Origin of the sequence: Caballeronia choica (assembly GCF_001544535.1) — a bacterium.
Taxonomy (GTDB): domain Bacteria; phylum Pseudomonadota; class Gammaproteobacteria; order Burkholderiales; family Burkholderiaceae; genus Caballeronia; species Caballeronia choica.
This window is the reverse complement of sequence record NZ_FCON02000004.1, coordinates 55,212-112,007: the sequence shown is the minus strand read 5'-3', so window position 1 is coordinate 112,007 and position 56,796 is coordinate 55,212. Positions and strand designations below refer to the sequence as shown.

General features: G+C 64.1%; 50 protein-coding genes and 2 tRNA genes (1 of these 52 cut by a window edge). 30 read left to right on the top strand and 22 right to left on the bottom strand.

The features are described from left to right. A protein-coding gene (gene sbcD / locus AWB68_RS03175) for an exonuclease subunit SbcD (RefSeq protein ID WP_087642903.1) crosses the window boundary here: on the bottom strand, positions 1–770 show its 5' portion. 454 nt of this gene lie to the left of the window's left edge; the window shows 770 of its 1,224 coding nt (coding positions 1–770); the start codon lies at positions 768–770; its stop codon lies off the left edge, out of view. 248 nt (positions 771–1,018) lie between these two features. On the opposite strand from sbcD, the gene AWB68_RS03170 reads away from it, so the two are divergent. Then, positions 1,019–1,606, top strand: coding sequence for a YjaZ family protein (locus AWB68_RS03170; RefSeq protein ID WP_087642902.1), 588 nt, complete (start codon positions 1,019–1,021; stop codon positions 1,604–1,606). A gap of 207 nt (positions 1,607–1,813) precedes the next feature. Here AWB68_RS03170 and AWB68_RS03165 read toward each other — a convergent pair whose 3' ends face one another. Further along, a complete protein-coding gene (locus AWB68_RS03165; protein WP_087642901.1) occupies positions 1,814–2,692 on the bottom strand; it encodes an AraC family transcriptional regulator in 879 nt (292 codons plus the stop codon). A 188-nt stretch (positions 2,693–2,880) separates the two neighbouring features. Between AWB68_RS03165 and AWB68_RS03160 the strand changes: the two genes are divergently transcribed. The 3 genes from AWB68_RS03160 (at position 2,881) to AWB68_RS03150 (ending at position 6,318) form a co-directional block, all read left to right on the top strand. After that, positions 2,881–3,075: a hypothetical protein gene (locus AWB68_RS03160; protein WP_087642900.1), complete on the top strand. Its 195-nt coding sequence runs from the start codon at positions 2,881–2,883 to the stop codon at positions 3,073–3,075. Between the two features lie 4 nt (positions 3,076–3,079). Next, positions 3,080–4,462 carry an ATP-dependent RNA helicase DbpA gene (gene dbpA / locus AWB68_RS03155; RefSeq protein WP_087642899.1) on the top strand — a complete coding sequence of 461 codons (1,383 nt, stop codon included), beginning with the start codon at positions 3,080–3,082 and terminating at the stop codon, positions 4,460–4,462. Between the two features lie 104 nt (positions 4,463–4,566). Then, the gene (locus AWB68_RS03150) at positions 4,567–6,318 is read left to right on the top strand and encodes a tetratricopeptide repeat protein (protein WP_087642898.1); all 1,752 of its coding nucleotides are present in this window, start codon (positions 4,567–4,569) and stop codon (positions 6,316–6,318) included. Positions 6,319–6,342: 24 nt separating this feature from the next. Here the strand turns inward: AWB68_RS03150 and AWB68_RS03145 are convergent, their stop codons facing one another. Both AWB68_RS03145 and AWB68_RS03140 read right to left on the bottom strand, forming a co-directional pair. Then, positions 6,343–7,710 (bottom strand): MFS transporter, encoded by a 1,368-nt coding sequence (locus AWB68_RS03145; protein WP_087642937.1) that lies wholly within the window; start codon positions 7,708–7,710, stop codon positions 6,343–6,345. Positions 7,711–7,852: 142 nt separating this feature from the next. Next, positions 7,853–8,785 carry a 2-hydroxyacid dehydrogenase gene (locus AWB68_RS03140; protein WP_087642897.1) on the bottom strand — a complete coding sequence of 311 codons (933 nt, stop codon included), beginning with the start codon at positions 8,783–8,785 and terminating at the stop codon, positions 7,853–7,855. Positions 8,786–8,957: 172 nt separating this feature from the next. Here AWB68_RS03140 and AWB68_RS03135 point away from each other — a divergent pair, with 172 nt between their 5' ends. Then, a complete protein-coding gene (locus AWB68_RS03135; protein WP_087642896.1) occupies positions 8,958–11,030 on the top strand; it encodes a putative bifunctional diguanylate cyclase/phosphodiesterase in 2,073 nt (690 codons plus the stop codon). A 152-nt stretch (positions 11,031–11,182) separates the two neighbouring features. Here the strand turns inward: AWB68_RS03135 and AWB68_RS03130 are convergent. After that, a tRNA-Lys gene (locus tag AWB68_RS03130) sits at positions 11,183–11,258 on the bottom strand. Between the two features lie 205 nt (positions 11,259–11,463). Between AWB68_RS03130 and AWB68_RS03125 the strand changes: the two genes are divergently transcribed. The 3 genes from AWB68_RS03125 to AWB68_RS03115 are packed head-to-tail and all read left to right on the top strand — an operon-like array spanning position 11,464 to position 13,261. Further along, positions 11,464–11,868 (top strand): PaaI family thioesterase, encoded by a 405-nt coding sequence (locus tag AWB68_RS03125; RefSeq protein ID WP_087642936.1) that lies wholly within the window; start codon positions 11,464–11,466, stop codon positions 11,866–11,868. 25 nt (positions 11,869–11,893) lie between these two features. Beyond that, positions 11,894–12,760: a patatin-like phospholipase family protein gene (locus AWB68_RS03120; protein WP_087642895.1), complete on the top strand. Its 867-nt coding sequence runs from the start codon at positions 11,894–11,896 to the stop codon at positions 12,758–12,760. Positions 12,761–12,784: 24 nt separating this feature from the next. Beyond that, a complete protein-coding gene (locus AWB68_RS03115; protein WP_087642894.1) occupies positions 12,785–13,261 on the top strand; it encodes an OsmC family protein in 477 nt (158 codons plus the stop codon). A 5-nt stretch (positions 13,262–13,266) separates the two neighbouring features. Here the strand turns inward: AWB68_RS03115 and AWB68_RS03110 are convergent, their stop codons facing one another. Then, positions 13,267–14,283, bottom strand: a complete 1,017-nt coding sequence (locus AWB68_RS03110; RefSeq protein WP_087642893.1) for a D-2-hydroxyacid dehydrogenase family protein — start codon at positions 14,281–14,283, stop codon at positions 13,267–13,269. Between the two features lie 507 nt (positions 14,284–14,790). Between AWB68_RS03110 and AWB68_RS03105 the strand changes: the two genes are divergently transcribed. Together AWB68_RS03105 and gvmR are read left to right on the top strand one after the other, a co-directional pair. Next, positions 14,791–16,656 (top strand): phosphoenolpyruvate carboxykinase (GTP), encoded by a 1,866-nt coding sequence (locus AWB68_RS03105; protein ID WP_087642892.1) that lies wholly within the window; start codon positions 14,791–14,793, stop codon positions 16,654–16,656. A gap of 331 nt (positions 16,657–16,987) precedes the next feature. Then, positions 16,988–18,112, top strand: coding sequence for a transcriptional regulator GvmR (gene gvmR / locus AWB68_RS03100; RefSeq protein WP_087642891.1), 1,125 nt, complete (start codon positions 16,988–16,990; stop codon positions 18,110–18,112). 74 nt (positions 18,113–18,186) lie between these two features. Here gvmR and AWB68_RS03095 read toward each other — a convergent pair whose 3' ends face one another. The 3 genes from AWB68_RS03095 to dprA form a co-directional block, all read right to left on the bottom strand. Then, on the bottom strand, positions 18,187–20,829 hold the full coding sequence (locus AWB68_RS03095) for a DNA topoisomerase III (RefSeq protein WP_087642890.1): 2,643 nt from the start codon (positions 20,827–20,829) through the stop codon (positions 18,187–18,189). A gap of 174 nt (positions 20,830–21,003) precedes the next feature. Beyond that, on the bottom strand, positions 21,004–21,381 hold the full coding sequence (locus AWB68_RS03090) for a thioredoxin family protein (protein WP_087642889.1): 378 nt from the start codon (positions 21,379–21,381) through the stop codon (positions 21,004–21,006). An 83-nt stretch (positions 21,382–21,464) separates the two neighbouring features. Further along, positions 21,465–22,817 (bottom strand): DNA-processing protein DprA, encoded by a 1,353-nt coding sequence (gene dprA, locus AWB68_RS03085; RefSeq protein WP_087642888.1) that lies wholly within the window; start codon positions 22,815–22,817, stop codon positions 21,465–21,467. A gap of 199 nt (positions 22,818–23,016) precedes the next feature. Here dprA and def point away from each other — a divergent pair, with 199 nt between their 5' ends. From def to htpX, 4 genes are all read left to right on the top strand, one after another. Next, positions 23,017–23,520, top strand: a complete 504-nt coding sequence (def, locus tag AWB68_RS03080) for a peptide deformylase (RefSeq protein WP_087642935.1) — start codon at positions 23,017–23,019, stop codon at positions 23,518–23,520. A gap of 41 nt (positions 23,521–23,561) precedes the next feature. Then, entirely contained in the window at positions 23,562–24,554 is a 993-nt protein-coding gene (gene fmt / locus AWB68_RS03075) for a methionyl-tRNA formyltransferase (RefSeq protein ID WP_087642887.1), read from the top strand. A gap of 112 nt (positions 24,555–24,666) precedes the next feature. Next, on the top strand, positions 24,667–25,311 hold the full coding sequence (locus AWB68_RS03070) for a LysE family translocator (protein ID WP_087642886.1): 645 nt from the start codon (positions 24,667–24,669) through the stop codon (positions 25,309–25,311). A gap of 118 nt (positions 25,312–25,429) precedes the next feature. Continuing rightward, entirely contained in the window at positions 25,430–26,287 is an 858-nt protein-coding gene (gene htpX, locus AWB68_RS03065; RefSeq protein WP_087642885.1) for a zinc metalloprotease HtpX, read from the top strand. A gap of 52 nt (positions 26,288–26,339) precedes the next feature. Here htpX and AWB68_RS49250 read toward each other — a convergent pair whose 3' ends face one another. Further along, positions 26,340–26,834, bottom strand: coding sequence for a conjugal transfer protein TraN (locus AWB68_RS49250; RefSeq protein WP_235028178.1), 495 nt, complete (start codon positions 26,832–26,834; stop codon positions 26,340–26,342). A 783-nt stretch (positions 26,835–27,617) separates the two neighbouring features. On the opposite strand from AWB68_RS49250, the gene rsmB reads away from it, so the two are divergent. The 10 genes from rsmB to AWB68_RS03005 all read left to right on the top strand — a co-directional run bounded on the left by rsmB (position 27,618) and on the right by AWB68_RS03005 (position 36,905). After that, complete coding sequence (rsmB, locus tag AWB68_RS03055) at positions 27,618–29,099, top strand: 16S rRNA (cytosine(967)-C(5))-methyltransferase RsmB (protein WP_087642884.1); 1,482 nt, start codon at positions 27,618–27,620, stop codon at positions 29,097–29,099. Then, positions 29,096–29,692, top strand: a complete 597-nt coding sequence (locus tag AWB68_RS03050) for a DUF4390 domain-containing protein (RefSeq protein WP_087642883.1) — start codon at positions 29,096–29,098, stop codon at positions 29,690–29,692. Before rsmB ends, AWB68_RS03050 begins: the two co-directional genes overlap by 4 nt. Before the next feature lie 22 nt (positions 29,693–29,714). Then, on the top strand, positions 29,715–32,108 hold the full coding sequence (locus AWB68_RS03045; protein WP_087642882.1) for a sensor histidine kinase: 2,394 nt from the start codon (positions 29,715–29,717) through the stop codon (positions 32,106–32,108). Beyond that, complete coding sequence (gene esaR, locus AWB68_RS03040; protein ID WP_087642881.1) at positions 32,109–32,822, top strand: response regulator transcription factor EsaR; 714 nt, start codon at positions 32,109–32,111, stop codon at positions 32,820–32,822. Between the two features lie 102 nt (positions 32,823–32,924). Continuing rightward, positions 32,925–33,000 (top strand) — tRNA-Phe (locus AWB68_RS03035). Positions 33,001–33,403: 403 nt separating this feature from the next. Next, positions 33,404–34,138, top strand: coding sequence for a 7-cyano-7-deazaguanine synthase QueC (gene queC, locus AWB68_RS03025; RefSeq protein WP_087642879.1), 735 nt, complete (start codon positions 33,404–33,406; stop codon positions 34,136–34,138). A 25-nt stretch (positions 34,139–34,163) separates the two neighbouring features. Continuing rightward, positions 34,164–34,796, top strand: a complete 633-nt coding sequence (gene queE / locus AWB68_RS03020; RefSeq protein ID WP_087642878.1) for a 7-carboxy-7-deazaguanine synthase — start codon at positions 34,164–34,166, stop codon at positions 34,794–34,796. Between the two features lie 38 nt (positions 34,797–34,834). Beyond that, on the top strand, positions 34,835–35,281 hold the full coding sequence (gene queD, locus AWB68_RS03015; protein WP_087642877.1) for a 6-carboxytetrahydropterin synthase QueD: 447 nt from the start codon (positions 34,835–34,837) through the stop codon (positions 35,279–35,281). 155 nt (positions 35,282–35,436) lie between these two features. Next, positions 35,437–36,219: an HpcH/HpaI aldolase family protein gene (locus tag AWB68_RS03010; RefSeq protein WP_087642876.1), complete on the top strand. Its 783-nt coding sequence runs from the start codon at positions 35,437–35,439 to the stop codon at positions 36,217–36,219. Positions 36,220–36,254: 35 nt separating this feature from the next. Further along, positions 36,255–36,905, top strand: a complete 651-nt coding sequence (locus tag AWB68_RS03005; protein ID WP_374729549.1) for a tetratricopeptide repeat protein — start codon at positions 36,255–36,257, stop codon at positions 36,903–36,905. Positions 36,906–36,983: 78 nt separating this feature from the next. Here AWB68_RS03005 and rodA read toward each other — a convergent pair whose 3' ends face one another. The 5 genes from rodA to AWB68_RS02980 form a co-directional block, all read right to left on the bottom strand. Continuing rightward, complete coding sequence (gene rodA, locus AWB68_RS03000) at positions 36,984–38,132, bottom strand: rod shape-determining protein RodA (RefSeq protein WP_087642874.1); 1,149 nt, start codon at positions 38,130–38,132, stop codon at positions 36,984–36,986. Positions 38,133–38,144: 12 nt separating this feature from the next. Next, a complete protein-coding gene (mrdA, locus tag AWB68_RS02995; RefSeq protein ID WP_087642873.1) occupies positions 38,145–40,415 on the bottom strand; it encodes a penicillin-binding protein 2 in 2,271 nt (756 codons plus the stop codon). A gap of 73 nt (positions 40,416–40,488) precedes the next feature. Further along, the gene (gene mreD, locus AWB68_RS02990) at positions 40,489–41,001 is read right to left on the bottom strand and encodes a rod shape-determining protein MreD (protein WP_087642872.1); all 513 of its coding nucleotides are present in this window, start codon (positions 40,999–41,001) and stop codon (positions 40,489–40,491) included. Next, on the bottom strand, positions 40,998–42,122 hold the full coding sequence (gene mreC, locus AWB68_RS02985) for a rod shape-determining protein MreC (protein WP_087642871.1): 1,125 nt from the start codon (positions 42,120–42,122) through the stop codon (positions 40,998–41,000). The genes mreD and mreC overlap by 4 nt, the downstream gene beginning before the upstream one ends. A gap of 177 nt (positions 42,123–42,299) precedes the next feature. Next, positions 42,300–43,343: a rod shape-determining protein gene (locus AWB68_RS02980; protein WP_004189550.1), complete on the bottom strand. Its 1,044-nt coding sequence runs from the start codon at positions 43,341–43,343 to the stop codon at positions 42,300–42,302. Positions 43,344–43,717: 374 nt separating this feature from the next. Between AWB68_RS02980 and gatC the strand changes: the two genes are divergently transcribed. From gatC to AWB68_RS02955, 5 genes are all read left to right on the top strand, one after another. Further along, on the top strand, positions 43,718–44,017 hold the full coding sequence (gene gatC, locus AWB68_RS02975; RefSeq protein WP_087642870.1) for an Asp-tRNA(Asn)/Glu-tRNA(Gln) amidotransferase subunit GatC: 300 nt from the start codon (positions 43,718–43,720) through the stop codon (positions 44,015–44,017). A gap of 75 nt (positions 44,018–44,092) precedes the next feature. Then, positions 44,093–45,580, top strand: coding sequence for an Asp-tRNA(Asn)/Glu-tRNA(Gln) amidotransferase subunit GatA (gatA, locus tag AWB68_RS02970; RefSeq protein WP_087642869.1), 1,488 nt, complete (start codon positions 44,093–44,095; stop codon positions 45,578–45,580). Beyond that, positions 45,577–47,052: an Asp-tRNA(Asn)/Glu-tRNA(Gln) amidotransferase subunit GatB gene (gene gatB, locus AWB68_RS02965; RefSeq protein WP_087642868.1), complete on the top strand. Its 1,476-nt coding sequence runs from the start codon at positions 45,577–45,579 to the stop codon at positions 47,050–47,052. Before gatA ends, gatB begins: the two co-directional genes overlap by 4 nt. 78 nt (positions 47,053–47,130) lie before the next feature. Next, entirely contained in the window at positions 47,131–47,970 is an 840-nt protein-coding gene (locus AWB68_RS02960) for a PPK2 family polyphosphate kinase (protein WP_087642867.1), read from the top strand. A gap of 62 nt (positions 47,971–48,032) precedes the next feature. Next, positions 48,033–48,815 (top strand): exodeoxyribonuclease III, encoded by a 783-nt coding sequence (locus AWB68_RS02955; RefSeq protein WP_087642866.1) that lies wholly within the window; start codon positions 48,033–48,035, stop codon positions 48,813–48,815. A gap of 7 nt (positions 48,816–48,822) precedes the next feature. On the opposite strand, the gene AWB68_RS02950 is transcribed toward AWB68_RS02955, so the two are convergent. From AWB68_RS02950 to argB, 6 genes are all read right to left on the bottom strand, one after another. Further along, positions 48,823–49,749, bottom strand: coding sequence for a M48 family metallopeptidase (locus tag AWB68_RS02950; RefSeq protein WP_087642865.1), 927 nt, complete (start codon positions 49,747–49,749; stop codon positions 48,823–48,825). Continuing rightward, positions 49,746–51,032, bottom strand: a complete 1,287-nt coding sequence (locus AWB68_RS02945; RefSeq protein ID WP_087642864.1) for an AmpG family muropeptide MFS transporter — start codon at positions 51,030–51,032, stop codon at positions 49,746–49,748. The genes AWB68_RS02950 and AWB68_RS02945 overlap by 4 nt, the downstream gene beginning before the upstream one ends. Positions 51,033–51,088: 56 nt before the next feature. After that, positions 51,089–51,697: a methionine biosynthesis protein MetW gene (metW, locus tag AWB68_RS02940; protein ID WP_087642863.1), complete on the bottom strand. Its 609-nt coding sequence runs from the start codon at positions 51,695–51,697 to the stop codon at positions 51,089–51,091. Further along, the gene (metX, locus tag AWB68_RS02935) at positions 51,694–52,839 is read right to left on the bottom strand and encodes a homoserine O-succinyltransferase MetX (RefSeq protein ID WP_087642862.1); all 1,146 of its coding nucleotides are present in this window, start codon (positions 52,837–52,839) and stop codon (positions 51,694–51,696) included. The genes metW and metX overlap by 4 nt, the downstream gene beginning before the upstream one ends. Positions 52,840–53,035: 196 nt before the next feature. Further along, positions 53,036–53,767 (bottom strand): pyrimidine 5'-nucleotidase, encoded by a 732-nt coding sequence (locus AWB68_RS02930; protein ID WP_087642861.1) that lies wholly within the window; start codon positions 53,765–53,767, stop codon positions 53,036–53,038. Positions 53,768–53,851: 84 nt separating this feature from the next. Next, on the bottom strand, positions 53,852–54,751 hold the full coding sequence (argB, locus tag AWB68_RS02925; protein ID WP_062638272.1) for an acetylglutamate kinase: 900 nt from the start codon (positions 54,749–54,751) through the stop codon (positions 53,852–53,854). 136 nt (positions 54,752–54,887) lie between these two features. On the opposite strand from argB, the gene AWB68_RS02920 reads away from it, so the two are divergent. Then, positions 54,888–55,097: a cysteine-rich CWC family protein gene (locus AWB68_RS02920; protein ID WP_087642860.1), complete on the top strand. Its 210-nt coding sequence runs from the start codon at positions 54,888–54,890 to the stop codon at positions 55,095–55,097. Between the two features lie 51 nt (positions 55,098–55,148). Here the strand turns inward: AWB68_RS02920 and AWB68_RS02915 are convergent, their stop codons facing one another. After that, positions 55,149–56,771 (bottom strand): tetratricopeptide repeat protein, encoded by a 1,623-nt coding sequence (locus tag AWB68_RS02915; protein WP_160109950.1) that lies wholly within the window; start codon positions 56,769–56,771, stop codon positions 55,149–55,151. Between the last annotated feature and the right edge of the window lie 25 nt (positions 56,772–56,796).

Below are 56,796 nucleotides of genomic sequence, written 5' to 3'. Positions count from 1 at the left end.
TGCCGCGCTTCGTCGAAGCTCAACGCGATCGGCGAACCGCTATAGCGAATGTGTTCGAGTCCGCCTACCTTCTGCGGCCGGTGAATATGTCCGAGCGCGATGTAGTCGGCGGCGGGGAACGCGGCGGTCGGAAACGCTTCGAGCGCGCCGACGTAGATCTCGCGCACCGATTCGCTCGCGCTCGCGCCGACCGTCGTCAGATGCCCGGTCGCGACGATCGGCAAGCGCACGCCCAGTTCCGCGCGCTTCTGCACCGCGAGGGCGAAGAGCGCCTGATAGTGCGCGTGAATCGCATCCTGCAGCGACGCCTGTTTGTCACGTGCGTTCTCTCCCGCGACGCTCATCAACACATCGCGCGGACGAATGAACGGAATCGCGCAGACGATCGCGCCGGGCGCGCCATCGCGTGTAGTGAGCACTTGCACTTGTTCGTTCGGATCGTCCTGCACCGATGGCATGACGAACGTGTTCAGCAACGCGAGCAAGTCGCGCGACTCCTGGAGCATCGCTACCGAATCGTGATTGCCGGCGAGCACGGTAAGCCCCACGCCAGCTTCGCGCAGCGCGAGGACCAGGCGGTTATACAACTCGCGCGCGTAGCTTGGCGGCGCGCCGGTGTCGAAGATATCGCCGGCGATCAGGACCGCATCGACATGGTGGATGCGCGTCTGCTCGACAAGCCACTCGATCAGCTTCTGATGTTCGGTCTGTCTGGAATGCCCGAGAAAATACTGGCCGAGATGCCAGTCGGAGGTGTGCAGGATTCGCATCGATGGTTTGGGTCGGCTTGGCTTGCTGCGGGGAGTGCATCTTTGCAGCAAGTTTAGCCGATGGCGATGCGAGCTTCGGTCGGACGGCGGGAATGGCACCTTATGGGCATGGACGTCGTTATAGGAGTTTTCGAGTAACCCCGGTTGCGTCAGACCGAGGAGATCAGTACCTGAATTGCCGCCATCGGTTATGGAGGTTCCCTCTAACTGCTCCACAGATTACTTCGTCACCCGGATAAAAATAAAAGATGCAGCAGCTAGACATTCTCGTCGTCGAAATTTCGCCCGAACCTGCTCACCGCTTCCCCGCCGTGCTGTATCGCGGGGTTACATGGGATCTGAGCCATTTGGATTCGTTCGCGTTCAAGATGGACTTGGGGATGGGCAGCGATGTGACGGTGCTGGTCCTCTTTTCGTGTCACTGTTTCTCTCACAGTTTTCGTTGGGACGAACGACCTCGTCACGAAATTCCGGTCGCGGAAATCTACGACGATGGGAGGGAGCAGCGGGTGCTCAGCGCCACGCGATATGAGTTGTCACGCAGATACCTGCGTGACATCGTCGTGAGTTTGCGCACCAGACGAATCGCAGTCGCTGACGAGAAGCAACCAAATTTCGTCACGTGCGAGAGTGTGAACTCGGACGGAACGATATCGGTCTACGCGGTCTTCTTTGGCGTGGAGAAAGACAAGAAACGCAAGCGCCGCCTCGTTCTTCGTGTCCAGTCCGCGTATGTTCTCCGCGACGGGCTCTCGCGACGTCAGACGAAAGCCCGCAAGGTCGCATTCGATACGCTCTTGAGAGCGACGTATCTGGGCAAGGTGATTCGGGGATGACGCATCAGAAAGACCGACGGCCACCTCTCGGTGGCCGTCGCATGTGGGGCTCTCTATCCGTCTTACTCAGTGTTTCGACAGAATTCCCACTCCGGGTGGGACCCGGTTTCCCGGGCGGCACTACGTTTTTTACACCCACTTGTACGTAGTATTTAGAGCCAAGAATATACCGCAGTCGGGGCGTTGGTCAACTTCGCAGGGGCCCGATCATGCGTCCGGCTTGACGGGCAGCCATATTTCGGTGACGAGCTCGGTCGGCGGCGTGTCGCGTGGATTGTTGAGATAGACCTCGTGAACCGGCGCATCGGCGGTCTCGCGGCCGGAATGCGGCAGCCATTCGCCGTACAGCCACTGATAGGCGAAGCAAAGCTGCGCATAAGGACCGACGTGCGTGAGCACCGCGAACTCGCCGCCCGCGACATCGACGCGCGCGACTGGCGCCGAAAACTCGACTTCGTCCGGCCGCGCGATCTCGACGCACGCTTGCGAATGCAGGTCGCTTTCCGGCGTCGCGTCCGGATCGTCGAAATAGATGCCGAGCCAGCGCGCGTCGGGTGCGAGCTGATTGCGCGTCGCGAGCCAGTGCGCGACCGTCTCGAACGCCTGGCCGATGTTCATGTACGGACCCCTGTGATCGACGGCTGCGACGGTGAACGCTTCGTGCGTGCGGATGTCGACTGGATGCATGGCGTAGCCTCCCGGTTGTGTCGAGTCGGACGGCAGCGGGCGCCATTGCGCCGCGCCGCCTTCATTGCGAAACTGCGCGGGCGGCATGCGGTAGCTCGCCTGGAACGCGCGCGAGAACGCCTGGACGCTGCTGTAGCCCGCGCGTTGCGCGACGGCATCGATCGGCGTCGAACCGCGCACGAGCTCGTTCGCCGCGCGATGCAACCGCAGCCGCCGCACGGTCGCCGCCGCCGTTTCGCCGTAGAACGCGTGATAAATCCGGTGCCAGTGATACGGCGACAGACACGCGATTTCCGCGAGCCGGTTGAGGTCGAGTGCGTCGTCGAGATGGTCGTGGATGTAGTCGATCACGCGGCTCAGGCGCGTTTCGTACAAGCGCGGATGGGTTGTGTCGGTCATGGTCGGCCTTGGTTCGAATGCGATGAAACAACGTTAGCACGCTCGCATTTAGCAAATCTTGCGGACTTGACGCGCGGCTGCGAAATCGGCAACCCGCCCGCACACGCGTACACTTCGGGCATCAAACCCGCAAACACAGCGCGCCGCTCAAGCCGGTGCGCGCATCGATTACCTGAAACGAAACAATCATGTTTACCTGTCGAAACCAGCCATGTGGCGCCCAGTGGGAAGTGTCGGACGTCGTCATCAAGAACGAAGGCCAGGGTCTCCTGTTCCGCTGCCCGTTGTGCGGCGCGCGCAACAAGGTGATCCGCCACGACGCCGCCGACGGCACGATCACCTACGAGCAGGACAATTCGATCCCGCCGAAGAGCACCCAATAAAACCATGAAGCCCGATACCTCCTTCAGCAGCCTGCCGCTCTCGCCCGCGATGCAGGAGAACCTGCAGCAACTCGGCTACCTCACGATGACGCCGATCCAGGCCGCGAGTCTGCCCGTCGCGCTCGACGGTCACGATCTGATCGCGCAGGCGAAGACGGGCAGCGGCAAGACGGCCGCGTTTGCGCTGCCGCTGCTCGCGAAGCTCGATCCGCGCCTCTTCTCCGTGCAGGCGCTCGTGCTGTGCCCGACGCGCGAACTCGCCGATCAGGTCACGCAGGAAATCCGCCGACTCGCGCGCGCGGAAGACAACATCAAGATCCTGACGCTGTGCGGCGGCATTCCGATGCGTCCGCAGATTGCGAGCCTGGAGCACGGCGCGCATATCGCGGTCGGCACGCCGGGCCGCATCATGGATCACCTCGAACGCGGCACGCTGACGCTCGATGCGCTGCGCACGCTGGTGCTCGACGAAGCGGACCGCATGCTCGACATGGGCTTCTTCGACGATATCGCAGCGGTCGCGCGGCAATGTCCGAAGGAGCGGCAGACGCTGCTGTTCTCCGCGACGTATCCCGAAGGCATCGTGAAACTGAGCCAGCAGTTCCTGAAGAAGCCGAAGGAGATCAAGCTCACCGAGCAGCACACGAACGCGAAGATCAAGCAGCGCTTCTACGAAGTCGACGACAACGAGCGCCTGCACGCCGTGGGCCTCCTGCTCGATCATTACCGGCCGGTCAGCACGCTCGCGTTCTGCAACACGAAGCAGCAGTGCCGCGACCTGCTCGACGTGTTGCGCGCGCAGGGTTTCGAAGCGCTCGCGCTGCACGGCGAGCTGGAGCAGCGCGAGCGCGATCAGGTGCTGGTGCAGTTCGCCAATCGCAGTTGCTCGGTGCTGGTCGCAACCGACGTCGCCGCGCGCGGGCTCGACATCGCGCAACTGGAAGCGGTGATCAACGTCGACGTGACGCCCGATCCCGAGGTCCACGTGCACCGCATCGGCCGCACCGGCCGCGCCGACGAGGAAGGCTGGGCGCTCACGCTCGCGAGCATGGACGAGATGGGGCGCGTCGGCAGCATCGAGCAGGCGCAGGGCAAGGAAGTGGAATGGCATCCGCTCGCCGAACTGACATCGGCGACGCCCGGCCACCTGAAGCCGCCGATGGCGACGCTGCAGATTCTCGGCGGGCGCAAGGAGAAGATCCGTCCCGGCGACGTGCTCGGCGCGCTGACCGGCGAAGCGGGCTTTACCGGCTCGCAGATCGGCAAGATCAACGTGACCGACATGTCCACCTACGTGGCCGTCGAGCGGAGCATCGCCGACGATGCCGTGCGCAAGCTTTCCGCCGGCAAGGTCAAGGGCAAGAAGGTGAAGGTGCGGCGGATCTGAAACGCGTAATGCATGAAACGCGCAACGTTGATCGGACGAATCCGATAGTTTGCGCGGGGAGTCTCCACTAGCATCGGCCGGTTCAATTCGCCGACCCGACTCCCATGCCCGACACGCTCACGCCGCTCCATCTTGCGCTCGACCACCACCAGGCCGGGCGCCTCGCCAGCGCCGAAGCCGGCTACCGCCGCATCATCGAAGACAACCCCGGACACGTCGAGGCGCTGCATTACCTCGGCGTGCTGCTGCATCAGCGCGGGGAACATCGAGGCGCGGCCGAATACCTCGACCGCGCGCTCGTGCTTTCGCCGCACTACGCCGCGTGCTGGAGCAATCGCGGGCTGGTCGCGGCCGCGCTCGCCGACAGCGCGTTCGCCGTGACATGCCAGCGGCGCGCGCTCGCCATCGATCCTTCGTTTGCGAACGCGCATAACAATCTTGGCGTCGCGCTGCAGAAGCTCGGCCGCGACGACGAAGCCATCGACGCCTACCAGCAGGCCATCGCCCATCAGCCCGGTTTCATCGATGCGCGCACGAATCTCGGCGCATCGCTCGCGAAGCTCAAGCGTCATGAAGAGGCGCTCGCCGTTCATCGCGAGGCACTCGCGCTCGATCCGGCGAATTCCGGCGCGCATTTTGGCGTGGGCAATGCGCTGCGCGAACTCGGCCGTCTCGATGACGCGATCGGTAGCCTGCAACGCGCCGTCGAACTGGCGCCGGCGCATTTCGAATCGCGCGTGAATCTCGGCACGACGCTGGGCTTGCGCGGACGTTTCACCGAAGCCGAAGCGCAGTACCGTCACGCGCTGACCTTGCGCGACGACCCGCAGATTCATGTGTGCGTCGGCGCGGCGCTCGGGGCGCAAGGGCGCTTCGACGAGGAGGCGCCGCATTATCGGCACGCGCTCACGCTCGACCCCGATCACGCCGACGCGCAGCACAATCTTGCGCTGATGCATCTGCGGCGCGGCGAGTTCGAGCAAGGCTGGACGCTCTACGAAACGCGCTGGCGTGCGAGCAAATACACGCGGATCGAGATGCCGGGCATCGCCGAGTGGGCGGGCGAGCCGCTTGGCGGGCGCAAGCTGTTGCTCGTCGGCGAGCAGGGACACGGCGATCAGCTCCAGTTCGTGCGCTATGCCGCCGTGCTCGAACGGATGGGCGCGAGCGTCGACGTGCTCGTGCCGGGCAATATCGCGGAACTGGTTGGCGGCGTGCGTGGCGTGCGGCGCGTGCTCGTCGAGAAGCCGCGGCACGGCTACGACTTCTGGACGCCGATGATGAGCGTGCCGTATCACGTCGCCGGGATCGAGCCGGGCGTGCCCGCCGAGGTGCCGTATCTGCGCGTGAGCGGCGCGCGTCTTCGCGACTGGCCGCAGCGCGTCGCCGATCTCGGTGAAGGGAGGCGGCGTGTCGGTGTCGTGTGGGCGGGCAGTCCGACTTTCGCCAACGACCGCTTTCGCTCGATGCCGCTCGCCGCGCTCGGCGGTCTCGCCGATGTGCCGGGCATCGCGTGGTTTTCGCTGCAAAAGGGACCGGCGCGCGCGCAACTCGAAGGCGCGGCGCTCGCGCTGCACGACCTCACCGAACAAATCCAGGATTTCGCGGATACCGCCGCGCTCATCGAACAACTCGATCTCGTCATCACCGTGGATACGTCGGTTGCGCATCTGGCGGGCGCGCTCGGCAAGCCGGTGTGGGTGCTGCTGCCGGCGAACTACGACTGGCGCTGGATGCTCGATCGCGATGACAGCCCGTGGTATCCGACCATGCGCCTATTCAAGCAGACGTCGCTGGGCGACTGGAGCACGGTGGTGGCGGCGGTCAGGACGGCGCTGATGTCCGGTGGAGTCTGACTGCGGCAACGTGCCGCCGCCCGATCACTCCTTCGCCGCCTGAACCGTCTGCCCGCCGCCCGTATCACGCGTGATGAGCCGCAGCCCGCTCGCGACGCTCGCCGCGCCCGCGAACGCCGCACCCAGCGACAGCGCGAGCGCCGGCCCGTGCTTCCCCGCAATGCCAAAGCACAAGGCGACGAGCGCCGCGCCCGTCGCCTGTCCGAGCAGACGCGCCGTCGCCACCACGCCGCTCGCGCCGCTGCTGCGCTCGCGCGGCGCGCTCGCCATGAACGCCTTCAGGTTCGGCGACTGGAAGAACCCAAAGCCCGCGCCGCAGATCGACATCCGGATGCCGATTTCGAGCGCATGCGGATTCGCCGGCAGCATCGCGAGGGAAACCATTCCCGCGCACATGATCGCGAGCCCGACCCCGCCGAGCAGTCCCGGCGGATGGCGATCGGACAAACGCCCGGCAATCGGCGCCATCAGCGCGACCAACACCGACCACGGCGTCATCAGAAAGCCGGTCTCCACTTGCGTGCGTCCGAGCACGCCTTCGAAATAGAACGGCAGGGACACGAACGCCAAACCCTGCGCGGCGAATGAGAAGACGGCGGTCATCGTCGAGAGCGCGAACATCGGCCGCTTGAAGAGGTCGACGGGGAGCATCGGCGCGGGATGGCCCCGTTCGCGTTGCAGCAGCAACGCGCCCGCGCCGATTGCCACGGCGAGCGCGACCAGCACCACATGCGCCGGCGCGCGCTGCGCAGCTTCGCCGAGCGCGAAGATCAGCGTCGCGAACGTCACCACGTTCAGCGCTGCCGCGACGCGGTCGAAGCCGTGCGCGGCGCGCGGCGTCTGCGGCAGCGCGGGCCATGCGATGACGAGCGCGAGCACGCCGACCGGCAGGTTCACCGCGAAGAGCCACGGCCAGGTTCCGAGCGACAGCACGATCGACGCGACCGTCGGCCCGACCGCGAACGCCACGCCCACGACGAGCGCATTCAACCCGACGCCGCGCCCCAGCCTATGCGGCGGAAAGATCGCGCTGATCAACGCGGTGTTGACGCTCATGACGGCGCTCGCGCCGAGCCCTTGCAGCAGCCGCGCGGCGACGAGCGTCGGTAGCGACCACGACAGCGCGCACACCGCCGACGCCACCGTGAACACGATCAGGCCGCCGAGATAGATTCGCCGCTGCCCGACGATGCCGCCCAGCGCCGCGAACGGCAGCAGCGTCGCGACCATCGCGAGCTGATACGCGTTGATGATCCAGACGGACGCGGCGGGCGTCGCGTGAAGATCGGCGCCGATCGCGGGCAGCGCCGTGTTCGCGATGGCGGTGTCGAGCGTCGCGAGCGCTACCGCCAGCAGGATCGCCGCCATGCCGCGCCGTTCAAGGGGCGTCATCGGGGTGTCGGGGTCGCGCGGTGGCGTCTTGAAGGCGTTCTCGGTCGGCACGGTCGTGGGCGCAAGGCTCGATTAAGCGGATGTTGAGTCCGACACGATACGGGAACCTGCGATTTTGCGCAGGCGCGTGCCGCGCAGCCTTTCAAACAGGTGTCAGCACCGGCTGGCCGGAGAAGTGACGCGTCGCGTTGTCGATGAAGCGCGCCACCGATGCCGCCAGCGCCTCGGGCGAACGTCCGCCGACATGCGGCGTCAGCACGACGCGCGGCGAGCCCGTCAGGAGCGCGGGTGGCGCCGGCTCGCCCTCGTACACGTCGAGGCCCGCGCCGGCGATCACGCCATGCTCGAGCGCCCGTCCGAGCGCCGCCGTATCGACGACGCTGCCGCGCGCCACGTTCACCAGATAACCGCGCGGGCCGAGCGCATCGAGCACGTCCGCGTCGATCAAATGACGCGTCGCCGCGCCGCCCGGCGTCGTGACGACGAGGTAGTCGGCCCAGCCCGCCAGCGCGATCAGTGCATCGAAGTACGCGTAGGGCGTCTCCAGCTGCGCGTGCCGGTTGTGATAACCGACTTCGAGATCGAAGCCGAGCGCGCGCCGCGCCACCTTGCGACCGATATTGCCGAGTCCCACGACGCCGAGCCGCTTGCCCGAGAAGTTCGGTTGCAACGGCAGTTCATCGCGCCAGCGACCCGCGCGGCACGCCTGATCGAGCGCGGGAATCGCGCGCACGGTGGCGAGCAGCAGCGCGAAGGCGTGATCGGCGACGCAATCGTCGTTCGTCCCCGCGCCGTTCGCCACGACGATGCCGCGCGCCTTCGCCGCATCGCGCGCGATGTTCTCGTAGCCCGCGCCGAGCGCGCCGATCAGTTCCAGATGTGGCAGGCGCTCGATGTCGGCGGCGGAGATGCCGGTCGAACCGTTGGTCAGCACCGCGCGAACCCCCTCGCCGTGCGCGGCGAACGCCTGATCGCGCGAGGCGGGATCGCGCGCGTCGATGATGTCGAAGGAAGCGCCGATCGAAGCGCGGCTTTCGCTGGTCAGCGGGATCAGGGCGAGAAGAGTAGGCAGCATGGCTCGAAACGGGTGGACGTTTTCCAGACAGTGCAAAAAATGCGGCGAAATCCCGAAAAATCTTGCCCCGACCCTTCAGGTTATGGCGTAACGCGACGTTAAACGAGGACGCGCTCGCCTTTCGCGCGCCTTGCCGCGTGCAGTTCGCGTGCAGTTATGGGAGGACCTTCAAATGCTGGTCGGGAGTTACAACAGTCTACTGGTGCTGTTTTCTTTTTTGGTCGCCGTGCTCGCGTCCTACACCGCGCTCGACCTCGTCGGCCGCATCAGCAGCGCCAGACGGGTGGCCGCGCGCTGGTGGCTCGGCGGTGGCGCGCTGGCGCTGGGCCTCGGCGTCTGGTCGATGCATTTCATCGGCATGCTCGCGTTCGACTTGCCGATCGACCTCGGCTATGACGTCGGGCTGACGCTGCTTTCGCTGCTGATCGCGGTTGGGTCGTCGACGTTCGCGCTCTGGCTCGGCAGTCGAAGCACGTTGCCGCTGCCGCGGCTCGCCGCCGGCGCGCTGCTGCTCGGCGGCGGCATCGCGGCGATGCACTACACCGGCATGGCCGCGATGAAGATGACGCCCGGCATCGTCTATAGCCCGGTGATCGTCGGCGCATCGGTGGCGATTGCCGTCGTGGCCGGCGGCGCGGCGCTGTGGATCGCGTTCCACCTGCGCCGCCACAGCGCGCGCGTGCGCAGCTACCGGATGGGCGCGGCGCTCGTGATGGGCATCGCGATTGTCGCGATGCATTACACCGGCATGGCGGCCGCGCAGTTTCCGCTTGGCTCGATTTGCGGCGCGGCGCGTGTGGGCCTGAACACCGCATCGCTCGCGCTGCCGATCATCGTCGTCACGATTGCGGTGCTGGCGGTCGCGCTGATCACGTCGGTGCTCGACATGCGCCTCGAAATCAGGACCGCCGCGCTTTCGACGTCGCTTGCCGAAGCGAACCAGGAACTGTCATATCTCGTCCTGCACGACAACCTGACCAAGCTGCCGAACCGTTTGCTGCTCGAAGACCGGTTGAAGCAGGCCATCGACCACGCCGATGCGGAGAAGGGCCGCTTCGCCGTCATGTTCATGGACCTCGACGGCTTCAAGGCCATCAACGACACCTTCGGCCATCATCTGGGCGACATCCTGCTCGCGCAGGCGGCCGACCGCATCCGGGCGAGCGTGCGTGCGCAGGATACGAGTGCGCGGGTGGGCGGCGACGAGTTCGTGCTGGTCGCGAGCGTGCGCGAACCCGGCGATGCCGCGACGATCGCCGACAAGCTCGTCGCCGCGATCGGCGAATCGTTTCAGGTTTCGGGGCATGACCTGCGGGTATCGGTGAGCATCGGGATCGCGATTTATCCGGGCAACGGCGCGGATGCGCACGAGTTGCTGAAGAATGCGGACATCGCGATGTATCACGCGAAATCGCTGGGACGCGCGCAGGCGTGTTTCTTCGAAGGATCGATGAATGCGAACAGCGAGGATCATCTGAACCTGCTGCAGGATTTGCGTCTTGCTGAGAAGCGGGGGCAACTGGTGCTTTATTACCAGCCGAAGTTCCAGGCGCCGAGCGGGCCGATGACGGGCGTCGAAGCGCTGTTGCGGTGGAAACATCCGACGCGCGGCGTGTTGTCGGCGGACAAGTTCATTCCGCTTGCCGAGCGCACGGGGCTGATCGTGCAGATCGGGGAATGGGTGATCGACGAGGCTTGCCGGCAGGTCGCGGCCTGGCGTGCGGCGGGGCAGACGGCGCTCAGCGTGGCGGTGAATATTTCGGCGCTGCAGTTCAACAATAGCCGGCTGGTGCCGGCGGTGGAGGCGGCACTCGCGCGGCATCGGATCGAAGGCGCGGCGCTGACGCTGGAGATTACCGAGTCGACCGCGATGCGGGATGTCGATGCGAGTCTCGATATCCTGCATCGCGTGAGGGCGCTCGGGGTGCGGATTTCGATTGATGATTTCGGGACGGGGTATTCGAGCCTGCTTTATTTGAAGCGGCTGCCGGCCAGTGAGCTGAAGATCGATCGGGGGTTTGTCAGCGATCTCGCACAGGACGGGGAGGACGCGGCGATCGTCTCGGCGATCATCGCGCTTGGGCAGACGATGAATCTCGATATCGTGGCGGAAGGGGTGGAGACCGGGGCGCAGAGGGATTTGCTGACGCGGTTGGGGTGTGACTCGTTGCAGGGGTTTTTGTTGGGGAGGCCGATGCCGGCGGGTGAGGTGGAGTGGGGGGTGGAGTTGACTCGTTGCGAGTGAGGCGCGTGCTTTTGGGGGTTGCGCGCTGCGAACGACGGGGGGCTTGTGATGGCGCCGATCGACAGCGGCATTGCTGCTATGTCTTCCCGCTTGCACAGAATCCACAAAGCAAAAAGCCCGGTCGAATGACCGGGCTTTTTGCTTGAATTCGGTGGTGGGGCGTGAGTGACTCGAACACTCGACCTACGGATTAAGAGTCCGCTGCTCTACCAACTGAGCTAACGCCCCGAAAAACTGAATCCGAATTATAGCGATGTTTTTCCGAGACGCGCAAGCCTTCCCGGCAAAAAAATCTCAAAGACAGCCGACACGCCCGCATCGCCCGCCGCTCAGCCGGGCCTCTCGTCCCAAAAACATCCAACCCGGTATGATCGCGAGGCGCCGGAAGCATCGAACCCTCGTGCGCTTCACCCCCGATCAAACCCAAAAAATCATGGACGAAACCGCCATCCGCGCTCTCCTCGACAACATCCTCGCGCCGTGGGTGCGCGAATTGTCACTGCGTCCCGAGCGCACCACCGACGACACCGTCACCCTGCGCCTACCCGATTCCGACGCCCTGCGCCACGCCGGCGGCGTGATCTGCGGCCAGGTCTTCATGTCAGCAGCCGACACGGCGATGGTCGTCGCGATTTCGCACGTCCTCGGCGGCTTCAAACCGATGACCACGGTCTCCCTGAACACGAGCTTCATGCGGCCGGTGAAAACCGGCGACGTCCTCGTAACCGCAAAAGTCTTGCGCCGCGGCCGCAACCTCGTCTTCGGCGAGATAGAGCTGCACGACGCCGAAGGCCAGCTCGCCGCCCACGCCACGACCACCTACACGCTCCTCGGTTAGAGCAAGCAAGCAAGCAAGCAAAGCAATGTTCGATCAAGTCGTATTCGCGGGCGGCGGCAACCGCTGCTGGTGGCAAGCCGGATTCTGGGACGTCGTGCAGCCGCAACTCGACCTGCGTCCGCGCGTGATCACCGGCATCTCAGCCGGCGCCGCCACCGCGTGCATGCTCTACACGAACCGTGCGCAATGGGTGATGGACTACTACGCCCACGCTCTGCGCGACAACACGAAAAACGTCTACTGGGGCAACCTGCTACGCGGACAATCGGTGTTTCCGCACTACCGCATCTACCGCCAGGCGCTGCTCGACATCTTCAGCGACCAGTTCCCGACGCTCCAGTCCGCGCCCGAGATTCGCATCGGCGTGTCGCATCTGCCGCGCTGGCTCGGCGCGCGCAGTGCCGTCGCGGCGGGCCTGATCGCGTACAACATCGAAAAGTACGTGCGCAAGACGCTCCATCCGACGCTCGGCCAGACGCTCGGCTTCCATCCCGAATTCGTGACGGCGCAGGAATGCGCGACCGTCGAGGATCTCGCCGACCTGATCCTGCAGTCGTCGAGCACGCCGCCGTTCACGCCGGTCCTGCGGCGCAACGGCCGCCCGGTCCTCGACGGCGGCATGGTCGACAACGTGCCCGTCGGCGCGCTCGATGCCGCGCCGGGACTCGTCCTCGTGATGGTGACGCGCCTTTATCCGCGTCCGCAGATGTTCGTCGTGCCGCATGGCGAGCAGCGGCGCGTCTACGTGCAGCCGTCGCGCAAGGTGCCGATTTCGAGCTGGGACTATACGAGTCCGTCGCAGATGCAGCATGCTTACGACCTCGGCCGCGTCGATGGCGAGCAGTTCCTGACACGCATCCCCGACCTGATGAGCGCGGCCGCGTCTCTCTGAAACAGGAGCAGAAAGGAGCAGAAGGTGTCGAAAAAACACACTTACGCATTGAGCGTCGTCTGGACGGGCGACCAGGGCTCGGGCACCTCGCGCTACGACGCCTACACGCGCGATCACCTCGTGCGCGTGCCAAACAAGGCGGCCATCGAGGCATCGAGCGATCCGGCCTTTCGCGGCGACGCCACGCGCCACAACCCGGAGGAGTTGTTCGTGGCGTCGCTGTCTTCGTGCCACATGCTCTGGTATCTGCACTTGTGCGCGACGAACGGTGTCGTCGTGACGGGCTACGTCGACGACGCGCTCGGCACGATGGAGGAAAGCGCGCAAGGCGACGGCCGGTTCATCGACGTCCTGCTGCGCCCGCAAGTGACGATCGGCGCGGGCGGCGATGTGGAACTGGCGAAGCGGCTGCACCACGATGCGCACCGCTTCTGTTTCATCGCGAACTCGGTGAATTTCCCGGTGCGCTGCGAACCGTCGATCGACGTTTCAACGATTTAGCGAGCCTACCGTCGCCGTCCGCCGACGAGCGCATCCGGGTTCGACACGCTCGACGTATCGCCGGCGTCGAACGCCAGGATATTCTTGAACGCCGCGCTGAAATAAAGCTCGTAGCTCTCGTGCTCGACATAGCCGATGTGCGGCGTGCAGATCACGTTTTCCATCCGCAGCAAGCCGTAGCCCTGCAGGATCGGCTCGCTTTCATAAACGTCGATGGCGACCATCCCCGGTCGATTGTGGTGCAGCGCGTTCAAAAGCGCGTTTTCCTCGAGCAATTCGGCGCGGCTCGTGTTGACGAAGAGCGCGGTCGGCTTCATGCGCATCAGGTCCTGCTGCGTGACGATGCCGCGCGTGTCGTCGTGCATGCGCAGATGCAGCGTCAGCACGTCGCTCTGTTCGAAGAGCGCCTCGCGGTTCTCCGCGATGTCGTATCCATGTTCGCGCGCCAGTTCCAGCGAATGTTCGCGGCCGTGAACCAGCACGTTCATCCCGAACGCCTTGCCGTAGCCCGCGACGAGCCGGCCGATCTTGCCGTAGCCCCAGATGCCGAGCGTTTGCCCGCGCAAAACCTGCCCGAGACCGAAATTCGGCGGCAGCGCGGACGTCTTCAGCCCCGATTGCTGCCACGCGCCCTGCTTCAGGTTCGCCACGTATTGCGGAATGCGGCGCTGCGCTGCCATGATCAGCGCCCAGGTCAGCTCGGCGGGCGCGATCGGCGAGCCGGTGCCTTCCAGCACGGCGATCCCGCGTTCGGTACAGGCGTCGATATCGATGTGTCCGCCGCCCGCCTTGCCCGTCTGGCTGATCATGCGCAGGCGCGGCAGCTTGTCGAGCAATTGCGAGTTGATTCGCGTGCGCTCGCGGATCAGGACGAGCGCATCGACTTCCGACAGTCTGCTAGCCAACTGTCCGAGACCGCGCACCGTGTTATTGAACACTTTGACCTCTTGGTCATCGAGCAGATGGAAGCATTCCAGCTTGCGGACCGCGTCCTGGTAGTCGTCGAGGATGGCGATTTTCATGGGTATCGATTGGCTTTTGTTGGGCATCAAACGTGCTGCGTACGATCTGTGGAAGAAAATAGGCGGGCTAACTTCGGGTAATTACCGATAAATTCGGCGATTGCGACGTTATTGCACCGCGTCAAGAAATTCAAGCAGTCGAGTGGTATGCTTGAACTCCATTTTTTGGGAACAGTGAACGGACGTACTAAAACAGTCCGCATGCGAAAAATGCCGGTAAATCCGCTTTTCGGCCAGGAGGCAAGGCAACTTAGTATCTCTTTTTAACAGTTTGTTCCGTGCCGACGCAAGCCGCGATTCCAGACGGCTCGGCCCAGGCAAGCTGCGTGGCTCATCACGCCATGCCCGTTTTGCGCAATACCGGACCTCGCCGGACCCGACGTTTCGCGTGACCACTGCCGCCCAACGTCGTGAAGGTGTCGCCGGAATTGCGCTGAATGCGCCTCTCGCAAGGCAGCGTCGATGAGCGCTAACCGTTTTCATCCTTCAAGGAACGGAGACAGCTCGATGAATCAGCCCGCAGTAGTCGAACACAACAACGCCGTCGAGATCGATGCGCCGGCGTATGTCAGGCATCGAAAGCTTCTCGACTGGGTCCAGCACGTCGCCGCGCTGACCAAGCCCGCGCGCGTCGTCTGGTGCGACGGGAGCCAGGCGGAATACGACCGCCTTTGCGACCAGATGGTTTCCGCCGGCACCCTCAAGAAGCTCAATCCCGCCAAGCGCCCCAACTCCTTCCTTGCCTGTTCCGATGCGACCGACGTTGCCCGCGTCGAAGATCGCACGTTCATCTGTTCGAAGCGCCCCGAGGATGCTGGCCCGACCAATAACTGGATCGATCCGCAGGAAATGCGCACGACGCTGGACGGTCTCTTCGATGGTTCGATGCGCGGCCGCACGATGTACGTCGTGCCGTTCTCGATGGGTCCGCTCGGCTCGCCGATCGCGCATATCGGCGTGGAGTTGTCGGATAGTCCGTACGTCGTGACCAACATGCGGATCATGACGCGCATGGGCCGCGCCGTGTACGACGTGCTCGGCACCGACGGCGCGTTCGTGCCATGCGTGCATTCGGTCGGCGCGCCGCTCTCGGCCGGCAAGAAGGATGTGCCGTGGCCGTGCAACGACACGAAATACATCGTCCATTTCCCCGAGTCGCGCGAAATCTGGAGCTTCGGCTCGGGCTACGGCGGCAATGCGCTCCTGGGCAAGAAGTGTTTCGCGCTGCGCATCGCCTCGACGATGGGCCGCGACGAAGGCTGGCTCGCCGAGCACATGCTGATTCTCGGCGTAACCTCGCCCGAGGGCCGCAAGTATCACGTCGCGGCGGCGTTCCCGTCGGCGTGCGGCAAGACCAACTTCGCGATGCTGATCCCGCCGTCGGACATGAACGGCTGGAAGGTGACGACGATCGGCGACGACATCGCGTGGATCAAGCCGGGCCGTGACGGGCGCCTGTACGCGATCAATCCGGAGGCCGGCTATTTCGGCGTCGCGCCGGGCACGAGCGAAAAAACCAACTTCAACGCGATGGCGACGCTGAAGGAAAACGTGATCTTCACGAACGTTGCACTGACCGACGACGGCGACGTCTGGTGGGAAGGCATGACCGACACGCCGCCGGCGCACCTGATCGACTGGCAGGGACGCGACTGGACGCCGGAACTCGCGAAGGAAACCGGCGCGAAGGCCGCGCATCCGAACGCGCGCTTCACGGCGCCGGCGTCGCAATGTCCGTCGATCGACCCAGACTGGGAAAATCCGGCGGGCGTGCCGATCGACGCGTTCATCTTCGGCGGCCGGCGCTCGAACACGGTGCCACTCGTGACCGAAGCGCGCGACTGGAAGGAAGGCGTCTACATGGCCGCGACGATGGGTTCCGAAACCACGGCCGCCGCAGCGGGCCAGCAGGGCGTCGTGCGTCGCGATCCGTTCGCGATGTTGCCGTTCTGCGGCTACAACATGAGCGACTACTTCGGCCATTGGCTGAAGATGGGCGAACGGCTCGACGCGATGCAGGCAAAGCCGCCGAAGTTCTTCTGCGTCAACTGGTTCCGCAAGGGCGACGACGGCAAGTTCGTCTGGCCGGGATTCGGCGAGAACATGCGCGTGCTGAACTGGATGGTCGGGCGCATCGAAGGGACGGCGCAGGGTGAGGAGCACGCGTTCGGCATCTCGCCGCGGTACGAGGACATCGATTGGGGCGACCTAGGTTTCACCCGCGCGCAGTTCGAACAGGTGATTTCCGTCAACGATTCGGCATGGCGCGACGAGTTGGCGCTGCACGACGAACTTTTCACGAAGCTTCAGCAGGGCTTGCCGGAAGAATTGCCGGCGGCGAAAGCCGCCATGGAAAGGCGGTTGGCTGCCTGATCCCGGTCGCAACCATTAGCCTCATTTTTTAAACCAATCCCTAATATCGGCTTCCGCGCACGCGGACCCGGTATTAGGGCTGTCTCTCCCGCCAAAACTGGCGCGGCCAGCACCTCGAGTTCTCCCCGACCTACGCAAAGACCCCACGCCGGCGTTGTGCGCTGCGCAACAATCAGGAATTTATCCCGTTTTAGGGGCGCAAACCCGCAAGCTTTCGCCGAAAAAACACCAAGAATCGGCAACTTCTGCACGATTTCGCCAGTCCTAGGATAATTCGCGATTGCGTTGGATCAAGATTTAGGAAAGCCGCGCTTGCGGCAGGAGTTGTCTGATGGATCATTTGCAGTCGATGAGAGTGTTCGTGCGTGTGGCGGACCTCGGAAGTTTCGTCCGGGCGGCCAATGCGATGGATATCTCGAACGCGGTGGCGACGCGCCACATCGCGGACCTGGAAGGGCGCCTTGGTACGCGTTTGCTGAACCGCACGACGCGCAGTCTTTCGCTGACCGAGTCCGGCCAGGTCTATCTGGAGCGCGCGCGGCAGATTCTCGATGAACTCGAGGACGTCGAACAGATGGTAGTTGCGCGCAACCACGAGCCGGTCGGCTCGCTGCGGATCGTCGCGCCGGTCGTGTTCGGGCTGCACAATCTTGCGCCGGTCCTGCAAACCTACGCCCAGCGCTACCCGAAGGTCATTCCCGATGTCACGCTCGTCGACCGGCAAGTCGATCTCGTGGAAGAAGGTTTCGATGTCGGCATCGTGATCGCGCGGCAGGTGAGGAGTTCGAGCGTCGTGACACGGCGTCTGACGACCGGCTGCATGATCGTCTGCGCGACGCCGGACTTCCTCGAAACGCACGGCACGCCGACGCGTCCCGAAGATCTGCTCGCGCATCCTTGTCTGAGCCTGCCGGCGGAATACGGGGGCGACGAGCGCGTGTTCACTGGCCCGGAAGGCGAGGTGCATGTGCGGCCGTCGAATGTGATCGTCGCGAACAATACGGAAATGCTGCGGCAATTCGCGCTGCTCGGCATGGGCATCGCGATCCTGCCGAGTTATCTGATCGGCAACGACACGACGCGCGGAACCCTGGTGCGGCTGCTTTCCGACTACCGGCTGCCGAAGGTCGAGATCAACGTCGCGTATCCGAGCCGCCGCCATTTGCCGGCGAAGGTGCGGACCTTCATCGACCATCTCGTCGAACATTTCAGCCAGACGCCGAATCACCAGCTCGGCGAGCAGTGGCTCAAGGATGGCCTCGTCAAGCCCGGATCGGCCGCGTTGAACGATGACGCGTCCGAGCCGCTGGTCGCGCATGCGGCGTATGCGCACGGTCCGGAAGGCGCGCCGCCGCCGACAGCGACGGTGGCGCGTCCGATCGACGGCGAACTCGGGCCGAAGCTCGCGAAGCCGGCGCGGTCGAGGATCCGGATGCCGGCGCATTCGCCATATTGATCGAAAGCGCCTGACGATAAAAAAGGCCCGTGAATCGCTTCACGGGCCTTTTTCGTGGTCGAGCCGAATTGGCGTCAGCCGGTTTTGCGTGCGGTGGTTTTCTTCGCGGCCGCCTTCTTGGCCGGTGCTTTTTTGGCCGCGACCTTCGTCGTCTTTTTGGCGGCGGCTACCGCGACATCGCCGTCGCCATCATCTTCACCGCTCTCGACAGGCGCCGCAGCCGCGCCGCGCTTGACCGCCGTCTTGGCACCCGGCTTCGGCTCCTTCTTCTCGAACTCGAAGCCGATCTTGCCGTCCGGCTGCTTGACGAGAAACGCCTTGAAATTGCGCCCGGTCCGCGACGACTTGAAGTTCGTCAGCAGGTCCGTGCGGCCTTCCTCGAGCAGCTTCTCCATCTGATCGCGCGCGATTTCCTGCTGCAGAATCACCTTCCCCGAGCGGAAATCACACGTCTTCGGATTCGACACCGAGTTTTCGCAGACGTAGCTCATGCCATGCTCATACACGCGCGACCGGCATTTCGGACAGTGCCCGACCGGCGTCTGCTCCGAGAAATCGGGCGGTTCGCCGTCTTCGCCGCCGGAGTCCTGGCCGAAGTCGAATTCGAGCTTGTAGTTCTTGATCTCGTCATCCAGCGACAGCTTGAGAATCGCCGAGAACGGCCGGCCCATCTTGCTGCGGAATCCCGACAGCGGCCCGATCGTCTTCTCTTTCAGCAATACCTCGACTTCCGGAATCTCGAACTGGCGGCCGCCGGGAATTTTCGAAATCGAGAATTCGCACTTCGAGCACGCAAACCGGCGATAGTTTTCCTTCACCTGCCCGCCGCAATTCGGACACGGCGTTTCGAGCGTCGCGTAGTCGCCGGGGATCGTGTCGGAATCGTATTCCTTCGCGCGCTTGACGATCGTCTGCGTCATGCGTGCGATTTCCTGCATGAACGTATCGCGATGCAGATTGCCGCGCTCCATCTGCGAGAGCTTGTGCTCCCACTCGCCGGTGAGTTCGGGCGCGGTCAGTTCCTCGACGCCGAGTCCGCGCAGGAGCGTCATCAACTGGAACGCCTTCGCGGTGGGGATCAGTTCGCGGCCTTCGCGGACGATGTACTTTTCGCCGAGCAGCCCTTCGATGACTGCCGCGCGCGTCGCCGGCGTGCCGAGGCCCTTCGCCGCCATCGCTTCGCGGAATTCTTCGTCTTCGATGAGCTTGCCCGCGCCTTCCATCGCCGAGAGCAGCGACGCTTCGTTGTAGCGCGCGGGCGGCTTGGTCACGAGGCCATGGGCCGCGACCTTTTCGACGTCGACTTTTTCATCCTTCTGCACCGGCACGAGGTTGGCGTCTTCGCCGCCCACTTCCTTGCCGTAGACCTGCAGCCAACCCGGTTCGACGAGCACCTTGCCTTCGGTCTTGAAGTGATGCCCGGCGACTTCGGTGATACGCGTCGTGACGAGATACTCTGCCGCCGGAAAAAACACGGCCAAAAAGCGCTTCACGACGAGGTCGTAAAGCTTCTGTTCCGGCTCGGACAGCGCCTTCGGCGCCTGCAGCGTCGGGATGATGGCGAAGTGATCGCTGATCTTCGAATTGTCGAAGATGCGCTTGTTCGGCTTCACCCAGCCCTTGTCGAGCACCTGCTTCGCGTGCGGGAGATAGTTGTTGCTCTCCTTCAGCATCGTGAGCGTGTCCTTCACCGTCGCGAGGTAATCCTCCGGCAGCGCGCGTGCGTCGGTACGCGGGTAGGTCAGCACCTTGTGCTTTTCATACAGCGCCTGCGCGAGACCGAGCGTGTTCTTCGCCGAAAAGCCGAAACGGCCGTTGGCTTCGCGCTGGAGGCTCGTCAGGTCGAAGAGGAGCGGCGACATCTGCGTCGACGGCTTCGATTCTTCCGTGACCGTTCCAGTCTTGCCGCGACAGGCCGCGACAACCGATTCGGCCGCCGCGAGGCTCCAGAGCCGCGAATCGCGCTGCTCGGGATCGTTGTCGGCGCGCTTGAATTTCGGGTCGAACCAGCGGCCTTCGTACAGGCCCTTCGCGGCAATGAACTCAGCGCGCACTTCCCAATAATCGCGCGGCACGAAGCGGCGGATCTTCTCCTCGCGTTCGACGACGATCGACAACGTTGGCGTCTGAACGCGCCCGACCGTCGTCAGGAAAAAGCCGCCGCCCTTGCTGTTGAACGCGGTCATCGCACGCGTGCCGTTGATGCCGACGAGCCAGTCCGCTTCCGAGCGGCAGCGGGCGGCGTCGGCGAGCGGCTGCATATCCGCGTCGCTGCGCAGATGCGCGAAGCCGTCGCGAATCGAGCCCGCCGTCATCGACTGGAGCCACAGGCGTTGCACCGGCTGCTTGGCCTTCGCGTGCTGCGCGATCAGGCGAAAGATCAGCTCGCCCTCGCGCCCGGCGTCGCAGGCGTTGATCAGGCGGTCGATGTCCTTGCGCTTGAGCAGCCTCGTCAGCACCTTCAGGCGCGATTCGCTTTTCGCGATCGGATTCAGGTCGAAATGCGGCGGAATGACGGGCAGATTGGCGAAACTCCACTTGCCGCGCTTGACGTCGTATTCCTCGGGCGCCGCGATCTCCAACAAGTGGCCGACAGCGGACGAAAGCACGTAGTCGTCGCTTTCGTAGTATTCGTCATGCTTGGTGAAGCCGCCCAGCGCGCGCGCGATGTCGTTCGCGACAGATGGCTTCTCGGCGATGATCAGGGCTTTGGACATGACTCGATTTGGTTGGGACTGGCTTGGGGCTCCGGTTTGGGACCCTTTAACGCCGCTTTATAGCACACGGCAGGCGCCGCGCGCCTTCCGTGTCATATAAAAGCGGCCTGTCGAATAGTGTGCGCCGACGTTTCGCGAACTGCGCGGAAGGCCGATTTGGTGCGTGAGCGCCGGCTAGGCGTCGGCGAGCGCGGGCCGCAATTTCGGCGCGCCGACGATGCCGGGCAACGCGGTCAGGTCGACCAGCATGCGCTCCACGATCGATGCCTGCGGCAGCACGGTGCCGAAGAAGCGCGTCGTGATGGCGTCTTCGATCAGGATCGTCGGGAAGTTCTCGACGTCGAGATCGTCGAAGCGATCCGCCTGGTTCTCTATGTCGATCCATGCGAAGCAGATGTCCGGATGCGCGTCGGCGAGCCGGTCGAAGCCCGCGCGATACTCGCGGCACGTCCCGCACCAGTCCGCGCACAGGCAGGCGACGAAGAGCGTATCGGGCTCGCCGATACGCTCGGCGATCTGCTCGGCGTCGGTGTCGAGATTCAGCGCGGGCATGGTGTTCCTTGACAGTCCTTTTGTATGGCGCAGGCGGGCATTTCTGCCAGTATTTTCAGCGAATGTAGCATGATCCCGCATGATCAGCGCTCGATGCGAACGAAGCGGCCTCCCGGCAGCGTCTCGATCCGACCGGCCAGTTCGAGTTGCAGCAACAGGCTTTGCAGCATCGCGCCTTCCAGTTCGGTGCGCGCCGCGAGGATTTCAAGTGTCGTGGGCGAATGGCCGAGCGCGGTGAGCAGGCGGTCGGTGTCGGGGTCTGATGCGGGCGGCGGCGCGGCGCGGGCCGATGCCCAGGATGCGGTGGCGGGCGGCGGGTGCGGTATGTCGGCAGGTGGGCTGTCCGACCAATCGTCCGCGATCGGGGTGCCGCTGCGCCCCTGCGCTGGCTTGTCGCCGGTGTCGTTTTTCGCCGTTCCGCTCTTGTGTCGGCGCAGTCCTGTTCTCGTCGTCCCGCTCACGTGCCGCCGGGTTTCTCTCTCGCCTACAGTCGCAACCGCCAATCCGAACTCCTCCAACACGTCCTCCGGCGTTTCGACGAGCTTCGCGCCCTGCCTGATCATCCGGTGGCAGCCGCGTGCGAGCGGCGCGTGGATCGAACCGGGCATCGCGAACACGTCGCGGCCCATCTCGTTCGCGAGCCGCGCGGTGATCAGCGAGCCGGATCGCATTGCCGCCTCGACGATCAGCACGCCGCCGACGAGCCCCGCGATGATCCGGTTGCGCTGCGGGAAGTTCTCCGACCGCGCGGGCGTGCCGAGCGGCCATTCGGAGACGATGGCGCCAAGCTCGGCGATCCGGTGCGCCAGCTCGCGATTTTTCGACGGATACACGAGGTCCGCTCCCGTGCCGATCACGGCGATGGTGCTCGCGGCGCCTTCGAGCGCGCCGCCATGCGCGGCGGCGTCGATGCCGAGCGCGAGCCCCGAGACGACGGTAAGCCCAGCGTCCGCCAGCGCGCGGGCGAAGCGCCGCGCGTCCTCGATGCCCTGGGGCGTCGCGCTGCGGCTGCCGACTATCGCGACGGCGCGCATCTGCAGCAATTCCAGACGTCCCTTTACATATAGCAGCGGCGGCGGATCGGGCATCGTGAGCAGTGCGCGCGGATAGGCAGTGTCGGCGAGCGTGAGCACGTGATTTCCAGCGGCCGACGCCCATTCGACGGCGCGCTCCACGTATTCGTCGAAGCCGTGGTCAAAGCGCGGCGGCGGCGCGAGCACGGCCTTTGCAGCGTCGCCGCCGGCGATCGTGGCCAGCGCCGAGAACGACTGCGCAAGCACCGCCTGCGGGCTGCCGAATTCCGCGAGCAGCGCACGCAGCGCGATGGGGCGCAGGCCGCTCGCATGAGCGAGCCGAAGCCACGCGCGCAACTCGTCGACAGGCGCGGGAGCCAGTTCTGGCGCGGCGCGGACGGTCAGCAGGGCAGCAGTCGTCATGTTAAAATTTTCATATTCCGAAACACAAAAAGGGTCGTCGTCCGGTCGCGCCTGCGTGCATGCAACGCGGCGCCGTCCAGGTCCGGCGGCGTTGAATCGACAGGATTCAGCCGCTTATCTTCCGTACCCCGGCACCCACCCGCAACCTGGCCGAATGGCCGACTTTCGCGCGCCGCAGTGCGCGCCGATAATCCGAAACATGGCTCTGCTCAAAATTCTTCACTACCCGGACAAGCGGCTGAACAAGGTGGCGAAGCCCGTCGCCGTCGTCGATGACCGCATTCGCAAGCTCGTCGCCGACATGGCCGAGACGATGTACTCCGCGCCCGGCGTCGGCCTCGCGGCCACGCAGGTGGACGTGCACGAGCGTGTGATCGTGATCGACGTATCGGACGCGCACGACGAGTTGCAGGTCTTCATCAACCCGGAGATCGTCTGGGAGAGCGACGCACTGAAGGAGTGGGAAGAGGGCTGCTTGTCGGTGCCCGGCATCTACGATTTCGTCGAGCGTCAGGAAAAAGTGCGCGTGAAGGCGCTCAACGAGAAGGGCGAATCCTTCGAAATCGAGTGCGAAGGGCTGCTCGCCGTGTGCATCCAGCACGAGATGGACCATCTGGAAGGGCACGTGTTTGTCGAATACCTGTCGCAACTGAAGCAGACACGTATTCGCGGCAAGATGAAGAAGCTCGAGAAGGCGCTGTAAGGCCCGTTTCGTCACTGATGTATTTGCAGGTTGCCTGATCGATGACCCAATCGCTGCGTGTCGTTTTTGCCGGAACCCCGGAGTTTGCCGCCGCCGCGCTAGCGGCCATCCACGCAGCGGGATTCAGCGTGCCGCTCGTGCTGACGCAACCGGACCGGCCGGCCGGGCGCGGCATGAAGCTGACGGCGAGTCCGGTGAAGCGCTTCGCGCTGGAGCGCGACCTGAAAGTCGCCCAGCCGACTTCGCTGCGCCGTAATGGCAAGTATCCGCAGGAAGCGTCGGCGGCCATCGACATGCTGCGCGCCACGCCGCACGATGTGATGGTGGTCGCCGCTTACGGGTTGATCCTGCCGCAGGAAGTCCTCGATATCGCGCCGCACGGCTCGATCAACATTCACGGGTCGCTGTTGCCGCGCTGGCGTGGCGCCGCGCCGATCCATCGCGCGATCGAGGCAGGCGACGCTGAAACCGGCATCACGCTGATGCAGATGGACGCCGGCCTCGACACGGGCGCGATGATCCGCGAAGCGCGCGTATCGATCCTGCCCGACGATACGACCGGAAGCCTGCATGACCGTCTGGCGCAACTCGGCGCGGATCTGATCGTGCAGGCGCTGCGCGATCTCGAACGCGACGGCGCGCTCCCGTCGACGCCTCAGCCGGACGAAGGCGCGACCTACGCGGAGAAAATCGCCAAGCACGAAGCGGCGCTCGACTGGCGCCGTCCCGCCGACGCGCTTGCGCGTCAGGTTCGTGCGTTCGATCCGTTTCCCGGCGCGTTCGGCACGCTCGACGGTGTCGCGGTGAAAATCTGGGCGGCCGGAGTTTCGGACGCGGCCCCAGCGGCGGAACCGGGCACGATCGTCGCGGTTTCGACGGACGGCGTGGTCGTCGCGTGCGGCGAAGGTGCGCTGCGGCTCACGCAATTGCAGAAGCCGGGCGGCAAGCGCCTGCCGGTGCGCGAATTCCTCACCGGCGCGAATTTCGAAATCGGCCAGCGTTTCGCGATCCCCGAATCGGCGGCCAAAGCGTAGGCCAGCCGCAGGGCTTCTGCATGAAGCCTGTCGTCACGCCTCAAGCCGTACGGCCAAGGCTCCAGGCGCTAGAATCAAAGACTCAGAATAACGAGTCGCCTGGAGTCCTCCGATGCTCGGCATTACCAGTTTCACCCTCTTTCTCGTCGCAGTCTTCCTGCTGAACGTCACGCCTGGCCCCGACACCGCCTACATCGTCGGGCGCAGCGTCGCGCAGGGCCGTGGCGCGGGCATCGTGTCGGCGCTCGGCATATCGGCCGGCTGCATCGTGCATACGCTTGCGTGCGCGTTCGGCCTGACGGCGCTGCTGGCGGCATCGGCGACGGCTTTCACCGTCGTCAAGTTTGCCGGCGCAATCTATTTGATCTATCTCGGCTTGCGGTTGATCTTCGCCAATCCGGACGCCAAAACCGGCACGGACGACACGCCGAACGCCAAAACCGCACCCAAGTCGCTGCGCCAGCTTTTCGCGCAAGGATTCGTCACGAACGTGCTGAATCCGAAGGTCGTGTTGTTCTTCGTGTCGTTCTTCCCGCAGTTCGTCGCAGCCGACAGTCCGCACAAGGTGCTGGCGTTCCTCGCGCTCGGCCTCGTCTTCATCCTGATGAGCACCGTCTGGAACAGTTTCGTCGCATGGATCGCGGGCAGCGTGACGCAACGCTTTGCCGGCAAGCCGGGCGTGAAACGCTGGCTGGACCGGGGCGTTGGCAGCGGATTTGTCGGACTTGGAATAAAGCTCGCGACTTCACACAGGTAATTGAATTATCGGACGACGCCCATATCTAACGTTTTGCTTACAACCGTGGGCCGGGGCGATCGTGCTGCGGGCCATTCGCGCGAGACGCGCATCTGATAAAGGGTGAGGAGTTCAAGACATGTTCAATTGGGTCAAAACCGCGATGCTGATGGCAGCGATCACGGCCCTTTTTGTCGTTATCGGTGGAATGATCGGCGGGTCGAAGGGGATGATGCTCGCGCTCCTCGTCGCGCTCGGCATGAATTTCTTTTCGTACTGGTTCTCGGACAAGATGGTCCTGCGCATGTACAACGCGCAGGAAGTCGACGAAACCAGCGCGCCGCAGTTCTATCGCATGGTGCGCGATCTCGCCACGCGCGCGCAGTTGCCGATGCCGCGCGTCTACCTGATCAACGAAGACGCGCCGAACGCGTTCGCGACCGGCCGCAATCCGGAGCACGCGGCCGTCGCGGCCACGACCGGCATCCTGCGCGTGTTGTCCGAGCGCGAAATGCGCGGCGTGATGGCGCACGAACTCGCGCACGTGAAGCATCGCGACATCCTGATCTCGACCGTTTCCGCGACGATGGCCGGCGCGATCTCGGCGCTCGCGAACTTCGCGATGTTCTTCGGCGGCCGCGATTCGGAAGGCCGTCCGTCGAATCCGATTGCGAGTATCGCGGTGGCGATCCTTGCGCCGATTGCCGGCGCGCTGATCCAGATGGCGATCTCCCGTGCGCGCGAGTTCGAGGCCGACCGTGGCGGCGCGCAGATTTCCGGCGATCCGCAGGCGCTCGCAAGTGCGCTGGAGAAGATTCACGCTTACGCGTCGGGCGTGCCGTTTCCCACCGCCGAGGCGCATCCGGCCACCGCGCAGATGATGATCATGAATCCGTTGTCGGGTGGCGGCATCGCGAATCTGTTCTCGACGCACCCGGCGACTGAAGAGCGTGTCGCGCGGCTGATGGAAATGGCGCGCACGGGGCGCATGGAGTAAGGGCGCTGTCGGGTTGAACCGTGGTCACGCCGTAATCCGCCGTGAGCACGGTTCATTTTCTTTGCTTCCCGATCCAGTGGCTTGTCACGGGCTTCGCGCTTCCACCAGGAAAGCGGTTTCGACGGCGCATCATTTTTTGGGGATTGCCGGCTTGAGCGAGGAGAATGCCTTTTGCGCGGAGTCGGATATCTGTTTTTTCCCGCGCTTGAGCACTGCGACCTCTGATTTCCTCAGCAGAACGGAACCCGATGAGATACTGTGCTTCGTCGAACGTGAGCGCGTGGGGGGCGATGTTAAGGATTTCTCGGATTTCATTTCCAAACCTCGCTTCGAGTAGGTTCACGGTCTTCTGATTTGCATAGAGCTTGCCAGACCGACTTGCATTTACGATTACGACGGCCGCGACCGGGGTGCCGCCGCCCCTTATCACGAAGTCAGCTAAATCGCACAGAGTGCCTCCCAAAGTCGTCACATCATCGACAAGCACGTAATCGCGGCCGCGCTTGACTCGCCCATGAAAAGAAGGGCGAAAGTTCAGCCGTTCCATTGGGTCCGGGCCGGTGATACACCTTCGATGTCTGGACAATGTCGCGGTCCAATTCGCCGCCTCCAACTGACAGCAACGCGGATAGCACCTGTGGTATTGCGTTATCACCCGACGCCTCCCGAGCATGCGGTGCCAAAAAGATAACGTCTTCTGAAATAAAGCCTTGCACCATGAGTTCATAAACGCGATTAAGCAACGGCACCGCCAAATCGTGGACCAACTCAATCGCGGCGTCAGTTGAACCTCTCTTTGCCTCAGAGTATCGCGGGTGCGCCTTCAAATCGCCATCGTCGCGGAAGAGATAAATTGGCTCCTCGATTCTCGACGGAAAGCCAAACTCGCGCGTCGGTGCAGGGTGTGGCGCAAACTTGCCGACGAGCGATGTCTTAGCGGAGCTTTTTTGATCGTCGGGACCACTCCCGGTTGTGCGAGTAATCATCGAGCTAGTATATAACGTTGACAAAGTAAAGCAGTTGCAGGGGCGATCGACGCGCAGGCTTGGTGGTCCGGCATCTAGCGAGCGCGGCGATGTTGTCGACGGCAGGCGTCGAGCGCTGTATACAGGTGCCGGAGCGTAACATGTAGGACTGTTGTAGATCGGGGCTCGACTGGGCCGAACCGCTCGCAGGCGTTCAAAATCTATCGTTTGGTTATTCCGCTTTTCCCGAAGTCAGCACGCCATTTCATCATCCAAAGCGTCCCTTTCTGCCGCATCTCCCCCGCAAGTTACAATCCCCGTTTTGTGCGAGCCGGCATCTTGCCGCTCGACGTCCTGGCTGCCACATGACCGACAAGCCTTCCCGGCGACGCGCCGTTTCATCGTCCGATCAGGCGAGAGCGCCGTCCGACGCCCGTCTCGGCACGCTGCACCTCGCCCCCGATTCGCTTGCGTTCGCGCTCGACGGCGCGGCGCAAGCCGTCGGCGCCGTGCGCGCCGGCGCGGCGTTGCCCGCGGCGCTGCAAACCGTGATGGCCTCGACATCCCACGCGGCGGCGCGCGGCGCGACGCAGGACATCGCGTATCGCGCGATGCGCCGCCTCGCCGTCGCCGATGCGCTCCTGCACAAACTCGTGCGCAAGGCGCCGCTTCCCCATGTCTCAAACGTGCTCGTGTGCGCGTTCGCCTTGCTCGTCGACGATGAAGCGCACGCGGCGTACACGCCGTTCACGGTCGTCGACCAGGCAGTCAACGCGATTGCGGCCCGCCGCGAACTCGCTTTCGCAAAGGGCCTGGTGAACGCCGTGTTGCGCAGTTTCCTGCGCGATCGCGAAAAGCTGCTCGCCGACGTTCAGCAGGACTCGGTGGCGCGCTGGAACTACCCGGCGTGGTGGATCGACGCCGTGAAGCGCGGCCAGCCCGACGCGTGGGAAAGCATTCTGGAGGCCGGCAACCGGCAAGGTCCGCTGACGCTGCGCGTGAACACGCGCCGCACGAGCGTCGCCGCTTATCTCGACGCGCTGAAGTCCGCGAACATCGAGGCGCACATGGCCGGTGAACATGCGGTGCGCCTGCAAACGCCGATGCCGGTCGACAAGATCCCCGGCTTCGACGACGGCGTCGTCTCCGTTCAGGACGCGGGCGCGCAAGTCGCGGCGCAACTGCTCGGCGCGAAGGACGGCATGCGCGTGCTCGACGCGTGCGCGGCGCCCGGCGGCAAGACGGGGCACGTACTGGAACTGGCGAATGTCGAGTTGATCGCGCTCGAAAGCGATGCCCAGCGCGCAGGCCGGATCAGGCAGAACCTCGAGCGTCTCAAACTGGAAGCCGAAATCCGCGTGGGCGATGCGGGCGACCCCTCCGGCTGGTCCGATGGCGATCCGTTCGACCGCATCCTCGCCGACGTGCCGTGTTCGGCATCGGGCATCGTGCGGCGTCATCCTGACATCCGCTGGTTGCGCCGTCCGTCGGACATCGCGGCGCTCGTCGAAGAGCAGCGGCGCATTCTGGCTGCGCTGTGGCCGCTCGTCGCGACGGGCGGCGAACTCCTTTACGTCACGTGTTCCATCTTCCCCGAAGAGGGCGAGTTGCAGGCGCAGTGGTTTGGAGCCACGCACGAAGATGCGGTACGATTGGACGCGCCGGGGCAATTATTGCCGACTAACGCCCGCGCGAGCACCGCTTCTTCGCAAGACTCACCGGGCGGCGCGCATGGTGCGGAACCCGGTCCGGGCGAGGCGCATCGTACCCCCACCACATCGAACCGGGACGCGGAACCCATCGCGGACCACGACGGATTCTTCTACGCGCGCTTTCAGAAACGGTGACGATCAAACGCTTTTTCCCGCTTCGGCTTGTGGCCGTGGTCTGGACTGCGCTGGCTCTGCTCCTGAGCCTCGTCGCGGCCGATCCCGCACTCGCCGACCCGATCGCCGTGCAGCGGGCTTCGCTGCAGGCGGACGGCAGCGGCTGGAGCCTCGATGCCCGCTTCGATTTCGATCTCAACAGCAGCCTCGAAGACGCCGTCAACAAGGGCGTGCCGCTTTATTTCACCACTGATTTCAACCTGTCGCGGCCGCGCTGGTACTGGTTCGACGAAGAGCCGGTGAACGTCTCGCAGAGCATTCGCCTGTCGTTTCAGCCGCTGACGCGCGAGTACCGCGTATCGACGGGCGGCTTGCAACTCGGCTTCAGCTCGCTCAATGAAGCGCTCGATGTGATCAAGCACGTGACCTCGTGGCACGTCATCGATCGCATGCAGGTGAAGCCCGGCGAGACCTACAACGCATCGGTGCGCATGCAGCTCGACATCGCATTGATGCCCAAGCCCTTCCAGATCGATGCGGTCAACAATCGCGACTGGAGCCTCGCTTCCGACTGGAAGCGGTTTACCTTTACGGCGACTGAGCGTGCTAAATAAACTCCGCCGGCGTCGCACGGACATGAAAAGTTTTGTTGTTCGACTGCTGGTTTCGACCGTCGCCATCACGGCAGTGCTGCTGCTCGTGATGCTCGCGCTCGCCAGTGCGAACACGGAATTCTTCGATCGCTATTATTCGTGGCTCTACGCCGCGAACGTCGCCGTCGCGCTGACGTTCCTCGCGATCGTCACCGGGCTCTTGCTGATCATCGTGTCGCGCGTGCGGCAGGGCAAGTTCGGCACGCGGCTGCTCGCGAAGCTCGCGTTCATCTTCGCGCTCGTCGGTGTGGTGCCGGGCGCGATCATTTATGTCGTGTCGTATCAGTTCGTGTCGCGCAGCATCGAATCGTGGTTCGACGTGAACGTCGAAACCGCGCTGACATCGGGGCTCAATCTCGGGCGCGGGATGCTCGACGCCTCGCTCTCGGATTTGCAGAACAAGGGGCGCCTGATGAGCGACCAGCTCTCGAGCGCCGATCCGTCGAGCCTCACGCTCACGCTGCTTCGCTTGCGCGATCAGTTCAACGTGCAGGACGCGACCATCGTCGAGCCGATGCGCAGCGGCGGCGGCACCGCGCCCGACGTGCGCGTGGTCGCGCAGGCGTCGAGCAATTTCTCGGCGCTCGTGCCGGACAACCTGCCGACGCCGCTGATGATCAACCAGGCGCGCGATCGTCCGTATGGTGCGATCGAAGGCGAGGTCGACGGCGAGCCCGGCGCGACGGGGCCGAAGGGCGCGTTGCGCCTGCGCGTAATCGTGAAGATCCCCGATCCGACCACCACCGAATTGCAGCCCGTCGAACGCTTCCTGCAGATCGAGCAGCCCGTGAGCCAGGCGCTCGCGCACAACGCGGACGCCGTGCAGCGCGCGTATCGCGAATATCAGGAGAAGCGTCTCGGGCGGACCGGCTTGCGCAAGATGTATATCGGCACGCTGACGCTCGCGCTGTTCCTCGCGACTTTCATCGCGATGATCCTCGCGCTCGCGCTCGGCAACCAGCTCGCGCGGCCGCTGTTCCTGCTCGCGCAGGGCACGAAGGAGGTCGCCGAGGGCGACTACACGCCAAAGCGCGAAGTGAAATCGCGCGACGAACTCGGCTTTCTCACGCAGTCGTTCAACGCGATGACGCGGCAGTTGTCGGAAGCGCGCGCGGCGGTCGAGAACAATCGCATCGCGCTGGAACATTCGAAGGCGTACCTCGAAAGCATTCTCGCGAACCTGACGGCAGGCGTGTTCGTATTCGACCGGCAGTTCCGGCTGACCACCGCGAATCGCGGCGCGGAACGTATTTTCCGCCAGCCGTTCAATGCGTCGCTGAACTTGCCGCTCGAACAGATCGACGTGCTCGCCGAGTTCGGCGCGATGGTGCGCAAGGCGTTCGCCGAGCGCGACGCGGCGGCCATCGGCAGCGGGCAGCCGGTTGGCGATCGCGGTCACTGGCAGCAGCAGCTGGCCGTCGCGGTGCCCGGCGAGAACGATCCGCTTACGCTGCTCGTGCGCGGCACGCAGTTGCTGACCGCCACCGAAAGCGACACTGACGACGCCGAGACGACCGGCTACGTCGTGGTGTTCGACGACATCTCCGACGTGATCTCGGCGCAGCGCTCGGTCGCGTGGGGCGAAGTCGCGCGGCGCCTCGCGCACGAGATCAAGAATCCGCTCACGCCGATCCAGCTTTCCGCCGAGCGTTTGCAGATGAAGCTCGCGGACAAGCTCTCGCCGCACGACGCCGACGTGCTCAAGCGCGGTGCCACGACCATCGTGAACCAGGTGCAGGCGATGAAGCAGATGGTCGACGATTTCCGCGAATACGCGCGGACGCCGCCCGCAGTGCTCGGCAATCTGCAACTGAACGATCTCGTCGGGGAAGTGCTGACGCTGTACGGCATCGAAGAAGGCAAGAGCGCGATCGCCGTCGATCTCTCGAAGCTGCCGGTGATCCGCGGCGACGCGACGCAGCTTCGGCAAGTGATCCACAACCTCCTGCAAAATGCGCAGGACGCGGTAGCGGATGTGGCCGAGCCACGCGTGCTGCTGGAGACGAGGACAGTAGAATATGGCGACTCCGACTCGTCCGGACACGCGCGTGTCGCGGTGCGGCTGACGGTATCGGACAACGGCCCGGGCTTCTCCGCGCGCATACTGTCGCGCGCGTTCGAACCTTACGTCACGACCAAGGCGAAGGGCACGGGCCTGGGTCTTGCAACAGTGAAGAAAATTGTCGATGAGCACGGCGCGCGCATCGACATTCGCAATCGATCGAAAGCGGGCGATGTGATCGAAGGCGCGCAAATCTCGATCCTGTTTCTCCAACTCGCGGACGACGCCGCTCAGCCGGGCGCGACGCCGCCGGCAGCGAGCGCGGCGCCAGGCCACGGAAAGACAAAAGCAACAGTGCAGACAAGGGCAGCGTAAATGGCAACCATCCTGGTGGTAGACGACGAAATGGGTATCCGGGAATTGCTCTCGGAGATCCTGAGCGACGAGGGGCATGTGGTCGAGGCGGCGGAGAATGCGCAGCAGGCGCGCGACTACCGTCTGCGGCAGGCGCCCGATCTCGTGCTGCTCGACATCTGGATGCCCGACACCGACGGCGTGACCCTGCTCAAGGAGTGGGCCGCGCAGGGCAAGCTCACGATGCCGGTCATCATGATGTCCGGCCACGCGACCATCGATACGGCCGTCGAAGCGACCAAGATCGGCGCGCTCAACTTCCTCGAAAAGCCGATCGCGCTGCAGAAGCTGCTGAAGGCGGTGGAGCAGGGACTCGCGCACGGCACCGCGGCGACGCCGATCCTCTCGGCGACGGCCAAGCCGCCGGTGGCGGCGGGCGTGTCGAGCGTGCCGGCTGCGGCGGCGCTGCCGAGCGCGTCGGCGCTGAACTCGGGCGATTCCGGCGTCGTTGGAGCGACACAAGCGCAGGCGGGGCAGACGGCTTCGATTTCCTTCGACATCCCGTTGCGCGACGCACGCGACGCCTTCGAGCGCGCGTACTTCGAATATCATCTCGCGCGGGAGAACGGCAGCATGACGCGGGTCGCGGAGAAGACCGGGCTCGAGCGCACCCACCTGTATCGCAAGCTGAAGCAGCTTGGCGTCGATCTGGGCAAGAACAAAAGCGAGGCATAAGCGTGGTATGACGGTGGCTTGGCGGCCCCTCGACGAATTTAGGAAAATTGCCTAAAAGGGCTTGAGCGGCGGAAACCCCTTTGATATACTTTCGTTCTTCGTGGCCCGGTAGCTCAGTTGGTAGAGCAGCGGATTGAAAATCCGCGTGTCGATGGTTCGATTCCGTCCCAGGCCACCACAGTTGCAAGGAAGCCCCAAGATCCGTTCGGTTCTTGGGGCTTTTTCCTTCGTGCGCCGGTTCCCGCGATGCGCCAGCCGCGGCGCGAAAGCGCCCGCGTCGTGCTAAAATCTCAACCGATTTAAGGACTTGCCCCAATTGGCCCGCAAGTCCTTTTCGTTTCTGGCGGTTGAATGTCCGCGCGATGCGATCAAGCGCGATAAGGCGCGACCGAGCCGCTGATCCGCGAGGCAAGGCTGGCGGACGCTATCGGCATCATAAAGGCCGCGCGCGCCCGCACGAAGGCGCGCCGCCTATACTGGACGAGCCGGCCCGCGCCGGCCGCGCCGCTCGATGTGACCGCAACACTTGCACGAAGCACTCGCGCCGCGCGCCACATCAGCCACATTCACGGAGTTTCACGGTGACTCGGATAGACGCTAAGGACAGCGCGCTCGTGCTGTTTTCCGGCGGCCAGGACTCGGCCACATGCCTTGCCTGGGCACTCGAACGCTACAGGACAGTCGAGACGCTCGGCTTCGATTACGGCCAGCGGCATCGCGTGGAACTGGAGTGCCGCGAAGGTTTTCGCGCAGCCGTCACGCGCGAGTTTCCGCAGTGGGCCGAGCGGCTCGGCGAGGATCACATGATCGATCTGTCGCTGCTCGGCGCGATCAGCGATACCGCGATGACCCGCGAAATCGAAATCGAAGCGACGGCCAGCGGTTTGCCGAACACGTTCGTGCCGGGCCGCAACCTGATGTTCATGACGATCGCTGCGGCAATCGCGTATCGGCGGGGATTGAAGGTGCTGGTCGGCGGCATGTGCGAGACGGACTTTTCGGGCTATCCCGACTGCCGCGACGACACGATGAAGGCGTTGCAAGTCGCGCTCAACCTCGGCATGCAGACGCGCTACGTGCTCGAAACGCCGCTGATGTGGCTCGACAAGGCGGACACCTGGCGCCTCGCGGAACAACTTGGCGGCGAGCCGCTTGTCGAGCTGATCCGCATCGAGACACATACGTGCTACGTCGGCGAACGCGCCGAGTTGCACGACTGGGGCTTTGGCTGCGGCCAGTGTCCGGCGTGCAAGCTGCGCAAGCGCGGCTTCGAGGCGTATCGCGCGGGCGAGCAGGTCACGACCGAACCGGTCTGAATATTTTTGGGACGACAGAGCAGTCATGACGTACGCGGTAAAGGAAATTTTCTACACGTTGCAGGGCGAGGGCGCGAACGCTGGACGCCCGGCCGTGTTTTGCCGCTTCGCCGGCTGCAATCTCTGGTCCGGTCGCGAGGAAGATCGCGCCGAGGCCGTCTGCCAGTTTTGCGACACCGATTTCGTCGGCACCGATGGCGAGAACGGCGGCAAGTACCGCACGCCCGCCGATCTCGTCGCGATGATCGCTTCGCTGTGGCCGGAAGGCGAGGCGCACAAGTTCGTCGTGTGCACGGGCGGCGAGCCGATGCTGCAGATCGACCAGCCGTTCGTCGACGCGCTTCACGACGCTGGCTTCGAAATGGCAATTGAAACCAACGGCTCGCTGCCGGTGCTCGACACCATCGACTGGATTTGCGTGAGTCCGAAAGCCGATGCGCCGCTCGTCGTGACGAAGGGCAACGAGTTGAAAGTGGTCGTGCCGCAGGACAACCAGCGTCTCGCCGACTACGCGAAGCTCGACTTCGACTATTTCCTCGTGCAGCCGATGGACGGACCGTCGCGCGACATCAACACGAAGCTGGCGATCGACTGGTGCAAGCGCCATCCGAAGTGGCGCCTGTCGATGCAGACGCACAAGTACTTGAACATCCCCTGATCCAGAACGATCCCGAACGATTAAGCGATTGAGCCGACGTGCAGACGATTACCCGAAAACTCGAATTCGATGCGGGCCACCGCATCCCCGATCACCGCAGCCAGTGCCGTAACCTGCACGGCCATCGGTATGTGCTGGAGATCACGCTGCAAGGCGATCTCGTCGATACGGAAGGCGCGCCGGATCGCGGCATGGTGATGGATTTCGCCGACGTGAAATCGCTCGCGATGGAGCATCTCGTCAACAAGTGGGACCACGCTTTCATCGTCTACGAAGGCGACGGGAAAGTGCGCGAATTCCTCGATTCGATGGCGGGTCACAAGACCGTGGTGCTCGACCGGATTCCGACCGTCGAGAACATGGCGGCCGTCGCGTTCGACATCCTCGCCGACGTCTACGATGCCCACTACGGCGTGAATCTCAAGTTGAAGCGCGTGCGTCTCTACGAAACGCCGAACTGCTGGGCCGACGTCGAACGCGCCTGAGCCGCAGCGCCTCGCGCGGCCCCGGCGACGCCGCAATTGTCACGGTATCATCGCTCGATAGGCCGCTTCTGACCAGGCGGCGCACACGGAGCGAGACCCATGTTGTCATCTTTCTTCCGCCGGGTGGTCGCAACGGCTCCCCGAGGAGCCGCGCGATGAGCACCTTCACCAATCCCCTCAAGCAACGCTTCACCGAGTCGGGCACGCTGTTCGGCCTGTGGCTCTCGCTCGGCAGCGCGGACGCGGCGGAAGCGCTCGCGCACGCCGGCTTCGACTGGTTGTGCATCGACATGGAGCACTCGGCGAACGACAGCCGCGATGTCACGGACCAGTTGCGCGCCATTGCCGCCGCGCATTTGCCGAGCGAACCGATCGTGCGCGTGCCCGCGGCCGAAGGCTGGCTCGTCAAGCGCGTGCTCGATGCGGGCGCGCGCACGCTGATGTTTCCCAGCGTCGAATCGGCGGAAGCGGCGGCACGCATCGTGCGGCTCACGCAGTATCCGACCGCCGACTTGCGCGACGGCCTGCGCGGCGCGGCCGGCGCGGTGCGCGCGGCAGCTTATGGCATGCGCCGCGACTACATGACCACGGCCAACGCGCAAATCGCGACGATCGTGCAGATCGAATCGGCGGCGGCGCTCGAAGCGGTCGATGCGATCGCGGCGACGCCGGGCGTCGATTGCCTGTTCATCGGCCCCGCCGATCTCGCGGCGAGCCTCGGCCGTCTCGGTGACGTGAAGCATCCCGATGTGCAGTCGGCGATCGTGAAGATCGTCGATGCGGCGAAGCGCGCGGGCATCGCGAGCGGCATCTTCGCACTCGACTCGGCGAGCGCGCGGCAATACGCGCAGGCGGGCATCAAGGTGATCGCGCTGGCGTCGGATGCGATGTGGCTGTTGAAGGCGACGCGGCAGGCGTTGCAGGAGGCTCGGACATGAACAAGGGATTGCGACGGGGCGCGATGGCGGCGTCGATGGCGCTCGTCGTGGGGGTCAGCGGCGCGGGTCAGGCGCAGACGCAACTCAAGTCGACCGATCTCGCCACGCAAAACGCCGTCGCCGATTACAACGCCGGGAATCTCGTCGCGGCGCGCTCGGAGTTCCGTCGCGCGGCGCAGAAGGGCAGTCGTCTCGCCGAGTTCAACTACGCGATGATGCTGCTGAACGGCGAAGGCGGCGCCGCCGACATCGACGAGGGCAAGCAGTGGCTGCGCCGTGCCGCCGACGCGAACATGACGCACGCGCAGTACGTCTACGGCAAGATGTACGACGACGGCCAGTTCGTCGAGAAGGACCCGGTCGAGGCGCATCGCTGGTTCTTGCGGGCCGCGAACCAGGGGCATGTGCAGGCGGAACTGGCCCTCGCGAACCAGTTCCTCGACGGTCGCGGCACGCCGCGCGACAACACGCAGGCGTTCGCCTGGTACAAGAAAGCGGCGCAAGGCGGCGACATGACCGCGCAATATGTGGCCGGTTCGTTTTACGAGCGCGGCGGCGATGGCGTTGAGCGCAATCTGAACGTCGCGCGTGCGTACTACGCGGCGGCGGCGGCGCAGGGCGATCCGGCCGCGAAGCTCAAGTATCTCCAGTTGAGCGCGGAACTCGAGCGCAGCAAGCCGCAATAGGGCGCGCCGCTGGAAGTAAAAAGGCCGTTCCGGGATTGCTCCGGAACGGCCTTTGTCATCGTGGCTGCAGCGAAAGGATCAACTCTGCATCAAGCGCTTCTGTCGCGCCACGCTCATGATCAGGCCGACGGCAACGCCGAGCGTCGTCAACGCCGTGCCACCGTAACTCATGAACGGCAGCGGCACGCCGACCACCGGCAAGATCCCGCTCACCATCCCGATATTGACGAACGCATAGGTGAAGAACGCGAGCGTCAGCGATCCCGCCAGCAGTCGCCCGAACATCGTCGAGCCGTTCGCCGCGATAAATAGCCCGCGCGCGATCAGCGCCATGTAGAGGAAGAGCAGCACGAGCCCGCCCGCGAGCCCGAATTCCTCGGAGAACACCGCGAAGATGAAGTCAGTATGCTTTTCCGGGATGAATTCGAGGTGAGCCTGCGTGCCTTTAAGCCAGCCCTTGCCGAGCGTGCCGCCGGAACCGATCGCGATCACCGCCTGGATCGTGTGGAAACCCTTGCCGAGCGGATCGGACGTCGGGTCGAGCAGCGTGCAGATGCGGTGCTTCTGGTAATCGTGCATCAGCGGCCAGTTCACTTCCGGCTGGCAGATCCGGTCCTGGAACACGGCCACGCACGCGACCATGACGATTCCCGCCGCCAGCACCGGCACCAGCAGCTTGAAACTCAAGCCCGCGAAGTAGATGACGAAAAAACCCGCCGCGAACACCAGCACGGCGGTGCCGAGGTCGGGCTGCTTCGCGATCAGACCGACCGGCACGATCAGGATCAGGAAGCCGACGATGTAATCCCACCAGCGGACCTGCCCTTCGCGCCGCTGGTAGTACCAAGCGAGCATCAGTGGCATCGCGATCTTCATGATTTCCGACGGCTGGATCACGACGCCGACGTTCAGCCACCGCTTCGCGCCCTTGCGCGTGAGTCCGAACGTCGCGACCGCGATGAGCAACGCGACGCCGAAGGTATAGAGCGGCACGGCGAAACGCATGAGCGTCGGCGGCGGGATATTGGCGAGAATCCACATCAGGCCGAAGGTCAGCATGATGTTGCGCAGTTGATCTTCCACCCGGCCAGGCACGTCGAGGCTCGCGCTGTACAGCGTCACGATGCCGACGCACAGCAACAAGAACACGATCAGCGCGAGCGGGCGGTCGAAGCCGGCGAACATGCGTTTTGCCCGGTCGATCCAGGCGCGCTTGTCGAATTGCATCCTGTTCTCCCTTTATTCGTCGATGCCGCCCGAAGGCGTCAAGGTTTGGACGGTGTCGCGGCTGTCGTTGCGCGGGATGGCTGGCGTCGGGGCGCCAGCCGGACCTTTCGGCTCACGCTTGCGGTTAGGCGCGCCCGCCGTGGCCGACGCCGCGGCGGGCGCTGACGCAGCGCGTGCCATCGGAGCCGATGCTGGCTTTGAACCTGCGACGACCCGCGATGCCGCCCGGCCGGGCACGGCCGCGGGCGAAGACGCAGGCACGGCCTTGTTGGCCGGCGTCGCTGCCGAGGCCGCCAACGCGCGTTCGACGGGCGACGGCACGCCGCCGACAGGCGTCCCCGCGTCTTCCGTCGCCGATGCAGCCGCCGCCACGGCGGCTGCTTGCGCACCCGGCTTAAGACGGTCGACGAGGTAGTAATCGAGCGCCTTGCGCGCGATCGGACCCGCCGATTCCGCGCCCCAGCCACCGTTTTCGACGATCAGCGCGAGCGCGATCTTCGGTTGTTCGGCCGGCGCGAACGCGATAAAGAGCGCGTGGTCGCGCAAATGTTCGGCGAGCGCGTGGCCCTTGTAGTTCGCGCCCTGCAGCGAATAGACCTGCGCCGTGCCGGTTTTGCCCGCCGCGACATACGGCGCGCCGATGAAGAGCTTCGACGCCGTTCCGTTCGTCACGACGCCTTCCATCGCGCGCTTGATCACGTCGATGTCCTGCTGGCGCACGGCGATCTTGTCGCTCGGATCGCGCACTGTGGCGTGCATGTCCTTCGTGATCGGATTCTCGATGTCGCGCACGAGGTGCGGCTTCATGACCACGCCGTTGTTCGCGAGCGTCGCGGTCGCGTGGGCGAGCTGGAGAATCGTGAACGAGTTGTAGCCCTGGCCGATGCCGAGGCTGATCGTCTCGCCTTCGTACCAGCGTTGCTGCTCGGGCTTGCGGTACGCCTTGCGCTTCCATTCGGTCGACGGAAGGATGCCGCGCGCCTCGCCCGAAATGTCGATGCCCGTAATCTGGCCGAAGCCCCACGGCTTCATGAAGCCGGCCATCGCGTTCACGCCGAGATCGCGCGCGAGCATGTAGAAATACGTGTCGTTCGACACGACGATCGCGCGGTTCATGTCGACCCAGCCCTGGCCCGAGCGCACGTCGTTACGGAACGTGTGTCCGCCGAACGTGAAGTACCCCGGATCCTGGAAGCCCCAGCCGGGGGTGCGCTTCTTCAGCGTGAGCGCCGCGAGCGCCATGAACGGCTTGTAAGTCGAACCCGGCGGATAAGTGCCATGCAGCGGACGATTCAGCAGCGGGTGCTCGGGCGAATTGTTGAGCGTGTCCCAGGTCTGCTGGTCGATGCCGTCGACAAACGAATTCGGGTCGAAGCTCGGCGCCGAGACGAACGCGAGGACGTCGCCGGTGGCCGGTTCGATCGCGACCAGCGCGCCTTTCTTGCCCGCGAACGCTTGCTCGGCGACCTGCTGCAAGCCGATATCCAGCGACAGTACTAGATTGTTGCCGGGCGTCGCCTGCGTGCGCGACATCGTGCGCACCGGCCGGCCGCCCGCCGTCACTTCGACTTCCTCGAAGCCGGTCAGGCCGTGCAGCTCGGTTTCATAACTTTGCTCGACGCCGATCTTGCCGACGTAGTCGGTGCCCTTGTAGTTGTTCGCGTCGAGACGCGGATCGTAATGTTCCGAGTCGGCGTCGTTCTGGTCGCTGGCATTGTCGATGCGCTCCTGGTCGCGCTGCGAAATCCGCCCGATATAGCCGATTACGTGCGCGGCCGTCGGCCCGAGCGGGTATTGGCGGAACAGGCGCGCGCGCACTTCGACGCCGGGAAAGCGATAACGCTGCGCGGTGAAGCGCGCGACTTCCTCGTCGGTCAGGCGGGTGCGGATCGGCAGGCTCTCGAAGTTCTTGGAGTCCTCGAGCAGCTTTTTGAAGCGCCGGCGATCGCGTGCGTCGATGGGAATGACTTGCGCGAGATTGTCGATTTCCTCGTCGAGCGTGCCGTTGATTTTCGACGGTGTGATTTCGAGCGTGTAAGCCGAGTAGTTTTTCGCGAGGACGATGCCGTTACGGTCGGTGATGATGCCGCGGTTCGGCACGATCGGCGCGACCGAAATGCGGTTTTCGTTCGCTTGCAGCGAGTACTTGCTGAAGTGCCAGACCTGGAGGTACAGGAAGCGCAGGCCGATCAGTCCGAAGCAGATGAACACGAACAGTCCCGCCGCCGCGACACGCAGGCGGAACTTCGACAACAACTGTTCGGCGTTCTTGATTTCGGTCATGCAAATGTCGCGTCAATCCGCGATTTCAGTGTAGCTGCGGCGCGTGCGAGTCGTTGGCGACGCGTTGCCGTGTTCAGATGGGACGCGTGTCGTCGGGGTCGGCGGCGCGCCGCTGGGGTATCAGAAGGAGGACGCTCGCGACCGGCCACAGCAGTGCTTCGACAAAGCCGTCGATCAGATAGCCCCAGCCGGGGAACGCGGCGCCAGTCAGGAGGCGGATCATGAACGGCACGATTTGCGCGCCGACCAGCAACGGCGCGACGACGAACGTCTGCACCGGCAGCGACATCCACAGCACGCGACGATGAATCGTGATCGCGCCATACGAGAGCAGCGTATACGCGAGCGCGTGCTCGCCAAGCAGGCTGGCGTTATGCACGTCCATCAGGAGGCCCAGCATGAACGCGATGCCCATCCCCACCTTGCGCGGCTGGTGGACGTTCCAGAACAGCAGCACGACCGCGACGAAATCCGGGACGGCGAACAGGCGTCCCCACGGCATCAGGTTCAGCAAAAACGCGGCGGCCAGGCTGAACGTGATGAAGTACGGATTGACCGGCTGCAGGATGTATTGCGGACGGTTCATGGCTGCACTCCGGATGCGGGCCGGGGGAGATGCGCCTTCCTGTTCCTGTGCGGGGTGGCTGTGGATGCGGGCTTGGCAGGCGCGGCCTGCGCCGCGGAGGCGGGCGTCGCGGGCTTTGCCGCGGCCGGAGCGGTTGCAGCGGCGGAACTAGCCGGCGCCGCCGCCGATGCGGCGCTTCCGGCGGCCGGAGCCGCGGCCTTCTGGGCGCCCTTGCCCTTTTTGCCCTTGGTTTCCTTCGCTTCTTTCGCAGCCGCAGCAGCTTCGAGTTCGACTGGATTGGGTGGCACGTTCACGTTGTAATGCAGCACGAGCAACTGTCGCGCGCCACGCACCGGCGCGACCGGCAGACAGACGACGCGCGCAAACGCCGTATCGGCCTGCCTGTCGACGCGTACGACTTTCGCCACCGCGAGCCCTGGCGGATAGATGCCGTCGAGTCCGCTCGTCACGAGTTCGTCGCCGGCCTGGACGTCGGCGCTGATCGGCACGAAGCGCAGGTCGAGCGTGTCGCCCTTCGGCGTGCCGTAGATCACGCTGCGCAAACCGGTGCGCACGATCTGAACCGGTACCGCCTGATCCTTGTCGGTCAGCAGCGTAACTTCGGATTGCAGCGGAAACACGCGCGTGACCTGGCCGATGACGCCGTCTTCGTTGACGACCGGCGCGCCATCCTGGATGCCCTGTTGCGCGCCCTTGCCGATCACGACCTTTTGCGTGAACGGATCGCGCGTGTCGTATTGCAGCTCGGCCGGCGTGGTCTGGGTCGTGGCGCGTTCCTGCAGTTGCAGGAGCGCCCGCAGATGCGAGTTTTCGATGCTCAGTTGCGCGGCGTCGCCGGCCTTGATGGAAAGCTGGAGGTTCTTGTCGGCGAGTTTCTGGTTCTCGCTGCGCAAGGTTGCGCTGGTGATCGCGAGATCAGTCGCGCCCATGAAGATGTCGCGCGGCACGAGTGCGGCGCGTTGCAATGGATAAAGGCCCGCGCCAAGCACGCCGCGAACGATTTCGAGCGTGTTGAAGCGGGCATCGGAAATGAGCAGCGCGATTGCGAGCACCACGAAGAAGATCAGCCGCGCGAGCGCAGACGGGCCTTGCTTGAAAAGTGGCGGCGGACTGTATTCCATGGTCGGCGCCGAGGGCGTGAGCGGTGGATCAATGCTGCAGGCACGAGGCTTGTGGCCGGACCTGCGCTACGCTGTTTTTCGACCACGGCCCGGTCAGGGCCGGGCCGGGCGAGCGTCGCGATGACGCGGATGCTGCTCAGTGCGGCGGGCGCGAGAAGAATACGCGCCCCGACGACTTTACTCGTAGGAGAAGATGCTGCCGAGCTTGTCCATGCGCTCGAGCGCCATGCCGGAACCCCGCACGACGCACGTCAGCGGATCTTCCGCGACGAGGACTGGCAGGCCGGTTTCTTCGGCGAGCAGGCGGTCGAGGTCGCGCAGCAAAGCGCCGCCGCCGGTGAGCATCATGCCGCGTTCGGCGATGTCGGCGCCGAGTTCCGGCGGAGTCTGTTCCAGCGCGATCTTCACCGACGACACGATCTGGTTCAACGGATCGGTCAGCGCTTCGAGGATTTCGTTGCTGGAAATGGTGAAGCTGCGCGGAATGCCTTCGGAGAGATTGCGGCCCTTGACTTCCATCTCCTTGACTTCGGAGCCGGGGAACGCCGAGCCGATTTCCTTCTTGATGGCTTCGGCCGTTTGTTCGCCGATCAGCATGCCGTAGTTGCGACGGATGTAGTTGACGATGGCTTCGTCGAACTTGTCGCCGCCGACGCGCACCGAGCCCTTGTACACGATGCCGCCGAGCGAGATCACGCCGACTTCCGTCGTGCCGCCGCCGATGTCGACGACCATCGAGCCGGTCGCTTCCGACACCGGCAGGCCCGCGCCGATCGCAGCAGCCATCGGTTCTTCGATCAGGTAAACCTGCGAGGCGCCTGCGCCGTGCGCAGCTTCCTTGATCGCGCGGCGTTCGACTTGCGTGGAACCGCACGGCACGCAGATGATGATGCGCGGCGAAGGCGAGAACATCCGCGATTCGTGCGCCGTCTTGATGAACTGCTTGATCATCTGCTCGGTGACGGTGAAGTCGGCGATCACGCCGTCCTTCATCGGGCGGATCGCCTCGATGTTGCCGGGCACCTTGCCGAGCATCTGTTTCGCTTCCTTGCCGACCGCCTGAATGGTCTTCTTGCCGTTGGGGCCGCCTTCCTGGCGGATGGATACAACGGACGGCTCGTCGAGCACGATGCCCTTGCCGCGCATATAAATCAGCGTGTTGGCGGTACCGAGATCAATCGCGAGGTCGTTGGAGAAGTAGCTGCGCAAAAAACCGAACATTCAAAAATCCTGTCTCGCTGGGAGCCGTGCCTCGCTTCGAGCGTCTGGGACGGCAGCGGAAAAAATAACAGTTTGCCGGGGGCGAGAAGGTTCGCCGCGAACCGCAAAACTGCGAAGAAATCTACCGGAGGATGCGAACGGACCAAGCAAACGTTTCTCGAAAAAGTTGAATCGGGGAGAAGGCCGCTGGTTAGTCGATCCGGATTTAGGTCGAACGCGTAATGATACCTTATAATTTTGGAGTATCCATAGGAATTGGACGGTACTTTTTGCCGTCATCAGACCCGTTTTCATGGTCGCTTCCAGTGATGTAACTCCCTGTCGCAACGAATGTTTTCTCTTTCGTGACAGTTCAAGCTTTCTCCGGTGAACGAATGTCCTTGACCCTGACCGATGTAACACGCATTGCGCACCTGGCGCGTCTCGAATTGCCCGCGCAAGAGGCCGCACCGACGCTCGCGCGCCTGAACGATTTCTTCGGGCTCGTCGAGCAGATGCAGGCTGTCGACACGGCCGGTATCGAGCCGCTCGCGCATCCGATCGAGCAGATCGAAGCGGTCGCGTTGCGTCTGCGCGACGACGCAGTGACAGAGCGCGTAAATCGCGAAGAGTTCCAGCGTTCCGCGCCCGCCGTGCAGGAGGGGCTCTTTCTCGTGCCCAAGGTGATCGAATAAAGGGGCTCGCCGGCCGCTTGTCTTGAAAGTCCCGGCGCGCGTCATGCACGACGCCGCGCCCATCAGGAAACCGCAATGCATCAGAAAAGTTTGACCGAACTGCGCGCGGCGCTCGACACGAAGGAAATCTCCGCCGTCGAACTCGCGCAGGTGTATCTCCAGCGCATCGACGCCGCGAAGGATCTGAACGCGTTCATCAGTGTCGATCGCGATCTCACGCTCGCGCAGGCGAAGGCCGCCGACGCATTGCTCGCTCAAGGCAATGCGGGCGCGCTCACCGGCCTGCCGATCGCGCACAAGGATGTGTTCGTCACGCGCGGCTGGGCGTCGACGGCCGGTTCGAGGATGCTCGAAAACTACGCGAGCCCGTTCGATGCGACCGTCGTCGATCGTTTGGGCAAGGCCGGCATGGTCTGCCTCGGCAAGACCAACATGGACGAATTCGCGATGGGTTCGTCGAACGAGAATTCGTATTTCGGCGCCGTGAAGAATCCGTGGGACCTGAAGGCGGTGCCGGGCGGATCGTCGGGCGGTTCGGCGGCGGCGGTGGCCGCGCGCCTCGCGCCCGCCGCGACCGGCACCGACACCGGCGGCTCGATCCGCCAGCCCGCTTCGTTCACCGGCATCACCGGCATCAAGCCGACCTACGGGCGCGTGTCGCGCTACGGGATGATCGCGTTCGCGTCGTCGCTGGATCAGGGCGGGCCGATGGCGCAAACCGCCACCGATTGCGCGACGCTGCTGAACGCGATCGCGTCGTTCGACGAACGCGATTCCACCAGCCTGCAACGCGAGGACGAAGACTACACGCGTTATCTTGGCCAGCGCTGGTCCGGCGACGATGCCGCGAAGCCGCTCACCGGTTTGCGCATCGGCATGCCCAAGGAGTACTTCGGCCCGGGTCTTGCCGCCGACGTGCGCGCTGCCATCGACGCCGCCCTGAAGCAATACGAAGCGCTCGGCGCGACGCTCGTCGACGTGTCGCTGCCCAAGACCGAGCTTTCGATTCCCGTGTACTACATCATCGCGCCGGCGGAGGCTTCGTCGAACCTGTCGCGTTTCGACGGCGTGCGCTACGGGCATCGTGCAGCCCAGTACACTGACCTGCTCGACATGTACAAGAAGTCGCGCGCCGAAGGCTTTGGCCCGGAAGTGAAGCGCCGCATCCTGGTCGGCACGTACGTGCTGTCGCATGGCTACTACGACGCGTACTACCTGCAGGCGCAGAAAATCCGCCGCATCATCGCGCAGGACTTCCAGGAAGCGTTCAGCCACTGCGACGTGATCATGGGACCCGTCGCGCCGACGGTCGCGTGGAACCTCGGTGAGAAGGCCGACGATCCGGTCCAGATGTATCTCGCCGACATCTACACGTTGTCCACGAGCCTCGCGGGCCTGCCCGGCATGAGCATTCCGTGCGGTTTTGGCGCTGGCGCGAACGCGAACCGGCCGGTCGGCTTGCAGATCGTCGGCAACTATTTCAACGAAGCCCGGATGCTCCAGGTTGCCGACGCGTTCCAGCGCGCGACCGACTGGCACCGTCAAGCACCGGCGGGAGTATGAGCATGCAGTGGGAAGTCGTAATCGGTCTCGAGACGCACGCGCAGTTGTCGACCGTCTCCAAGATTTTCTCCGGCGCGGCCACGCAATTCGGCGCCGAGCCGAACACGCAGGCGTGCCCTGTCGATCTCGCGCTGCCGGGCGTTTTGCCGGTGATGAATCGCGGCGCCGTCGAGCGCGCGATCCGCCTCGGTCTCGCGATCGGCGCGCATGTCGCGCCGCGCAGCGTCTTTGCGCGTAAGAACTACTTTTATCCGGACCTGCCGAAGGGTTATCAGATCAGCCAGTACGAGATTCCGGTCGTGCAGGGCGGCACGTTGACGATCCAGGTTCCGGCCAACGAGAAGTCCGGCAAGGAAGCGTACGAGAAGACGATCAACCTGACGCGCGCCCACCTCGAAGAGGACGCCGGCAAGTCGCTCCACGAAGATTTCGCGGGCATGACCGGCATCGACCTGAACCGCGCCGGCACGCCGCTGCTCGAAATCGTCACCGAGCCGGAAATGCGCAGCGCAGCCGAGGCGGTCGCGTATGCGAAAGCATTGCACGGGCTCGTGGTGTGGCTCGGCATCTGCGACGGCAACATGCAGGAAGGATCGTTTCGCTGCGACGCGAACGTCTCGGTGCGGCCGGTCGGGCAGGTGGAATTCGGCACGCGCGCCGAGATCAAGAACCTGAATTCGTTCCGCTTCCTCGAAGAAGCGATCCAGTACGAAGTGCGCCGCCAGATCGAGCTGATCGAGGATGGCGGCACCGTCGTGCAGGAAACACGGCTCTACGATCCGGACAAGCGCGAAACGCGTTCGATGCGCAGCAAGGAAGACGCGCACGATTACCGCTATTTCCCCGATCCGGATTTGATGCCGCTGGTTATCGATCACGCGTGGGTCGCGCGTGTGAAGGACGCGATGCCCGAACTGCCCGAAGCGATGCAGACGCGCTTTGGCGAGCAATATGGCCTCACGCGGTACGACGCAGCGGGCCTGACTTCGTCGAAGGCGATGGCGGCTTACTTCGAAGCGCTGGTCGAGAAGGCCGGCGCCGCGCAGGCGAAGGTCGCCGCGAACTGGCTGATGGGCGACGTCTCCGCGCAACTGAACCGCGAGTCGATCGATGTCGCCGAATCGCCGGTTTCCGCTGCGCAACTCGCACTGATCCTGCAGCGCATCGCGGACGGCACGATCTCGAACAAGATCGCGAAGGACATCTTCCAGGCGATCTGGGATGAAAAGGCCACAGACGAAGCCGCCGCCGACCGCATCATCGAGGCGAAGGGTTTGAAGCAGATTTCGGATACCGGCGCGCTCGAAGCGATCATCGACGAAGTGCTCGCGGCGAATCAGAAGTCGGTCGAGGAATTCCGGGCGGGCAAGGAGAAGGCGTTCAACGCGCTGATCGGCCAGGCGATGAAGGCGACCAAGGGCCGGGCGAATCCGCAGCAGGTCAACGAGCTTTTGAAGAAGAAACTATCCTGATAGCCTTCACAGGCTTTGGGACGAACGGGCTGCTGCCGGTCTAGCTTGGCAGCAGCCCGTTTTCATTTGGAGCACGACGTGGCAAAAAAACCCGAACTCGACGATTTCCTCGTGCCGTTCTTCGATGGCGGAAAAAAGCTCAAGCCCTTCGACCTGAAATCGGTCGACTCTTCCGCCAAGCCGTTATCGCGCGGATCGAAAGAAGAGGATCGAACGCGGTTGTCGGAAGTCGGCGTGCTGCTCGACGAGTTGCAGGAGAAGCTTCATGCGCAACATCGCCAGCGCGTGCTGCTCGTGCTGCAGGGCATGGACACGAGCGGCAAGGACGGCACGATCCGCGCGGTGTTTCATGATGTCGATCCGCTCGGCTTGCGGATCGTGCCGTTCAGGGCGCCCTCCGAGCGCGAGGCCGCGCACGACTTCCTCTGGCGCGTCCACGCGCAGGCGCCGATGGCCGGCGAGTTGTGCGTGTTCAACCGCAGCCACTACGAAGACGTGCTTGTGCCGCGCGTGCTGAAGCTGATCGACGATGAAGAATGCGAGCGCCGCTACCGGCATATTCGCGAGTTCGAAGCGCTGCTCGCGGACAGCGGAACGGCAATCGTCAAATGCTTCCTGCACATCTCGAAGGACGAGCAGCGCCAGCGTTTGCAAGCCCGCATCGATGATCCGACCAAGCACTGGAAATTCGATGTGTCCGATCTCGAAGCACGCAAGCAGTGGGACGACTATCAGAGCGCGTATTCGGTGGCGCTCGGCGCGACCTCGACTGAATACGCGCCGTGGTACATGATTCCCGGCGATTCGAAGACCCATCGCAATCTGATGATCGCCGAGTTGTTGCTGCGGACGCTTCAGGGGCTGAAGCTCGAATTTCCGCCAGCGAAGGAATCGCTGAAGGGCGTCAAGGTCGAGTGAGCGGGGCGAGCGGAATCTTCCGCAATCGACCGCAATTCATACAAAAGGAAAAGGACAGGGCTATGTTTCGCGTGATCACCGCCAATCTGAACGGCATTCGTTCGGCCGCCCGGAAAGGCTTCTTCGACTGGTTCGGCACGCAGGAAGCCGACGTCGTCTGCGTGCAGGAAATCAAGTGTTCGCAGGACGATCTGACGCCCGAGTTTCTGGCGCCGCATGGCTTTCAGGGCTATTTCCAGCACGCGGTCAAGAAGGGCTACAGCGGCGCCGGACTCTACGCACGGCATGAACCGGACGAAGTGGTCATCGGCTTCGGCAGCGAGGAGTTCGACCCGGAAGGGCGGTATGTTGAAGCGCGTTTCGGGAAGCTGTCGGTGGTATCGGTTTATGTGCCGTCGGGATCGAGCGGCGACGAGCGCCAGCAGGCCAAGTACCGCTTCATGGACGAGTTCATGCCGCATCTGGCGGCGTTGTCGACGGAGCGCGAGGTGATCCTGTGCGGCGACGTGAACATCGTCCACAAGGAAATCGACATCAAGAACTGGAAGAGCAACCAGAAGAACTCCGGTTGCCTGCCGGAAGAGCGCGAATGGCTGACGAAGCTGTTCGACGACGTCGGTTACGTCGACGTGTTCCGCACGCTCGACACGCGTCCCGAGCAATATACGTGGTGGAGCAATCGCGGACAGGCTTACGCGAAGAACGTCGGGTGGCGGATCGACTATCAGATCGCAACGCCCGAAGTCGCCGCGACGGCGAAGTCGACGTCGGTGTATCGCGAGGTGAAGTTCAGCGACCACGCACCGCTGACGGTGGACTACGACTGGAAAGTGAAGAAGAAGTGATCCGGCTCTAGCGGGCGATCTTCTTGAAGCGCCCCATTCCCGCGTAACCGGGCAACTGGTCGACCGTCTTGCCGATCGCCTTCGCGTAGAGCGGCATCATGTCCGGCATGCGCTTGAGCAGGTCCTGGCGGCGGGTCGACCCGTACGGATGCATCCAGATGAAACCGTTGTCCGAGCGGCGCGTCGCCGAATCGATCTTGTTCCACAACGTGATCGCCGCGCGCGGATCGTAGCCCGCGCGCGAGGCGATCTCGCTGCCGATCACATCGGCTTCGGTTTCGTCGGCGGGCGAGTAGCGCATCGCCAGCAACTGCTCGCCGATGCCTAACTGCGTCGATCCCATGTCGACAAAGCCGAAGAGCTGCGGCACCGTGCCCGCGCTCAGTTGCGCCGCCTGCTGGCGTCCGAGCCGGTCGCGCGCGTGTTCGCGCAGCGCGTGCGCGATCTCATGGCCCGCCATCATGCCGATTTCGTTGTCGTTCAGGCGCAGCTTGTCGATGAGCCCGCTGTAGATCACGATCTTGCCGCCCGGCAGGCAATACATGCGGATCTCGTTCGACTTGACGACGTTGATTTCCCACTTCCAGTTCTTCGAGCGATCGTTCCACTTCAGCGCGAACGGAATCTCATGATTGATGATGTCGCGGACGCGTTTGACGAGCGCGTTGTCGTCGCCGAGCAGGGTCTTGTTGTGTTCGGCTTCGCGCAGGATTTGCGCATATTCCTGCGCCGCCTGCGTTTCGAGCGTCGCCGGTGGAATCAGGTTGCGAAATAGCGCCGCATTGCCGAAGCGGATCTGAGTGTCCGGTGCGGTGTAGGGCGGCGGGACGCGCTGGGCGTCCTCGGCATCGGATGCGGCGAAGCAGGCGGCGGACGCGAACGTCAGCGCGGAAAAGGCAAACAGAGCGGCGCGGAGCGGGGCGTGCACCGTCATCGTTGAGCTCTCCAGGGCGCGATTCTTGGCAACAGTAACATGCCCGGAATCGAGAGCGCCGTGCAGATCATGAAGTACTCGAACCAGCCCGTCTGCGCGACGATGAACCCGCTCGACGCCGACGCCAGCGTGCGCGGCACGGAAGCGAGGCTCGTGAAGAGCGCGAACTGCGTCGCGGTGTAGCGCGGGTCCGTCGTGCTCGCGATATAGGCGATGAAAGCCGCCGTCGTGAGTCCGGTCGCGAAGGTCTCGAAGCCGTACAGCGCGCCGAGCGCGAGCGCCGACGGCCCGAGCTTCGCGAGCCACGCGAAACCGAGCGTCGAGACGATCTGCAGCGCGCCGAAAATCCACAGACCGCGCGCGATGCCGATCTTCACCAGCCACACGCCGCCGATGATCCCGCCCGCGATGCTTGCCCAAAATGCCACCGTCTTCGCGATCACGCCGATCTGCGTCTTGTTGAAGCCGATATCGAGGAAGAAAGACGTGGAAAGCGTGGTCGCCATCACGTCGCCGAGCTTGTACAGGAAGATGAAGCCGAGCACGAGAAGCGCGGTGCGCCAGCCGTCGCGCATGATGAACTCGTGAAACGGTTCGACGATCGCTTCGCGCAGGTTCTTCGGCGGCGCACCGTGCACTTCCGGTTCCTTCACGACCATCGTCATCACCATGCCCGGCAGCATGAAGGCGGCCGTGACGATGAACACGATCGACCACGGCAGATGATCGGACAGGATCAGCGCGAGCGAGCCCGGAATGAGCGCGGCGATCTTGTACGCGTTCACGTGGACCGCGTTGCCGAGCCCTTGTTCGGTATCGGCGAGCAGTTCGCGCCGATAGGCGTCGATCGCGATGTCCTGGCTCGCGCCGAAGAACGCGACGAGCGCGGTCAGGGCGGCGACCGTCCAGATTTCCTTCGACGGTGACACGAAGCCGAGCGTGCCGATCGCCACCGCCACCAGCAACTGCGTGACGATCATCCAGCCGCGCCGCCGACCGGGACGCCAGCCGGGCAGGCGCGGAACGTAGCGGTCCATCAGCGGCGCCCAGACGAACTTCCACGTATAGGGAAACTGGATCAGCGCGAAGAGCCCGATTTCCTTCAGGTTGACGCCTTCAGTGCGCAGCCACGCCTGCACCAGATAGACGAGCGTGAAAAGCGGCAGTCCCGACGTGAAGCCGAGAAAGACGCAAATCAGGATGCGCGTGTTGAGGAACGCGCGCCAGCCGGGATGATCTTCGTGAGCAGAAAGAGCGGGCGCCTCGTGTGGCGAGTTGGACATATCGATGGAGGCATTGCGGTTGTCGATGCGAGAGAGGCGCTGAACCAGTGCATCGATCAGCCGCGCTTCACGCGATAGACCGCAAGACTACCACGCCAGTTCGCGCCCCACCGGATCGACTGCCCGCCATGCAGCACCACGCGATCGAGTATCTCGATGCCGACTTCGGGCGCGAGCGCCTCGAAGTCCTTGATCGTGAGCACGCGCACGTTCGGCGTGTTGTGCCACTGATACGGCAGCGATTTCGACACCGGCATGCGCCCCTGGATCACCGCCAGCCGATGCGGCCAGTACCCGAAATTCGGGAACGACACGATGCATTCACGCCCGACGCGCAAGGTCTCGCGCAGGATCGCCGCGGTCTGGTGAATCGTCTGCAAGGTCTGTGAGAGGATCGCGAAGTCGAAACTGTCGTCCTCGAAGAGCCGCAGGCCGTCTTCCAGGTTCTGCTGGATCACGTTCACGCCTTTCTGCGCGCAGGCGAGCACGCCCGCATCGTTGATTTCGATGCCGTAGCCGTTCACGTCGAGTTCTTCGCCCAGCAGCGACAGCAGCGAGCCGTCGCCGCAGCCGAGATCGAGGACGGTCGAGCGCGGTTCGACCCAGCGCGCGATCGCGCGGAAGTCGGAGCGCAGCGCCAGGGAATCGAGTGTGTTCTGGTTCATGCGCCCACCTCGGCGGCAATGCGTTCGTAATAGGCGCGCATCAGGTTGTGATAGCGCGCGTCGTCGAGCAGGAAGGCGTCGTGGCCGTGCGGCGCGTCGATCTCGGCGTAGCTCACGTTGCGCTTGTGGTCGAGCAGCGCCTTCACGAGTTCCCGCGAGCGCGCGGGCGCGAAGCGCCAGTCGGTCGAGAAGCTCGCGATCAGGTACTTCGCCGTCGTGTGTGCCAGCGCCTCGGTGAGATCACCGTCGAAGGCCTTGGCCGGGTCGAAGTAATCGAGCGCGCGCGTAATCAGCAGGTAGGTGTTGGCGTCGAAGTATTCGGCGAACTTGTCGGCCTGATAGCGCAAGTACGATTCCACTTCGAACTCCACGTCGAAGTTGAAGTTGTACGCGTCGAGCGCGCCTTCCGCGCGGCGCAGCGCCCGGCCGAACTTGACGGCCATGTCGTCGTCGGAAAGATACGTGATGTGTCCGATCATGCGCGCCACGCGCAACCCGCGACGCGGCTTCACGCCGTGCGCGTAGTAGTCGCCGCCGTGGAAGTCCGGGTCGGAGAGGATCGCCGAGCGCGCCGTCTCGTTGAACGCGATGTTCTGTGCCGAGAGCTTCGGCGTCGATGCGACCACGATGCAATGGCCGATGCGTTCCGGGTACATCATGCTCCACGCGAGCGCCTGCATGCCGCCTAAGCTGCCGCCCATGACGGCGGCGAAACGCTCGATGCCGAATGCGTCCGCGACGCGCGCCTGCGCATGCACCCAGTCCTCCACGGTCACGACAGGAAAGCTCGCGCCATACGGCCTGCCGGTCGACGGATCGATGCTCATCGGCCCGGTCGAGCCGAAGCACGAGCCGAGGTTGTTCACGCCGATGACGAAGAAGCGATTGGTGTCGAGCGGCTTGCCGGGGCCGACCATGTTGTCCCACCAGCCGACGTTTTTCGGGCTGTCGGCATAGACGCCGGCGACGTGATGCGAAGCATTGAGCGCGTGGCAGACGAGCACGGCGTTCGAGCGCGCGGCGTTCAGTTCGCCATACGTTTCGACGACGAGATCGTAGTCGCCGAACAGGCTGCCGTTCTGCATGCGCAGGGGGTCCGCGAAATGCAGTGTCTGGGGAGTGACGATACCGATCGATTCCATTCATTCCGCCTTGAGTGACAGGGCGGCTAAACGGCGTCGGCGAATGCGCGGGGGGAAAAGCGCTGCGCGGCTGACGACCTCTTTAGCCGCATTTGTAGTGAACCCGGCGAAGGGTTCGCGCGCCCGCAATCGAGTCAGCAAATCGGCGCGTCAGTGCAAAATCAAGATAGCGAAGAAGTATAGCGGAAAATCGGCTTTAGACGCCCAGCGCGAGTTGACGCAGCGACCGCACCCGCAGATCGACGTAGTGCGGCCGGCCCGTGCCCGGTCGTCGCATCGAAACCTTGCCGCTCGCGTCGCGCGCATGCGGCAGATGCCCGACGATCCAGACCGTGCGAATCCCCAGCCGCTTGTAGCGCTTCAGATGCCCGCGCGTATCCTCGACGAGGATCGCATCCGCGAGCCGTACGTGGGCGCGGCGCATCGCGCGACGCAGCATCCGCGCGTCGGGCTTGGCGCGCCAGGCGTCGCGATCGCGCATGTCCTCGATCGCGATCACGCGCTCGAACAGCCTGCCGATGCCGAGTTCCGCCAGCACGGCGCGGGCGTAGAGCGTCGGCCCGTTGGTCAGCACGATCTTGCGTCCGGGCAACGCGCGCAGCATTCGCGCGAGACCGCGTTCGGCGCGCAGCATCGACTTAAGGTCGGCGAACGTGTGGACCGCGCGCAGGAAATCGGCGGGATCGATGCCGTGATGGCGCACGAGGCCGAGCAGCGTCGCGCCATAACGCACCGTGTAGCCGACGCGCAGCCGGTTCGCCTCATCGATATCGACGTTCAGCGTATCGATGATGTACTGCGTCATCGCCTTGTTGATCGCGGGAAAAATCTCGTGCGACGCGTGGTGCAGCGTGTTGTCGAGGTCGAAGAGCCAGACGGGGCCGCGTTGCTTGACGCGGCGCCGGCGCGAAATGCGGGTGGGATTCATCTGCGGAGGCTTCCGCCAGGGAGACGGCAGGCGTAGCGGACGCTGCGCCTGCGGGGCAAATACGGGGCAAACTCAGGACGAATTTTAGTGCGAACGGATCATCGTGCCAAACGGCTGCTCGGTCAGGATTTCGAGCAGCACCGAATGCTCGATGCGTCCGTCGATGATGTGAACCGACCGCACGCCGCTCTTCGCCGCGTCGAGCGCCGACGAGATTTTCGGCAGCATGCCGCCGGAGATCGTGCCGTCGGCGAAAAGAGCGTCGATCTCGCGCGCGGAGAGATCGGTGAGCAGGTTGCCTTCCTTGTCCATCACGCCGGGGATGTTCGTCATCATCACGAGCTTCTCGGCGTTCAGCACGACCGCCAGCTTGCCCGCGACCAGATCCGCGTTGATGTTGTACGAGAGACCGTCTTCGCCGAAGCCGATCGGGGAAATGACCGGGATGAACGCGTCGTCCTGCAGCGCCTTCACGACCGCCGGATTGATCGCCTCGACCTCGCCGACCTGGCCGATATCGATGAACTGGCCCGGATTGTCGCGATCCGGCATCTGCAGCTTGCGCGCGTGGATCAGTCCGCCGTCCTTGCCTGTCAGTCCGACCGCCTGGCCGCCGAAGTGATTGATCAGCGTGACGATGTCCTGCTGCACTTCGCCGCCGAGCACCCATTCGACGACTTCCATCGTCTCTTCGTCGGTGACGCGCATGCCCTGGATGAAGGTGCCCTGCTTGCCGATCTTCTTGAGCGCCTGGTCGATCTGCGGGCCGCCGCCGTGGACGATCACCGGATTGATGCCGACCAGCTTCAGCAGGATCACGTCGCGCGCGAAGCCCTGTTTCAGCCGCTCTTCGGTCATTGCGTTGCCGCCGTATTTGATCACGATCGTCTTGCCGTGATACTGGCGGATGTAGGGCAGCGCCTCGGCCAGAATTTCGGCTTTCAGGGTCGGCGCGATCTGCGTAAGGTCGGGTAGCTCGGACATGGCGGCAAATGGGCGAAGAGCTGTTTAAACACGCCGAATTGTACAGGACTGACGCAGCGCAGCAGGGCGTTTTACGCGCAGGTTGCCAAGGCGCGCCGACGTGGGATGATCGTCTTATTTTTAGCGGGAAGAGTCGATGACGACGGAGTCGGAACGCAAGGACAATGCCCAGGCGCAGACGTGCTCACGTTGCGGGACGGCATTTCGCTGCGGCTCGCTGGCGGGCGATGCTCGGTGCTGGTGTGCGTCGCTGCCCCAACTGCCGATCGAAAGGCTGAAGAGCGGCATCGGATGCCTGTGTCCGGTGTGTCTTGCCGAGGAAATCGGCCGCGCGCAGCACAAATGAAAACGGCGACCGTTGCAAGGTCGCCGTTTCGCGCGGGGCGGCTTATTCAGCCTATTCCGCCAGCTTTTTCGCCGTGCGCCGCTTCGGCGCCGCGGCGCTCGCGTGTTTCGCGGCGAGCGCGCTCAAGTCGCGGGTGAGGTCTTCGAGCACCGGCTCCCACTGCGCGAAATGCTTCTGCCGATACAGCGTCGCGGTCGGATACCACGGGCTGTCGGTGCGTTCCAGTTGCCAGACCCAGTGCGGATTGACGTCGAGCAGAACCCAGGTCGGCTTGCCGAGCGCCGCAGCGAGGTGCGCGATGCTCGTGCACACGGTAATGACGAGATCGAGCGAATCGATGAACGCGGCGGTGTCGTCGAAGTTTTCGAATCCGGCGGTGTGATCGGCGATCGCGAAGCCGCTCTTCTGCGCATGCGCGACGTCTTCGTGCGCACCCTTCTGAAGCGAAAAGAACGCGACGTTTTCGAGCGCGCCGAACGCCTTCACATATCGATCGATTCCCACGCTGCGGAACTGGTTTCGCTGATGCGTCAGGCCGCCGCTCCACACGACGCCGACCCGCAATTGCTTGCCATCCACCGATTGCGCGCGCCATTGCGCCGCACGCTCGCTGTCGGCGGAGAGGTAGGAGCGCTTGGCCGGGATCGAATCGCCGTCGATGCCGAAGTGCAGAGGCAGGCTCAAAAGCGGGAAGTGGAAATCGTGCGGCGCGAGTTCGGCGTCGTGCGGGATGCATTCGACGTTCTTCGGCGCCATGCGCGCCATCAACGGATGCAGCGCCTTGAACGCCACCCACACGAGTTTGCCGCCCTGCGCGTGCACTTGCTTGGCAAGCATCGGCACGAAGCGACAGAACTGCAACGCGTCGCCGAAACCTTGTTCGCCCCACAGCAACAGCGTCTTGCCGCGCAACGGTTCGCCGTTCCAGCGCGGAACTTCGAACGCAGGATGGGAACCCGCCAGTTCGGACGACCCGTCCCAGCGGTTTTCGAAATTCGCCCAACCGCGCGGATAGTTGCACTGGATAAGATCCAGCAGCGACAGGTTGAATGGAAAGCGCGGCGTTTGCGGCGCTGCCTCGGCGGCGGCGAGCGCTGCTGCGGTCGCATCATTCCAGCGTTGCGCTTCCTTCAGCGCGAGACTGTAGTTCGACTGCGCCAGTGCATTCGACGCATCGATCTGGACGGCGCGCTTGCCCGCCGCGATCGCGTGTTCGAGCTCGCCGCGCTGCGGGTACATGCGCGAGAGATTGGTCCACGCTTCGATGTCGTTGACGTTCTCCGCGACGGCTTCCTCCAGCAGCTTGAGCGACTCGTCGGTATGGCCCGACACTTCGAGCGCCACCGCGAGATTGTTGCGCAGCGTGGGCACGGTGCTGTCGATGGCATACGCGCGTTGATAGAACGGAACGGCCTCGGCGTGATGCCCGGCGAGTTGCAGCGCATAGCCGAGATGCCAGAGCGCGAGCGCGTGCTGCGGCTCGCGTTCGACGAGATTCGCCGCGAGCGTGATCGCATCGCGGATCGCGCCGCGCTTGATCATCACGTCGATGAGTTGCAGCCTGGCTTCGACGAGTTCGGGCTCGAGGATCAGCGCGGCCTGGAGCCAGACGGCCTGTTCCGCAAGCAGCTTCCTTTCAGAGGCGGATTTCGCATTGGCGAGATAGGCCGCCACGGCGCGCGCGATAATGTCGTGCTGA

Bases quoted from the DNA above. Each gene is read 5' to 3' on its own strand.
- esaR (WP_087642881.1), top strand. From the start codon at position 32,109: ATGGCAACCATCCTGGTGGTAGACGACGAAATGGGTATCCGGGAATTG.
- metX (WP_087642862.1), bottom strand. From the start codon at position 52,839: ATGGAATCGATCGGTATCGTCACTCCCCAGACACTGCATTTCGCGGAC.
- htpX (WP_087642885.1), top strand. From the start codon at position 25,430: ATGTTCAATTGGGTCAAAACCGCGATGCTGATGGCAGCGATCACGGCC.
- def (WP_087642935.1), top strand. From the start codon at position 23,017: ATGGCTCTGCTCAAAATTCTTCACTACCCGGACAAGCGGCTGAACAAG.
- AWB68_RS03095 (WP_087642890.1), bottom strand. From the start codon at position 20,829: ATGTCCAAAGCCCTGATCATCGCCGAGAAGCCATCTGTCGCGAACGAC.
- mreD (WP_087642872.1), bottom strand. From the start codon at position 41,001: ATGAACCGTCCGCAATACATCCTGCAGCCGGTCAATCCGTACTTCATC.
- AWB68_RS02950 (WP_087642865.1), bottom strand. From the start codon at position 49,749: ATGACGGTGCACGCCCCGCTCCGCGCCGCTCTGTTTGCCTTTTCCGCG.
- AWB68_RS02955 (WP_087642866.1), top strand. From the start codon at position 48,033: ATGTTTCGCGTGATCACCGCCAATCTGAACGGCATTCGTTCGGCCGCC.
- AWB68_RS02980 (WP_004189550.1), bottom strand. From the start codon at position 43,343: ATGTTCGGTTTTTTGCGCAGCTACTTCTCCAACGACCTCGCGATTGAT.
- AWB68_RS03125 (WP_087642936.1), top strand. From the start codon at position 11,464: ATGGACGAAACCGCCATCCGCGCTCTCCTCGACAACATCCTCGCGCCG.
- AWB68_RS03110 (WP_087642893.1), bottom strand. From the start codon at position 14,283: ATGAAAATCGCCATCCTCGACGACTACCAGGACGCGGTCCGCAAGCTG.
- AWB68_RS03145 (WP_087642937.1), bottom strand. From the start codon at position 7,710: ATGACGCCCCTTGAACGGCGCGGCATGGCGGCGATCCTGCTGGCGGTA.
- rodA (WP_087642874.1), bottom strand. From the start codon at position 38,132: ATGCAATTCGACAAGCGCGCCTGGATCGACCGGGCAAAACGCATGTTC.
- AWB68_RS02920 (WP_087642860.1), top strand. From the start codon at position 54,888: ATGACGACGGAGTCGGAACGCAAGGACAATGCCCAGGCGCAGACGTGC.
- AWB68_RS03160 (WP_087642900.1), top strand. From the start codon at position 2,881: ATGTTTACCTGTCGAAACCAGCCATGTGGCGCCCAGTGGGAAGTGTCG.
- gatC (WP_087642870.1), top strand. From the start codon at position 43,718: ATGTCCTTGACCCTGACCGATGTAACACGCATTGCGCACCTGGCGCGT.
- AWB68_RS03150 (WP_087642898.1), top strand. From the start codon at position 4,567: ATGCCCGACACGCTCACGCCGCTCCATCTTGCGCTCGACCACCACCAG.
- argB (WP_062638272.1), bottom strand. From the start codon at position 54,751: ATGTCCGAGCTACCCGACCTTACGCAGATCGCGCCGACCCTGAAAGCC.
- AWB68_RS03090 (WP_087642889.1), bottom strand. From the start codon at position 21,381: ATGCCCGCGCTGAATCTCGACACCGACGCCGAGCAGATCGCCGAGCGT.
- dbpA (WP_087642899.1), top strand. From the start codon at position 3,080: ATGAAGCCCGATACCTCCTTCAGCAGCCTGCCGCTCTCGCCCGCGATG.
- mrdA (WP_087642873.1), bottom strand. From the start codon at position 40,415: ATGACCGAAATCAAGAACGCCGAACAGTTGTTGTCGAAGTTCCGCCTG.
- fmt (WP_087642887.1), top strand. From the start codon at position 23,562: ATGACCCAATCGCTGCGTGTCGTTTTTGCCGGAACCCCGGAGTTTGCC.
- AWB68_RS03140 (WP_087642897.1), bottom strand. From the start codon at position 8,785: ATGCTGCCTACTCTTCTCGCCCTGATCCCGCTGACCAGCGAAAGCCGC.
- AWB68_RS03010 (WP_087642876.1), top strand. From the start codon at position 35,437: ATGAGCACCTTCACCAATCCCCTCAAGCAACGCTTCACCGAGTCGGGC.
- AWB68_RS03105 (WP_087642892.1), top strand. From the start codon at position 14,791: ATGAATCAGCCCGCAGTAGTCGAACACAACAACGCCGTCGAGATCGAT.
- AWB68_RS02945 (WP_087642864.1), bottom strand. From the start codon at position 51,032: ATGTCCAACTCGCCACACGAGGCGCCCGCTCTTTCTGCTCACGAAGAT.
- AWB68_RS02930 (WP_087642861.1), bottom strand. From the start codon at position 53,767: ATGAATCCCACCCGCATTTCGCGCCGGCGCCGCGTCAAGCAACGCGGC.
- AWB68_RS03005 (WP_374729549.1), top strand. From the start codon at position 36,255: ATGGCGCTCGTCGTGGGGGTCAGCGGCGCGGGTCAGGCGCAGACGCAA.
- AWB68_RS03135 (WP_087642896.1), top strand. From the start codon at position 8,958: ATGCTGGTCGGGAGTTACAACAGTCTACTGGTGCTGTTTTCTTTTTTG.
- gvmR (WP_087642891.1), top strand. From the start codon at position 16,988: ATGGATCATTTGCAGTCGATGAGAGTGTTCGTGCGTGTGGCGGACCTC.
- gatA (WP_087642869.1), top strand. From the start codon at position 44,093: ATGCATCAGAAAAGTTTGACCGAACTGCGCGCGGCGCTCGACACGAAG.
- AWB68_RS03165 (WP_087642901.1), bottom strand. From the start codon at position 2,692: ATGACCGACACAACCCATCCGCGCTTGTACGAAACGCGCCTGAGCCGC.
- metW (WP_087642863.1), bottom strand. From the start codon at position 51,697: ATGAACCAGAACACACTCGATTCCCTGGCGCTGCGCTCCGACTTCCGC.
- rsmB (WP_087642884.1), top strand. From the start codon at position 27,618: ATGACCGACAAGCCTTCCCGGCGACGCGCCGTTTCATCGTCCGATCAG.
- AWB68_RS03070 (WP_087642886.1), top strand. From the start codon at position 24,667: ATGCTCGGCATTACCAGTTTCACCCTCTTTCTCGTCGCAGTCTTCCTG.
- queE (WP_087642878.1), top strand. From the start codon at position 34,164: ATGACGTACGCGGTAAAGGAAATTTTCTACACGTTGCAGGGCGAGGGC.
- gatB (WP_087642868.1), top strand. From the start codon at position 45,577: ATGAGCATGCAGTGGGAAGTCGTAATCGGTCTCGAGACGCACGCGCAG.
- AWB68_RS49250 (WP_235028178.1), bottom strand. From the start codon at position 26,834: ATGGAACGGCTGAACTTTCGCCCTTCTTTTCATGGGCGAGTCAAGCGC.
- AWB68_RS03170 (WP_087642902.1), top strand. From the start codon at position 1,019: ATGCAGCAGCTAGACATTCTCGTCGTCGAAATTTCGCCCGAACCTGCT.
- AWB68_RS03120 (WP_087642895.1), top strand. From the start codon at position 11,894: ATGTTCGATCAAGTCGTATTCGCGGGCGGCGGCAACCGCTGCTGGTGG.
- mreC (WP_087642871.1), bottom strand. From the start codon at position 42,122: ATGGAATACAGTCCGCCGCCACTTTTCAAGCAAGGCCCGTCTGCGCTC.
- AWB68_RS03045 (WP_087642882.1), top strand. From the start codon at position 29,715: ATGAAAAGTTTTGTTGTTCGACTGCTGGTTTCGACCGTCGCCATCACG.
- dprA (WP_087642888.1), bottom strand. From the start codon at position 22,817: ATGACGACTGCTGCCCTGCTGACCGTCCGCGCCGCGCCAGAACTGGCT.